This window comes from Paenibacillus aceris (genome assembly GCF_017874035.1).
Taxonomy (GTDB): Bacteria; Bacillota; Bacilli; order Paenibacillales; family NBRC-103111; genus Paenibacillus_E; species Paenibacillus_E aceris.
On sequence record NZ_JAGGKV010000029.1, the window covers coordinates 1 to 57,671 of the forward strand.

General features: G+C 41.3%; 61 protein-coding genes and 5 pseudogenes (1 of these 66 running past the window's edge). 18 read left to right on the forward strand and 48 right to left on the reverse strand.

What is annotated here, in order from left to right; translation table 11 throughout:
- Window positions 1-112: 112 nt before the first annotated feature.
- The 3 genes from J2Z65_RS30915 to J2Z65_RS30925 form a co-directional block, all read right to left on the reverse strand.
- Window positions 113-487: a hypothetical protein gene (locus J2Z65_RS30915; protein WP_167056965.1), complete on the reverse strand. Its 375-nt coding sequence runs from the start codon at window positions 485-487 to the stop codon at window positions 113-115.
- Between the two features lie 165 nt (window positions 488-652).
- Window positions 653-991 carry a hypothetical protein gene (locus tag J2Z65_RS30920; protein WP_167056968.1) on the reverse strand — a complete coding sequence of 113 codons (339 nt, stop codon included), beginning with the start codon at window positions 989-991 and terminating at the stop codon, window positions 653-655.
- An 82-nt stretch (window positions 992-1,073) separates the two neighbouring features.
- Complete coding sequence (locus tag J2Z65_RS30925; protein ID WP_167056971.1) at window positions 1,074-1,784, reverse strand: hypothetical protein; 711 nt, start codon at window positions 1,782-1,784, stop codon at window positions 1,074-1,076.
- Window positions 1,785-2,625: 841 nt separating this feature from the next.
- On the opposite strand from J2Z65_RS30925, the gene J2Z65_RS30930 reads away from it, so the two are divergent.
- Entirely contained in the window at window positions 2,626-3,159 is a 534-nt protein-coding gene (locus tag J2Z65_RS30930) for an IS630 family transposase (protein ID WP_167056974.1), read from the forward strand.
- Window positions 3,160-3,607: 448 nt separating this feature from the next.
- Here the strand turns inward: J2Z65_RS30930 and J2Z65_RS36215 are convergent.
- The 10 genes and pseudogenes from J2Z65_RS36215 to J2Z65_RS30980 form a co-directional block, all read right to left on the reverse strand.
- Window positions 3,608-4,640 (reverse strand): annotated as a pseudogene (locus J2Z65_RS36215) (IS110 family RNA-guided transposase); the annotation flags it as partial.
- Between the two features lie 341 nt (window positions 4,641-4,981).
- A complete protein-coding gene (locus tag J2Z65_RS30940; protein WP_167056977.1) occupies window positions 4,982-5,374 on the reverse strand; it encodes a DoxX family protein in 393 nt (130 codons plus the stop codon).
- Between the two features lie 134 nt (window positions 5,375-5,508).
- Entirely contained in the window at window positions 5,509-5,766 is a 258-nt protein-coding gene (locus J2Z65_RS35990) for a hypothetical protein (RefSeq protein ID WP_167056959.1), read from the reverse strand.
- A gap of 55 nt (window positions 5,767-5,821) precedes the next feature.
- The gene (locus J2Z65_RS30950; RefSeq protein WP_167056980.1) at window positions 5,822-6,193 is read right to left on the reverse strand and encodes a YciI family protein; all 372 of its coding nucleotides are present in this window, start codon (window positions 6,191-6,193) and stop codon (window positions 5,822-5,824) included.
- 127 nt (window positions 6,194-6,320) lie between these two features.
- Entirely contained in the window at window positions 6,321-6,662 is a 342-nt protein-coding gene (locus tag J2Z65_RS30955) for a DUF1801 domain-containing protein (RefSeq protein ID WP_167056983.1), read from the reverse strand.
- Window positions 6,663-6,692: 30 nt separating this feature from the next.
- Complete coding sequence (locus J2Z65_RS30960; protein ID WP_338111663.1) at window positions 6,693-7,946, reverse strand: RNA polymerase sigma factor; 1,254 nt, start codon at window positions 7,944-7,946, stop codon at window positions 6,693-6,695.
- Window positions 7,943-8,377, reverse strand: a complete 435-nt coding sequence (locus tag J2Z65_RS30965) for a YciI family protein (RefSeq protein WP_167056986.1) — start codon at window positions 8,375-8,377, stop codon at window positions 7,943-7,945. Before J2Z65_RS30965 ends, J2Z65_RS30960 begins: the two co-directional genes overlap by 4 nt.
- Before the next feature lie 1,161 nt (window positions 8,378-9,538).
- On the reverse strand, window positions 9,539-9,742 hold the full coding sequence (locus J2Z65_RS30970) for a hypothetical protein (protein ID WP_167056989.1): 204 nt from the start codon (window positions 9,740-9,742) through the stop codon (window positions 9,539-9,541).
- 1 nt (window position 9,743) lies between these two features.
- Window positions 9,744-10,532, reverse strand: coding sequence for a COG4280 domain-containing protein (locus J2Z65_RS30975; RefSeq protein WP_167056992.1), 789 nt, complete (start codon window positions 10,530-10,532; stop codon window positions 9,744-9,746).
- A 77-nt stretch (window positions 10,533-10,609) separates the two neighbouring features.
- Window positions 10,610-11,449, reverse strand: a complete 840-nt coding sequence (locus tag J2Z65_RS30980) for a MurR/RpiR family transcriptional regulator (RefSeq protein ID WP_167056995.1) — start codon at window positions 11,447-11,449, stop codon at window positions 10,610-10,612.
- Window positions 11,450-12,191: 742 nt separating this feature from the next.
- Here J2Z65_RS30980 and J2Z65_RS30985 point away from each other — a divergent pair.
- The gene (locus J2Z65_RS30985; protein ID WP_167056998.1) at window positions 12,192-13,550 is read left to right on the forward strand and encodes a phosphodiester glycosidase family protein; all 1,359 of its coding nucleotides are present in this window, start codon (window positions 12,192-12,194) and stop codon (window positions 13,548-13,550) included.
- Window positions 13,551-13,929: 379 nt separating this feature from the next.
- Entirely contained in the window at window positions 13,930-14,391 is a 462-nt protein-coding gene (locus J2Z65_RS30990) for a C40 family peptidase (RefSeq protein ID WP_167057001.1), read from the forward strand.
- Window positions 14,392-14,557: 166 nt separating this feature from the next.
- On the opposite strand, the gene J2Z65_RS30995 is transcribed toward J2Z65_RS30990, so the two are convergent.
- Entirely contained in the window at window positions 14,558-15,364 is an 807-nt protein-coding gene (locus tag J2Z65_RS30995) for a COG4705 family protein (protein ID WP_240159661.1), read from the reverse strand.
- A 99-nt stretch (window positions 15,365-15,463) separates the two neighbouring features.
- A complete protein-coding gene (gene uptA / locus J2Z65_RS31000; protein WP_167057004.1) occupies window positions 15,464-16,048 on the reverse strand; it encodes an undecaprenyl phosphate transporter UptA in 585 nt (194 codons plus the stop codon).
- Between the two features lie 344 nt (window positions 16,049-16,392).
- On the opposite strand from uptA, the gene J2Z65_RS31005 reads away from it, so the two are divergent.
- Window positions 16,393-17,103 (forward strand): M14 family metallopeptidase, encoded by a 711-nt coding sequence (locus J2Z65_RS31005; protein WP_167057007.1) that lies wholly within the window; start codon window positions 16,393-16,395, stop codon window positions 17,101-17,103.
- Window positions 17,104-17,272: 169 nt separating this feature from the next.
- Here J2Z65_RS31005 and J2Z65_RS31010 read toward each other — a convergent pair whose 3' ends face one another.
- The 4 genes and pseudogenes from J2Z65_RS31010 to J2Z65_RS31020 form a co-directional block, all read right to left on the reverse strand.
- A complete protein-coding gene (locus tag J2Z65_RS31010; RefSeq protein ID WP_167057010.1) occupies window positions 17,273-17,575 on the reverse strand; it encodes a P-loop NTPase family protein in 303 nt (100 codons plus the stop codon).
- A pseudogene (locus J2Z65_RS35995) lies at window positions 17,576-17,692 on the reverse strand (hypothetical protein); the annotation flags it as partial. It abuts the gene before it with no gap.
- 67 nt (window positions 17,693-17,759) lie between these two features.
- Window positions 17,760-17,917, reverse strand: a pseudogene (locus J2Z65_RS31015) (dihydrofolate reductase); the annotation flags it as partial.
- Between the two features lie 283 nt (window positions 17,918-18,200).
- Window positions 18,201-18,998: a lipid II flippase Amj family protein gene (locus J2Z65_RS31020; RefSeq protein ID WP_193580888.1), complete on the reverse strand. Its 798-nt coding sequence runs from the start codon at window positions 18,996-18,998 to the stop codon at window positions 18,201-18,203.
- A gap of 432 nt (window positions 18,999-19,430) precedes the next feature.
- Between J2Z65_RS31020 and J2Z65_RS31025 the strand changes: the two genes are divergently transcribed.
- Window positions 19,431-19,646, forward strand: a complete 216-nt coding sequence (locus tag J2Z65_RS31025; protein ID WP_167057012.1) for a hypothetical protein — start codon at window positions 19,431-19,433, stop codon at window positions 19,644-19,646.
- A 158-nt stretch (window positions 19,647-19,804) separates the two neighbouring features.
- Window positions 19,805-20,404: a hypothetical protein gene (locus tag J2Z65_RS31030; protein ID WP_167057015.1), complete on the forward strand. Its 600-nt coding sequence runs from the start codon at window positions 19,805-19,807 to the stop codon at window positions 20,402-20,404.
- A gap of 481 nt (window positions 20,405-20,885) precedes the next feature.
- Here the strand turns inward: J2Z65_RS31030 and J2Z65_RS31035 are convergent, their stop codons facing one another.
- The 3 genes and pseudogenes from J2Z65_RS31035 to J2Z65_RS31045 form a co-directional block, all read right to left on the reverse strand.
- Window positions 20,886-21,143 carry a hypothetical protein gene (locus J2Z65_RS31035; RefSeq protein WP_167057018.1) on the reverse strand — a complete coding sequence of 86 codons (258 nt, stop codon included), beginning with the start codon at window positions 21,141-21,143 and terminating at the stop codon, window positions 20,886-20,888.
- A gap of 152 nt (window positions 21,144-21,295) precedes the next feature.
- On the reverse strand, window positions 21,296-21,598 hold the full coding sequence (locus J2Z65_RS31040) for a hypothetical protein (protein ID WP_167057021.1): 303 nt from the start codon (window positions 21,596-21,598) through the stop codon (window positions 21,296-21,298).
- Between the two features lie 402 nt (window positions 21,599-22,000).
- Window positions 22,001-22,593: pseudogene (locus J2Z65_RS31045) on the reverse strand (transposase); the annotation flags it as partial.
- Between the two features lie 149 nt (window positions 22,594-22,742).
- On the opposite strand from J2Z65_RS31045, the gene J2Z65_RS31050 reads away from it, so the two are divergent.
- Window positions 22,743-23,159 carry a VOC family protein gene (locus J2Z65_RS31050; RefSeq protein ID WP_167057027.1) on the forward strand — a complete coding sequence of 139 codons (417 nt, stop codon included), beginning with the start codon at window positions 22,743-22,745 and terminating at the stop codon, window positions 23,157-23,159.
- A gap of 662 nt (window positions 23,160-23,821) precedes the next feature.
- Here the strand turns inward: J2Z65_RS31050 and J2Z65_RS35510 are convergent.
- The 6 genes from J2Z65_RS35510 to J2Z65_RS31080 all read right to left on the reverse strand — a co-directional run bounded on the left by J2Z65_RS35510 (window position 23,822) and on the right by J2Z65_RS31080 (window position 29,266).
- Window positions 23,822-24,079 (reverse strand): hypothetical protein, encoded by a 258-nt coding sequence (locus J2Z65_RS35510; protein ID WP_240159662.1) that lies wholly within the window; start codon window positions 24,077-24,079, stop codon window positions 23,822-23,824.
- Window positions 24,080-24,342: 263 nt separating this feature from the next.
- Window positions 24,343-24,600, reverse strand: coding sequence for a hypothetical protein (locus tag J2Z65_RS31060; RefSeq protein ID WP_167057031.1), 258 nt, complete (start codon window positions 24,598-24,600; stop codon window positions 24,343-24,345).
- Between the two features lie 926 nt (window positions 24,601-25,526).
- Window positions 25,527-26,111 carry a DUF2269 domain-containing protein gene (locus J2Z65_RS31065; protein ID WP_209856211.1) on the reverse strand — a complete coding sequence of 195 codons (585 nt, stop codon included), beginning with the start codon at window positions 26,109-26,111 and terminating at the stop codon, window positions 25,527-25,529.
- A 289-nt stretch (window positions 26,112-26,400) separates the two neighbouring features.
- A complete protein-coding gene (locus J2Z65_RS31070; RefSeq protein WP_167057034.1) occupies window positions 26,401-26,751 on the reverse strand; it encodes a hypothetical protein in 351 nt (116 codons plus the stop codon).
- A 186-nt stretch (window positions 26,752-26,937) separates the two neighbouring features.
- Entirely contained in the window at window positions 26,938-28,050 is a 1,113-nt protein-coding gene (locus J2Z65_RS31075) for an alpha/beta hydrolase (protein ID WP_167057037.1), read from the reverse strand.
- Between the two features lie 250 nt (window positions 28,051-28,300).
- Window positions 28,301-29,266, reverse strand: coding sequence for an aminoglycoside phosphotransferase family protein (locus J2Z65_RS31080; protein ID WP_167057040.1), 966 nt, complete (start codon window positions 29,264-29,266; stop codon window positions 28,301-28,303).
- 209 nt (window positions 29,267-29,475) lie between these two features.
- Here J2Z65_RS31080 and J2Z65_RS35515 point away from each other — a divergent pair.
- The 3 genes and pseudogenes from J2Z65_RS35515 (at window position 29,476) to J2Z65_RS31090 (ending at window position 33,693) form a co-directional block, all read left to right on the forward strand.
- Window positions 29,476-30,110: pseudogene (locus J2Z65_RS35515) on the forward strand (IS110 family transposase).
- A 217-nt stretch (window positions 30,111-30,327) separates the two neighbouring features.
- On the forward strand, window positions 30,328-30,696 hold the full coding sequence (locus tag J2Z65_RS35520; RefSeq protein WP_240159663.1) for an IS110 family transposase: 369 nt from the start codon (window positions 30,328-30,330) through the stop codon (window positions 30,694-30,696).
- Window positions 30,697-32,469: 1,773 nt separating this feature from the next.
- Complete coding sequence (locus J2Z65_RS31090; protein WP_209856214.1) at window positions 32,470-33,693, forward strand: IS110 family RNA-guided transposase; 1,224 nt, start codon at window positions 32,470-32,472, stop codon at window positions 33,691-33,693.
- Window positions 33,694-33,814: 121 nt separating this feature from the next.
- On the opposite strand, the gene J2Z65_RS31095 is transcribed toward J2Z65_RS31090, so the two are convergent.
- Window positions 33,815-34,315 carry an ArpU family phage packaging/lysis transcriptional regulator gene (locus J2Z65_RS31095; RefSeq protein WP_338111665.1) on the reverse strand — a complete coding sequence of 167 codons (501 nt, stop codon included), beginning with the start codon at window positions 34,313-34,315 and terminating at the stop codon, window positions 33,815-33,817.
- Window positions 34,316-34,478: 163 nt separating this feature from the next.
- Here J2Z65_RS31095 and J2Z65_RS31100 point away from each other — a divergent pair, with 163 nt between their 5' ends.
- Together J2Z65_RS31100 and J2Z65_RS31105 are read left to right on the forward strand one after the other, a co-directional pair.
- Window positions 34,479-34,631, forward strand: coding sequence for a hypothetical protein (locus J2Z65_RS31100; RefSeq protein WP_167056962.1), 153 nt, complete (start codon window positions 34,479-34,481; stop codon window positions 34,629-34,631).
- 161 nt (window positions 34,632-34,792) lie between these two features.
- Window positions 34,793-34,993 (forward strand): hypothetical protein, encoded by a 201-nt coding sequence (locus tag J2Z65_RS31105; RefSeq protein ID WP_167057043.1) that lies wholly within the window; start codon window positions 34,793-34,795, stop codon window positions 34,991-34,993.
- Window positions 34,994-35,118: 125 nt separating this feature from the next.
- On the opposite strand, the gene J2Z65_RS35525 is transcribed toward J2Z65_RS31105, so the two are convergent.
- A complete protein-coding gene (locus tag J2Z65_RS35525) occupies window positions 35,119-35,268 on the reverse strand; it encodes a hypothetical protein (protein ID WP_193580889.1) in 150 nt (49 codons plus the stop codon).
- 409 nt (window positions 35,269-35,677) lie between these two features.
- Here J2Z65_RS35525 and J2Z65_RS31115 point away from each other — a divergent pair, with 409 nt between their 5' ends.
- Entirely contained in the window at window positions 35,678-35,920 is a 243-nt protein-coding gene (locus J2Z65_RS31115) for a hypothetical protein (protein ID WP_167057046.1), read from the forward strand.
- A gap of 48 nt (window positions 35,921-35,968) precedes the next feature.
- Here J2Z65_RS31115 and J2Z65_RS31120 read toward each other — a convergent pair whose 3' ends face one another.
- The 5 genes from J2Z65_RS31120 to J2Z65_RS31140 all read right to left on the reverse strand — a co-directional run bounded on the left by J2Z65_RS31120 (window position 35,969) and on the right by J2Z65_RS31140 (window position 39,050).
- Window positions 35,969-36,268: a hypothetical protein gene (locus tag J2Z65_RS31120; RefSeq protein ID WP_167057049.1), complete on the reverse strand. Its 300-nt coding sequence runs from the start codon at window positions 36,266-36,268 to the stop codon at window positions 35,969-35,971.
- Window positions 36,269-36,651: 383 nt separating this feature from the next.
- Entirely contained in the window at window positions 36,652-37,137 is a 486-nt protein-coding gene (locus J2Z65_RS31125; RefSeq protein ID WP_167057053.1) for a replication/maintenance protein RepL, read from the reverse strand.
- 419 nt (window positions 37,138-37,556) lie between these two features.
- Window positions 37,557-38,009 (reverse strand): VOC family protein, encoded by a 453-nt coding sequence (locus tag J2Z65_RS31130; protein WP_209856217.1) that lies wholly within the window; start codon window positions 38,007-38,009, stop codon window positions 37,557-37,559.
- A gap of 168 nt (window positions 38,010-38,177) precedes the next feature.
- Complete coding sequence (locus J2Z65_RS31135) at window positions 38,178-38,663, reverse strand: DinB family protein (protein WP_209856220.1); 486 nt, start codon at window positions 38,661-38,663, stop codon at window positions 38,178-38,180.
- 33 nt (window positions 38,664-38,696) lie between these two features.
- Window positions 38,697-39,050: a VOC family protein gene (locus tag J2Z65_RS31140; protein WP_167057059.1), complete on the reverse strand. Its 354-nt coding sequence runs from the start codon at window positions 39,048-39,050 to the stop codon at window positions 38,697-38,699.
- Window positions 39,051-39,243: 193 nt separating this feature from the next.
- Here J2Z65_RS31140 and J2Z65_RS31145 point away from each other — a divergent pair, with 193 nt between their 5' ends.
- Window positions 39,244-39,801, forward strand: a complete 558-nt coding sequence (locus J2Z65_RS31145; protein WP_167057062.1) for a DUF420 domain-containing protein — start codon at window positions 39,244-39,246, stop codon at window positions 39,799-39,801.
- A gap of 118 nt (window positions 39,802-39,919) precedes the next feature.
- Here J2Z65_RS31145 and J2Z65_RS31150 read toward each other — a convergent pair whose 3' ends face one another.
- The 7 genes from J2Z65_RS31150 to J2Z65_RS31180 form a co-directional block, all read right to left on the reverse strand.
- Window positions 39,920-40,309 (reverse strand): hypothetical protein, encoded by a 390-nt coding sequence (locus J2Z65_RS31150; protein ID WP_167057065.1) that lies wholly within the window; start codon window positions 40,307-40,309, stop codon window positions 39,920-39,922.
- 96 nt (window positions 40,310-40,405) lie between these two features.
- Window positions 40,406-40,798, reverse strand: a complete 393-nt coding sequence (locus J2Z65_RS31155; RefSeq protein WP_167057068.1) for a contact-dependent growth inhibition system immunity protein — start codon at window positions 40,796-40,798, stop codon at window positions 40,406-40,408.
- A gap of 761 nt (window positions 40,799-41,559) precedes the next feature.
- Window positions 41,560-41,931: a metallophosphoesterase gene (locus tag J2Z65_RS35530; RefSeq protein WP_240159664.1), complete on the reverse strand. Its 372-nt coding sequence runs from the start codon at window positions 41,929-41,931 to the stop codon at window positions 41,560-41,562.
- 271 nt (window positions 41,932-42,202) lie between these two features.
- On the reverse strand, window positions 42,203-42,784 hold the full coding sequence (locus tag J2Z65_RS31165; RefSeq protein ID WP_167057071.1) for a hypothetical protein: 582 nt from the start codon (window positions 42,782-42,784) through the stop codon (window positions 42,203-42,205).
- A 331-nt stretch (window positions 42,785-43,115) separates the two neighbouring features.
- Complete coding sequence (locus J2Z65_RS31170; RefSeq protein WP_244999181.1) at window positions 43,116-43,424, reverse strand: hypothetical protein; 309 nt, start codon at window positions 43,422-43,424, stop codon at window positions 43,116-43,118.
- Window positions 43,425-44,459: 1,035 nt separating this feature from the next.
- Window positions 44,460-44,822 carry a hypothetical protein gene (locus J2Z65_RS31175; RefSeq protein ID WP_167057073.1) on the reverse strand — a complete coding sequence of 121 codons (363 nt, stop codon included), beginning with the start codon at window positions 44,820-44,822 and terminating at the stop codon, window positions 44,460-44,462.
- Between the two features lie 317 nt (window positions 44,823-45,139).
- Complete coding sequence (locus tag J2Z65_RS31180; protein ID WP_338111666.1) at window positions 45,140-46,930, reverse strand: PhoX family protein; 1,791 nt, start codon at window positions 46,928-46,930, stop codon at window positions 45,140-45,142.
- Between the two features lie 417 nt (window positions 46,931-47,347).
- Between J2Z65_RS31180 and J2Z65_RS31185 the strand changes: the two genes are divergently transcribed.
- Window positions 47,348-47,707 carry a hypothetical protein gene (locus tag J2Z65_RS31185; protein ID WP_167057076.1) on the forward strand — a complete coding sequence of 120 codons (360 nt, stop codon included), beginning with the start codon at window positions 47,348-47,350 and terminating at the stop codon, window positions 47,705-47,707.
- Between the two features lie 6 nt (window positions 47,708-47,713).
- Here J2Z65_RS31185 and J2Z65_RS31190 read toward each other — a convergent pair whose 3' ends face one another.
- The 6 genes from J2Z65_RS31190 to J2Z65_RS31215 form a co-directional block, all read right to left on the reverse strand.
- Complete coding sequence (locus tag J2Z65_RS31190) at window positions 47,714-47,971, reverse strand: hypothetical protein (RefSeq protein WP_167057079.1); 258 nt, start codon at window positions 47,969-47,971, stop codon at window positions 47,714-47,716.
- Between the two features lie 81 nt (window positions 47,972-48,052).
- The gene (locus J2Z65_RS31195) at window positions 48,053-48,442 is read right to left on the reverse strand and encodes a hypothetical protein (RefSeq protein ID WP_167057082.1); all 390 of its coding nucleotides are present in this window, start codon (window positions 48,440-48,442) and stop codon (window positions 48,053-48,055) included.
- A 503-nt stretch (window positions 48,443-48,945) separates the two neighbouring features.
- On the reverse strand, window positions 48,946-50,283 hold the full coding sequence (locus J2Z65_RS31200; protein ID WP_167057085.1) for an ABC transporter substrate-binding protein: 1,338 nt from the start codon (window positions 50,281-50,283) through the stop codon (window positions 48,946-48,948).
- Window positions 50,284-50,297: 14 nt separating this feature from the next.
- Window positions 50,298-51,461: an efflux RND transporter periplasmic adaptor subunit gene (locus tag J2Z65_RS31205; protein WP_167057088.1), complete on the reverse strand. Its 1,164-nt coding sequence runs from the start codon at window positions 51,459-51,461 to the stop codon at window positions 50,298-50,300.
- 20 nt (window positions 51,462-51,481) lie between these two features.
- On the reverse strand, window positions 51,482-52,339 hold the full coding sequence (locus J2Z65_RS31210; protein ID WP_209856223.1) for a carbohydrate ABC transporter permease: 858 nt from the start codon (window positions 52,337-52,339) through the stop codon (window positions 51,482-51,484).
- Window positions 52,340-52,364: 25 nt separating this feature from the next.
- Entirely contained in the window at window positions 52,365-53,249 is an 885-nt protein-coding gene (locus J2Z65_RS31215) for a carbohydrate ABC transporter permease (protein WP_420850809.1), read from the reverse strand.
- Window positions 53,250-53,347: 98 nt separating this feature from the next.
- Here J2Z65_RS31215 and J2Z65_RS31220 point away from each other — a divergent pair, with 98 nt between their 5' ends.
- The 3 genes from J2Z65_RS31220 to J2Z65_RS31230 all read left to right on the forward strand — a co-directional run.
- Window positions 53,348-54,031 (forward strand): response regulator, encoded by a 684-nt coding sequence (locus J2Z65_RS31220; protein WP_167057098.1) that lies wholly within the window; start codon window positions 53,348-53,350, stop codon window positions 54,029-54,031.
- A gap of 8 nt (window positions 54,032-54,039) precedes the next feature.
- Entirely contained in the window at window positions 54,040-55,689 is a 1,650-nt protein-coding gene (locus J2Z65_RS31225; protein ID WP_167057102.1) for a sensor histidine kinase, read from the forward strand.
- A 79-nt stretch (window positions 55,690-55,768) separates the two neighbouring features.
- Window positions 55,769-57,671, forward strand: partial view of a hypothetical protein gene (locus J2Z65_RS31230; RefSeq protein WP_244999182.1) — the 5' portion only. Its footprint extends 218 nt past the window's final position; only the first 1,903 of its 2,121 coding nucleotides appear in the window; the start codon lies at window positions 55,769-55,771; its stop codon lies off the right edge, out of view.

Consider the following 57,671-nt stretch of genomic DNA (forward strand, 5'->3'; position numbering starts at 1 on the left):
TGAAACGCAGCCTTTTGAAAAAAACGTCATAGCTGCGCCTAGTTTCGTATTGCCATTTTTAGTTCTCTGCTATGTGAGATTTTCAGGGTAGTTTAGCGACGACACTTGTTAATCAAGTACGGAAGAGAATATTAATATCCCCATCTACAAATCCAATTCCAATTACAGATGCACTTTTGAGGATGTATGCATACTCTCCATCTTTAAGATAACGTTCTACTAACATCGTAATGTGATTTAAACCTTCTTCCCAATGTTGGATATCTTCTGTTCTTTTTATGTAACAAATATCTTCTTCCGAATTAAAATAGTCAGTACAAGCCCAATCTGAGTCATTCTCATCGAATTCCTCTGAACCGATTAATTGTATATCGTATGTATCGTCTGAACCTTCATATAAGTTAAAATTGAATGCTTTTATTCCTACAGGTATGTCCTGTTCTAGAATCTTATTTAACCAATTTGAAAACAATCTATAGTTCTCCATATACACTACCCCTTACTTTTATTAAGTGTGTTATATCGTGAAGCTATACAATTTAACTAGTCTATCAGTTACCTGAAAGCGGCAACAGATCGTCGTCTTCCGGCAGCCGTCGTGTCGTGATTGAACTATTGTTCACCGTTAGTCTAAGGAATGGCTGTTTTTCGACTAGATGTCGTCTGGAGCATCTCCTGGTTTACTCCAGTATTTTAACATTTCCATTGCTCTTTCTATATCATCCATATCATCGTTACCTAATGTCTTATCAAACTTTTCGGACAACATACCTCTAACCTTAGCAAGCCTATATGTTACCTTCCATTCATCAATGAAACGGGTGGTTTCCTTCTCATATTCCGCATTGTCTGAAATCAATTCTCCATCTTGGTATTTTATGGAATAATAAGAACCCATCTTGTGTAATGATGTCAGAATTATCTCAATCTCTTTAAGAACCTCTAATACTTCAGAGCCTGATATGCTTATTTGCTCATTTGCTTTTAGCATTGACTCATCTCCCACATCCTTGATTTGTTCTACTATAGTTCTTACGTTAGTTGAGGGTGCTTCTCTTTTATTGAAAAGATTTTTATTCCAAGTTGTAGAACTTCCTCAAATCATCGTCGAATTGTTTCCAAGCAAGTAGCATATAAGGAGTACTATCAGATAATTGAATTGGAACATTCTTTGCTATTACTGTTATTCGCTCAAAGGGATAATCTTTTTTACCTGATGGGAATATTGCCAACTTTTTCAATTCCTTCTTTCCATTTCCGAATGTCCATTCCAAGAGGTTGAAACTTCCTATATCGATTTTATCTGGAAATTCTGTGCTGACCCAATTACATAATTCAAATAAAGGGTATCTATCCCCACTGTGTTGTTCAATGACTGTTATTACTTTTAAAATGATATACTTTCCTGACAATAATTTATAACCTATGGCATCTCCACGTTCAAAATCTGTTTGTGCAATAAATCTTTTGGGTATCTTTTTAGGCTCACATTGAGGTTGGTTCAATTGATTCATTAATTTTTCAAGAACTTTCTTTCTTTGTATTAATAATTTTGGTTCTTCTTCCCAGCGTTTCAAATCCTCTCCACTGATGATTATTTCCAATGCTAAAGACAACCAAAATACTGACCTAACTTCATAATCTTCAAGTTCCGATTTCCAGTTTTCAACAACGATATTTGTTGCTGTTTCTCCATCATGTCCTTCTGCTATCAATTCTCTAAATTCATCCTTAATATCAGACGCTAAATCATCTGAAAAAATTGCAGTTCCCCATGCTCCCATTGCTCCCAATTCGCTTTCAATAAATTCGTACTTTCATCTAAAAATTTAAAAAACGTATATATACAAATTGCCTAACTGTATGTTGTGAAATAAGTGCATTATTTTTGTTGTTTTCTTAAATAAGCGTAATACAGATACACAATAATGTAGAAAGCGGGGAATATTACTAGCCCAGCGAAAGTAATGAATAAAACGATTCCAACCTTCATTCCCTCACTGTCTGAGTCATAATTAGAAAGTCCATATATAATAAAAATAAACCAAACAACCGTTAGTAAATATCCAATTCTATAAGGTAGTTTCAATTAACTTACTCCTTACCTTTAGGTAGTTTTTTGGCTTGCTCCCTTATCTCTTTAAGGAACTATTCTGTTGTTCGTCCATTATCATACCATATGTTGGGAATTTATTGTCGTCAAGCCACTCCATCATGCTCAAATGCCCATTCAACGAAATTAAAAAAAAGAGCCGCTTCAATGCAGCTCTTGCGCTTCCTTTGGGTATTTTCTTTTGATATGAGTATTCCATCACAATGGATAATAAATCCCATTTAACGCATTCAAAAAACAAATTATCAATTGAATGGATGATACTAATTTTTGTTTGTTTTATTTTATTCGCGTTAATAATTTTGTTCTTGGCAACAGTAACAACTAACGGGAGGATTAATCATCTCATGTTCCTCAATATTTATGGAATTTGCATTCTACATTGAACCAAAAAATGGTATTTGCATACTATAATCTTGACCAACCAACCATTTCCCCTTATTAACTTAAGGGGCTTTTTTGTTCCTCAATACTTATTTTTAAAAGAATTATCTATTGGAGGCGGATGAATCATGAGCAAACAAACAGAAAACGTTGAAATTAAAATTCAAGAAGTCAAAGCTCGGATGCATCACTTAAAAGATTTAAGGATGTTTAAACGCTATCAATGTGTCTTAATGTACTTAAAGGGCCGCACTCCAATGGAAATTGCTGATTTCTTAGTATGTACTGTTCAAACTGTTTATAATTTATTGCGTGCTTATAGAGGTAATGGTTTAGATGGCTTATCTTATTGCCAGTCTCCTGGACGACCTAAACATCTGACTGATGAACATGAAAAAGAACTCTATCAGTTAATTATTGAAAAAAAGCCATCTGACGTAGAATTTTCTGCTGAGATGAACTGGACTTCTTTCCTAATCCGTGATTGGATCAAAAATAACTTTAATATTGAATATACGGATCGGGGTGTACGTAAACTATTACGACGTTTGGGATTTAGCTATACCAAACCGACCTATACTTTGGAAAAAGCTGATCCTAAAAAACAGGAAGCGTTCATACAAGATTTTGAAACGCTTAAAAGAAGGCTATCCAATGAGTAAAATGCAGCATCAACACTTTCGTCTGAATCTTTTTTAAGAATACCCGTCTACTTATCCACTCGAAAGAAATATTCGATTATATGATGTTCATTTCCCCAACGGTCTGTGAATGTTTGCGTATTAGGAGAGGAATAAATAGCGATTAGGCTCTCTCTAATTTCAGGGAGTCTGGCTGTATCTGCATGACAGGTTTGTGCTAAAACATTATTTCTCTTGAATACTGCTTGTGCGAATTTTACTACAACATCCGAATCGTCATGAGCCTCAACAAATTCATTAGAGAAAAGTAAGCCTTGAATTGTTCGGCGACACAAACATATGCGCTTTCGGGCTGCTCCCTGCTTATTACGCTATCGTATCCGTTAGCTTAGCCCCGAAATCGCTTCTTGCGGATCAAGGGGCGAATGCTCCGCAGCATGAATAAGGTGTTAGGTAATGTCCCTGTCCCTCGAAGGCGCTTCCGGCCTCTCTTTGTTATCTGTGTCTGTCCGATGTGCTTGCCGGAGGAATTCGTTTTTAAGTTCAATCCAGCAAGTTTTGTAATCTGTTTGGGATGATGGTACTGTCGAATGTCACCTATCTCTGCCAGAAAGCCTGCGATGGTGTCTTTTCCAATACCTTTAATAGCCAGCAATTGCTGTACATGCGGGATCTGCCCAGAAGCTCATCCAATTTGCTTTCCAATTCTTCTAGTTTGCTATGAAGCCACTCATACTGGTTCAGCAGCAGCTTCAACTCCATCCTTGCTAGTTCTGTACCTTGCCGTATGCCCACTGAACAGCTTGCCGCCTCTTTCAGATTCTTTATTTGGCCTAAACCAAGCCCACGCTTAGCAACCTCCCTCAGGTGCTGCAGCAGGGTTTCATTGGGTACATCAACAAGCTCATGGAGCAGTAGTAGAGGCTTAGCATTTGGACGGCAGACTTGCACTCCCAGTCCTTAAATACCGTCAGAAACTCCGGGAAATAGCGGCCTAGCCAATTATGGACACGTCCTTGTACAACGCAAAGGTCAGTCGTCAGGTGATCGCGAATCTTTATCGCCTCCCGCAGTTCGGCATAGACGCCCTGAGGAAGGTTTGGTACGGCATATCTACCGTCGTTGACCAATTGTGCAATGACTTTGGCATCCTTGATGTCATACTTCGTCGGAGAATTGTCATCGAGTTCTTTACTTTTCTTCACATGCAGCGGATTCACAACACCGTATTTCACTTGTTTTTCTTTCAGAAAATGAGCGAGGTTCAACCAGTAGTGGCCCGTTGGTTCCATGCCAACGATAACATCCTGGAAGCCTTGCTCAATTGAAATCTTCTGAAACCAGCTTACGAACAACTCAAAGCCTTGTCGATTGTTTTCAAACGAAATGGACTTCCCAAGTTCAACTCCGCGGTTGTCTTGGGCTCTCGCCACATGTTTGAATTTTGCGATGTCGACTCCAATAATTAAGGTAGAAGATGTGATTTGATTAATTTCTTTCATTTTGAGTAGAATGCATGTTGTAGTCTCCGTGGTTTGTTTTTGGATCCGGTTACTGGCGAGCGTTTTGGATCCATTAACATCTTACCAAGGAGTCTTTTTATTTCTCAAACCTCGTATTTCTTCATAATAAGAATGCTGCCCGTTAGCTCAATCATGTACTCAAGATTAGATTGCCATTCCTCAAGTTCTTGTCATCTAATTTTGACAAGAACTTGAGGATATAAAATGAAAAAGCCGCATCACATGCGACTTTTAATGTAACCATGTTCTTGTTCTCCCCACCGGATTACACAATTTGTATCGGAATAGTACACCTGATGCGTCCTTTTGCCCCACTCACACTATTGCTGCAAAGAAAAGAATTTCCGTACTTGCTCATTCCTCAACCAAAGGCCTCCCCAAACCAACACAGCCAGATAAATAGGAAACAGGATCGTGGAGAAAAGCGGGGCGTCTAGACGAACCTGCGTCGCAATTACGCCTCCAAAATAACCGGTCAACAGTACAGCACCTAGGATCGTTGTACGTGGCACTACATAAAGAACGGTTGAAAGAAGTCCGAGTATGGCCATCAGATAAATATGATGCTCCTGGAAACCAAGTGATTCGACAGAATCAACAACAAATGAAGGTTTAAATAATTTCATGATACTGTCAAGCAGCATAAACAAAATGGCTATTCCACTCATCACTCTCGCCGTCCATAGTCGCCCTTTAGAAATTGTTCTTATCATTGTCCATCTCTCCTTTAACTGATTCACTAAGATTTGTCCTTCTAAGAGTACGACGAATGAGCAATGGTGAGATCGACATAGGGAATAAAAAATTTTTTATTAAATAAAATCCCAATGCAAATGCAGCCATGCCCCTACACTCTCTCGTACCAATACCCCGGCACGCCCCGAACAAGCCGCATCAGCGCCTCCGACGGCAGGCCTCCCCGCACATAGTAAGAACCGCGGCGGAGCAAGCCCTCCTTAATCGGGACGTCGCTGGTCAAGTAATTCTCCATGAGCGACTTCACTCCAACTAAGATAAGCGATGGGCCTTGACCGGCTTTGTCATAGTCGATCTTGGTGCCGTCTTTCGATGCATGGAAATTCTCCTTTGCAGTATATTTATCCATGTCTCTATTAAAGCGACGAACCACCGACGGGATAATCGACACATCCGCTGAAAAATTATAGATATTTTTTGGGCATCTCATTCACCTGACGAAGCTCGATCTCTCCTTCTCCGAATCCGTGGGGATCCGGCATCCGGAATGCCCATTCGATTGCTTCTTCTCTCGATCTTACCTCGATAAGCGTGTAGCCGGCGACGAGGTCTCTTGCCTTGTTAAAGGGACCTTCCTCCATGACCGCTTCGTCTCCTGGAACAGGATAAGACAGACGGGTACCGCTTGAGCTCGGTAGAAGATCTTCGAAGGCGAGCAGCACCCCGGCTCTAGCCAATTGTTCGTTGTACTTCCGCATCGCTTCAAGCACTTCCCGACTTGACTGCTGTCCGGATTCGGAAACATTCGTCGCTTTGATGATCAACATGAATCGCATCGTGTTTACCTCCTATCATTAAGGCTTTCGAATTGCCTCTATTAAAACGACGAATGGAATTCATGAAAATCGACAGGATAGATCAGTTCAGAAATAAGAAACCGCCCAATGATGGGCGGCGTTCGTTTTATAGCGTACTGAAGGCTTGTTTTACCAGAGCGGTTAGCATTCCGCCCTCAATCTGGTGCCCATTGCGGAACTTGATCGTCTTCCGTTCCGGAGGGCCGTCGAACAATCCTTCGGGCAGCTCCAGCCCCGCCGCATTGAAGATCGTGAAGCTAACAGCATCCTTTGAAGTCGAGATCACCGCTGCATATTTTTTGTTCTTCAGGAAATGAGGCTTGTTGTATTGTATGCGCTCCTGAACGTCGGGAATGGCGTTATGGACAACTTGGCGCAAATCATGGCACAGACCAGCTTGCCACGGCTCTTTGACTTTCTCGATAAACTCTGTAACTTCTTGGCTCATTTGAACTTCTCCTATCATATGCTTATCTTATTATACGTTGCTCTCTGACGCACGTCTTAAGAGCAACTCACGCTCCTTCTCATTGCGTGCCAGAGTAGCAGCTCGTTTGAATTCTGAACAGGCTTCTTGCTTGCGACCCAGCTTCAGGAGAAAGTCCCCCCGCACGCTGGGTAAAAGATGATAATTTTTCAAGGACGGTTCTTGCATTAACGCATCGACGACTTCTAGGCCCACCTCCGGGCCGAACGCCATCGAGAGCGCGACAGCGCGATTCAGTTCGACGACGGGCGATGGCGCGATTTGGGAGAGAGCGTCGTAAAGAGCAGAAATCCGGATCCAGTCCGTCTCTGAAGCCGTTCGAGCACGGGCGTGATACGCCGCGATCGAGGCTTGGATCAGATAGGGACCGAACGCCCTGCCGAGACGCTCGGCCCGTTCGATCGCAGTCAGCCCTCGGCGGATGAGCAGGTGATCCCATAACGCCCGGTTCTGGTCCATGAGTAGAATCGGTTCTCCGCTTGGGCTGACCCGCGCCCTGAATCTAGACGATTGAATTTCCATCAGTGCCATGAGTCCATGGACTTCCGGTTCGTCGGGTGCTATCTCAGCCAATATCCGTCCAAGCCGTAGCGCCTCATCGCAGAGCATGGGCCGAATCCAGCTTCCGCCGGAAGACGCAGCGTAACCCTCGTTGAACATGAGGTAGATGACCTCGAGAACAGACGACAACCGCGCCGACAACTCGTTCTTAGGCGGCAATTCGAATGGGACGCGCGCAGCCGCGAGTGTTCGCTTCGCTCGAACGATCCGCTGGGCGACGGTCGGCTCCGGAACGAGGAACGCGCTTGCGATTTCTTCGGTCGTCAATCCCCCGAGCAACCGGAGCGTGAGCGCCACCCGAGCCTCGGCGGAAAGAACAGGATGGCACGTCGTGAAAATGAGACGAAGGAGATCGTCGCCGACTGGATCATCGAGCGCTTCATCCCACTCCGGCTCGTGCTGCCTGTCTATTTCCCAGCCTAGTTCCTCGTATTTGCGATCGCGTAATTTGATTCTGCGCAGGTGATCGATAGCCCGACGTTTCGCGGTTGTCATCAGCCACGCTCCGGGGTTATCGGGGACGCCCGTTTCCGGCCACCGTTCAAGCGCGATGATAAGCGCATCTTGAGCCAGATCCTCGGCAAGCCCGACGTCGCGTACCATACGTGCTAGACCAGCGATGATCTTGGCCGACTCGATTCTCCAGATTCCATCGATGGTTCGGTGGACGGCGGACTCCTTCACGACCTCGGCTTCCTCGTGACACGTGCCCGCATTTCAATTTCCTTGGCTAACGCTCCCGGGTCCTGAGTCAGTTCCGGCGCTTCGAACACTTGGCGCAGCTCGATCTCACCTTCGCCGAAGCCGTGCGGATCCGGCATCCGCATCGCCCAGTGAATCGCCTCTTCCCTCGATTTCACCTCGATCAACGTGAAGCCCGCGATCAGCTCCTTCGCTTCCGTGAAAGGTCCGTCCAATACCTTTGGTTTTCCACCCGGTTCTGGATAAGAGATGCGAATCGCGCTCGAGCTTGGGTAAAGTCCTTCAGCGGCAACCAGCACGCCTGCCCTTGCCAGCTCCTCGTTGTACCTCGCCATGGCGTCAAAAAGCTCTTGACTTGGCATGACGCCTGCCTCGGAATCTTTTGTTGCTTTGACAATCATCATGAATCTCATCGTGAATCTTCTCCTTGTCTATAATTTGCCTCTATATATTCACAACGAACAGGAGACACAGGAATCGACAGGTCGAAAAAAATTTTCTATTTTTTTTTCAACACGCGCCAACGATTTCCCTTCCCGACCCAAGTTCAAAAGTGAAAGTTATCCTCTTTGATCGTAAAAAAGTGCACGCATCAAACCGAATGTTTGGTCTTCTCGCGTTCGGCTATATGATCACTATTGCGTTTCACAATCACAAATGGATAGAAATGGAAAAATTGAGATTGAGGAACTTTTTTTGTCAGTTGGCACTTGGTGACAGCTTCGCTGGGATTACCCCCAATTAGCTCAATAATCAAATATAAAGGCAAGGTACAGTCACCTTATCCAAAGCAGAAAGGCCCCGATTCTCCATTTCCCCCTAACATCGAAGTTAACTTCTTCCAAGAGAGTAAATGGATTCTAGATCCTTTTTTAGCTACAAAAACTAAAACACAATGACGAAATGAGACCAAAGGTACTTATGTTTGGTATAAGGCGAATCCTTGAGGAGAGAAAGGAAGAAAACAGAATCAAGAGATTGTTCAGGAGGAAGAGACAAATCGAGCCGAAAAGCTGGCTCTAGCTACTGTAAAATAAATAAAGCCGTAAGGATGAGTTTATATTTCCTTCTCTCCTCATCACTCACAGTAACCTCATACCCCTAGGACAATTATTTTGTGAAGATATCCGTAGACAGAAAGAGATCCACAGCAACGGGCCGTGGATCTTAATTTATATATTTTAAAAGGGGATCAAGTTCTATTATAGGCTCGATTTATTAATACCAGGTGAAAACCAGATTTCATTCTGATTACAAATGCTATGGTAGCTGCGCATCTACACAAAAGCTGGTGTTTTGTGAAGTTGTTCTGATGGAACTATCGTTCCCAGTTAGTTTAACGCTGCAGGTTAGTACCCTCCTTTTTCACAAAAATTGAAGGTTGGCTGTCAGGAATGTGATAATGTTTTTGTCGCCCGGCTACTTCATTACTACATTACTTTTCGCCACAGTTCTTCTAAGTTTAATACCAACCCGGAAAATTACTCCATAGGAAAGAAATCGCTGCAAATGTTTATAAAACTGTGCTATCTCTGGTTCATTTATGCCAATCAATCATTTCATGGTGAGTCCACTCACTTCCTCATTTTCAAGGAAAGCTGATGCTGGATAGACACGAAGAGCGAAACGACAATACCAGCCCAGATCACGATCGCTCCAACCAACTGTAGTTGAAAGAGATTCGTCACCACAGCACTTACGACTATAGCAAGAACGAGAATAGAAGCTAAACGCCCATCATCGACAAGTAAGCCCCAGAGAGTTGATATTATCTTCATCTTACATCACCTCCATGCTCGGATCCTTGGTATTTTTCAAACCTGGATTCAAATGTTTTTTACAGCGTATGACGGTCAACCAAGAAAATAATAGAAGCGTGATGGACATATAGATGATGGATATATCCGCTTGCGGCCAATCAACTCCAACAGCCTCTCCCACCCAGAAGGCTCCGAAGCTGGTCAACATGATGCCAACGATAAACTTCATCGTATTCTCTGGCACGGATGCAAGCGGTTTACGTAAGATGATACCTGCCGCCATAACGACGATAACGCCTACAAGAGCACCTAGGATTGTGTATTGCATGAGCGTAGAATTGTCAGTTTGTGAGCTGGAGCCTAGCGTAAGAATGATAAAAATGGCTTCCATTCCCTCTAGGAATGTGATACTGAGTGTCGTCATAAAACCAAAGGAATCAATTCCCTTCCTGGCTTTCCCCCTGTTGCGTTGTCGCTCGAGTTCTTCCTGGTAGCTTTCGGCTTCATCATGGAGAGCCTTTAGACCAGAGTAGCGCAAAATCGCTTTACGAAGCCAGCGTATGCCGAACAATAGCATGAAGAGACCGACGATGAGTTGGACCCAGAATAAATGAATGACATAAACTAACGATTCGCCGATACAAAAAACAAGAACAACCAGAATCCCAATTGCCGTCAATGCGCCTGACAGTGAAGTCCTCCATCCACGGACAGCACCTACAGCCAAAATGATGGTCAATGCCTCAACAAATTCTACGCCGGTTCCCAAAAAGCTGGCAAGCATCGCATACCAATTAAACAGCTGCAACGACATCTCTTCCTCTCTCGTTAGAATCTTCCACTTGAAATTCATAATCACTTGGCTGAGAAGGAGTAAAGAAAGCTTTATGCCTTAGAAATAAAATTTGTAGATCGGCGCCGCAGTGTTTGCAACGTTTCCAATGTTGACAGCGCCTGACCCTCGATGCGAAGTCCAACGGCAATAATAATACTTTCGACAACAGCTGTAGGAGCTACCATCGAATGAAATTCCCACAATTCACCTCGGCATACATAGAGCACAATGGTTGCTTGATCGTTCAGATCTGAAACAAGCCGATCCGTAATGATGATCGTTGTACATTTTAATTCGTTAGCATATTCGAGAATAATTTGAATCTCTGGGGCAAGTTTTAAAAAACCAAACCCGATAATCACATCTTGCGGTGTGAGATGAAGCAATGCTTCATACACCTCATTTCCGCTCTTTGGCATGATCTGTATATCGACACCAAACCGATTCAAACGGAATTGAAGCAAACTGCCAAGGCCTTCGGAAGGGCCTGGTGCGAATACATAAATCCTTCTCGCCTGCGACATTTTTTCTACAGCAAGGTCAAAATTTTCTCTTGCCAACTTGTAGGAAGTATCATGCAAATAGCCGGCTGTCTGCTCCAGCATGTCTCCCAGTAGATCGCCTCCCGTGACTTTATTGAATATTTTACTCATCTTTTTGGCCGGCGTCATCGCCTCAAGTTCACGTAAACTGCTTTTGAACTCCTTCAGATTTGCATATCCGACTGCCTGCCAGAAGCGGGAAACCGAAGCGATGCTTGTAGGTACTTCTTGGGCAATTTCTTTCTCGTTCATAAATGGTATTCTATCTACATTTTTTTCAATAAAATCTGCGATATTTTTCTGTGTAAGGGATAATTTACGAATATCCCATTGAAATGAGTTTGCCAAATGTTTTCCCCTTTTAAGTTGATAAACCCTCTGCATAAGCCTATTATAGTTCAGCCTATAAGAAATGCCCAGTATTTTTTGAGATTTAAATTTCATAAATATTTTTTTGTAATATAATTTTCAATGCCTTTACGTCTCAGTGTAGCGAAAATAGGGTGTCACTAAATCCGGTGACACCCTCGTTATAAGTTGAACTGAATTGAGTTAATCAAATCTAATGTTCCCGTTCGATAAGTTTCTTGTTTGGGAAATGTCGTCAAACCACTCCTTTAGAAAGTGCAATTTTTGAAACGGTAAGTGCAGTTTCCGCGGGGAAGGGAACCCCGATCATTTCTATAAGCAAGATGAAGAATATACCCCAAATTGCGTAATGATGTATCCAGGATCCAATATGAAGTGTACATTTAAGACTCCCCTACATTTTTATTTCTATTATGATTATCGTTGATTGCAATTCAAACCAAAAGCAATTCACATAGATTACACTGCCAATCCAAATATTTAACCTTAGAAAGGACAGACGAATGATAAAATTCGGTCTGTCCTTTACTAATCATTTGCATGGCCACGATTCCTTTCAGCGTCTTATCAGCTGTCAGAATACTATTATTCCAAAGAATACCAATGTCATTAAAAATACGGAGTGTTAAAATGTAAATTGGTTTACTGAAGTTAACATTTAATTAGTTAGATTTTTTAGAGAGATAGAAGAGGCATAAATCGATAGAATAGGAGGAGTACCATGAAAATTGCAACAGATTCGCACAAACAAATTCAGGGCTGGAGCTGGCTGAAGAGAATTTTGGGCGCAGTCGCGCTACTTGGATTCCTTAGCTCTAGCTTTCTATATTTGACTCCACTAGGAACGAATATCCGCTTGTTTTTGGCTAATACTGTCATCGAAACGCAACACCGCGACTGGGCTTGGATCTTCGTTGGTGTAAAGAAACGCGATGAAATGATCAACGCGATGGGCTTAATGAGCGATGCCAACGCCAAAGAACCGCAGGATTTGAGCGCAATTACGATCAGCAAACATAAAGGTGAGTTAACTAAAGTCGAAGACATTTCAGGTCATGGTTGGGTAGGCAAAAAAATGTATATCTACGACCCACGAGCTCTGCGCGTTGTCGTACCCAACACGGTAGGCCAAGGAGAACGCATAACTTCCATGGTACAGCGAACGGGCGCAGTTGCCGGAGTGAACGGCGGCGGCTTCGACGATCCGCAAGGGCTTGGCAACGGTTTTGCTCCGGTGGGTGTCATCATGTCGGGAGGCAAAATATTGTACACTGGCGTGGACGGAACCGTCCCACAGCACGTTGTTGCCTTTACTAAAGAAGGAAAGCTCGTTATAGGTAAATATCCGATTGACCAACTGTTGCAGATGCACGTTACAGATGCGGTGTCGTTCTATCCCCGCGTGATTGCGAATGGTAAAGCTTTACCGATTGAAGGAGATGGTCTCAACCCGCGGACAGCCATTGGTCAGCGTGCTGACGGAGTCATCATTCTCGTGGTCATCGACGGGCGTCAACCTCCTTACAGTATTGGAGCGACTTTGAAGGAAGTACAGGATTTGTTGCTGGCAGAAGGATGTATTAACGCTGGCTTCCTAGACGGCGGCGCTTCCTCTGAGATGGTTGTAAATGGACAACTCATAACTAAGCCTTCCAGTAAATATGGCGAACGCAGACTGCCTTCTGCCCTGCTCGTCTTTGAACATCCGGATAAGATTCAAGTTCCGAATATCTGGGATGGCTTGACGAAGATTGATCCGGGCGGTGCTTACGATAATCCGGATTATATTGCGGACATGCAAAAGCAGCATGCGAATAAACCCAAAACAACCCCTACTCCGAATGCAAAGGCTTCTGCTACAAGAACACCAGAGCCCACGCAAACGCCTGGCGTAATCGAGACGCCGTCTCCATCGCCAGAAGGAAGCATGACGCCTTCACCTGGAGTAACACCATCGGTCAAACCTACCGTTTCGCCAACAACAGCCGTTACTCCAACTAGCAGGCCCTCCGTATCGCCAACACCAGGCGTTACTCCAGCGGAAACGCCGATAGGTACGCCGTCGGAAAAAAATAAATAATATTAAGCCCCAAGCTTGTTTAAATAAGCTTGGGCCTTTTTTTATTACAGATTGATAATCTTCGGATTATAACACTTGTAAATCCAGTATATCCAAAATTCATTGAATTTATGGGGGTAGCAAGATCGTGTGATGAAAAACAAAAAGCAATTCAAAACTATAACACTACATAGCCAACGGATATTCCGTTCGACTCTTTTGTTTAGTCAATAAGAATCAATTCATTCAGTTCTCAGCAAACTCTAATAATGTCGATTGAACCGTTGCCACACGTACTTTAACAGACATTGAGGTAAATTATAGGCTGTTAAATGTATGCTATAGTGGTCACAGGTCAACAAAACACAGGCCATTGAGCCAACAAGGGAGGATACACATCATGAAAAAAGCCTATAAAGCTATCGCGACTTTTGCTCTGAGTTTATCCGTCTTCATAGGCGGTGCAATGGTGATTTCACCAACAACAACTCATGCTGCTTCGATTTCGGATAATATCATCTCTACTGGCGAACACTATATGCATACCCCGTATCGATTCGGTTCGGCGTCAGGAAATACTAGTACTTTTGACTGTTCTTCGTTCACACAGACCGTATTCAAAAAATACGGTATCAACTTGCCTCGTTCTTCTCGTGCCCAATCGCAAGTAGGTAAGTTCGTGCCGCGGAATCAACTGCAGCCCGGCGATTTGGTATTCTTTTATTCGCCAATTCACCACGTAGGTATCTACATCGGTAACGGTAAAGTTCTGCATACCTACGGTAGTCCTGGCGTTACAATCACGGATATGAGTCAGGGTTGGTGGAGTAACCATTATGCTACGGCACGTCGTGTACTTTAAATAATAAAATAAACGTCACTTCATTTTGGGTGCGTTTCACTTGCTTCGATGAGTGTAAGAATGGTTTTTGTTTGATGTAGGATATTAGATTAAAATGTCAAATATAATGCAAAAAGATGGCTTTGAGAGGTTCTCAAAGTCATCTTTTCCTTTTGAAACGATTAGATTACACGGTTTCTACCAAATCCCCCTCGACTTCCGTACCTTTAGCTGCAGCGCCTCCGCGGAAAACTACGAAAAGAATAATGAAGATCGTTAATACTAGGCTAACTGGACCACTGCCATATCCCATACCTCCACTAGCATGAGTGGCTGATAACCAATCTGAGAAAGATGCGCCGACTGGACGTGTCAGGATGTAGGCGAACCAGAATGCAATAATTTCTTTCATGCCAAACAACCAAAAACCGATAGCTGGAATGGCTAATAAGCAAGTAAATACGATGCCAGATGTGAAGTAACCCAAATGCATATTAGAGGCAGTTAAATCGCCTGCAGAGGTGCCAAGCGCGAACGTTGTCAGTACAGTAAGCCAGTAGAAGACCTCGCGGCGGCGAGTGTATATACTATGGACCGACAGTGTTTTCTCTTTGGAATACCAAGTAAAGAGGATGGCAGCAAGGGCTACTATAAAGAAAACCGTCGAAACTACATAGGGAATTCCAAGGCCAACACGAATCACATCTGCAGCCATTGTCCCGAAAATACTAACCATAACGACAACTAACCAATAGACGCCTGGTATATATCGACTTACTTTAAATTGTAAAATCATCGCAATAATAAAAATAACGACACTTAATGGAGCTGAAATAAGTGGATTTAAATGTTCAAATAAATAATCTGAGGCTACCTCACCCATACCGGTTGTTAATAGCTTCGTGATCCAAAAGTATAGCGTTATTTCTGGCACTTTAGCTGCTATACCTTTCACTTGATTCATTGTGTTCGATAATGCTACTTTCTTATTCAATTGCAAGACCTTCTTCCTTTCTCTATATCAAATCGAATAAGCCTTATTATACAGGCACTACATTAAAATCAAATGTGAAGATGTCAATGTCAATATTTCTCATCCTAGTCGCTTTTTCGAGATCCAATGATGAATGCCAAATGCAACTAAAAGGCCAGCTAAAGCTATTGCTATGAACCAAGTCGAATGTGCTTGGCTTTTCACATTTCCCCAGTTTTCACCTAGTTTCATGCCTATGTTAATAAAAATGATAGCCCATGGCAAACTTGCTGCTAAAGTGTAAATGCTAAATTTCCAAAGATTCATTCGGGTAACCCCGGCTGGAATCGAAATCGCATGTCGGACAACTGGAATAAAGCGGGCAAAAAATACGACGGGCGAACCATGGCGTTCAAACCATCGATCTGCCAATTGAATATGTTTAGGCTTAATCAAAATAAATTTTCCATATTTTAATAAAAACGGCCTTCCCCCATAGTATCCGATTGCATATACAATGCATTGTGCGACTAATCCTCCAACTGTACCTGCGGCGACAGCTCCCCAAAAACTAAGATGCCCTTGGAATACCAAATAACCGGCATAAGCTAAAACTATTTCGCTAGGGATGATCTCTATCGCTAAGCCCAATATTACTCCCAGATAACCTAACGAAACAACGGATTGCAGTAACTGCTGCGTCATTATTACGTACCTCCTCTTAATAATAACTCCAACTATACATGCCTTAAATGAAGTAATTATGAGAAAGGTCCTATCACTTTGGGCTGATTGGTAATTTGTGAGCTATTCAATATGGGAAGTATGGGACGAGAAGTCACGATATAACGATCAAACGAAGATAATTTGGGCTTCATCTACGCAGATGCTTCAATTTGTTTCATTAGACGGTCTTCAGGTTTTTTAATCAAATTATGTACCTCTGTCTAGGTCAACCGAAATCGTAGCTTCATACATTGAAAGCAGTACAATAGACCTTTCAAGTCGCCTAAGCTACAAGGAGGACCATACCCGGGAGGTGGTTGCGCATGGAAATTAAAAAACACCTGTTGGCGAAGGCCACCAGGTTTGAAACCCCTTATTACGTCATTAATGAAAACTCAAAAGGAAAAAAGGTTATAATAACAGCCGGAGTGCACGGGAAAGAAATTGCCAGTATTCTCGCAGCAAAAAGACTTATGAGTTTGCTAAAGAAAAACAAGCTCAGGATTGAAAACGGAACATTGATCATTGTTCCGATTGTCAATCGTCAGGCATACAAGCAGAGAATCAGAGGAATTCCCGATTTGAACCGTACGTTTCCAAGAAAGTGGAAAGATAAGGCGCGCCACCCGCTTTCAGTTGCATTATTCCGAATAGCGAAACAATACAAGCCATCGTGGTACATTGATCTACATGAAGCTAACGGCTTGTCTAAAATAAACCCTAGAGTTCTGGGGCAGACATTGATCATTAATCCAAAAAGTGCAATAATACCTTCAATAAAACGAATTGTTGCACATCTTAACAGCTCTATTGAGCAAGAATCAAGGCATTTTACAATGCGTTTACGGAATTTGTCGGGTTCAGGACGCAACTCTGCATTTCATTTATTGAAAGCAAATGCAATAACAGTAGAGACATGTTGGAGCCTGCCTATTTCCAAGAGGGTGAACTTTCAATTGAAAATCCTAGAGAGCATTTTAACTGAAGCTAAATTAATTAAACGTGGAACGCTAGTCTTGCTACAGCAGAAATGAATGTAGTGCGTAGTAAGAGTCTTTGCTTGTTACACTCGGAAACACGAAGAAAAAAGCTAATAAAGCTATTGCCGCATAACCAAACAAATAGGCATAGAAAAAAGTACCGCGATAAGATTTAACGCGGTGCTTATATATTTGCAGAAATAGAGGATCCGTTCATGATAGCTTAAGAGGTACCTCCAAGTGAAGCATCGATAAGACGTCGGGAAGAAGGATGGGAACATGAAAGCAAATGCGATATCCCCGTATTCTCGACAATTTGACCTCCGTCAAGAACAGCCACTTGATCAGCCAATACACTCACAGCAAATACATCATGTGAAATAAACAGATAGGATAACCCCTTCTTTTCTTTCAATTTCTTAAGATGAAACAGAATCTGTTTCTGCACCACCATATCCAAACTGCTTAACGGTTCATTCAACACAATGAGTTTCGGCTCCAGCGCAATAGCTCTAGCAATATTCACCCGCTGCAATTGACCACCGCTTAGTTGCTGAGGCTTCTTATTCGTGTCTTCTGATCGGAGACCGACAACTTCAAACCGACACCTTCTGAATCTCTTCTTGTTGAGACATTCGCTCATAATTTCGAAGCGGTTTCGAGATAATTTCTTTAATTCAGAATCTTGGATTTACAGCTGAGTAACAGTCCTTACCAATGGATTCAAAGTTTCTTCTCCCCAATACAATTGTATATCCTTTTGTTATTTTGTTAACATACCGCCAATCATTCGGAATCCTCCATGGAATGTCGTTGTCTTTTCCAATAACTCTGTTTTGTCCATTGCAGCAATTAAATATATCTCCACTAACCCCACCCTTTAACAATTTTTGCCTTAAGATATTCGTCAATGAACGATAATTGGGGATGATCTTACTAATTTAATATACCATTTTCAGGAGATATAGGCGTCAGCCCCGACGAAAGCCTGAAGCTAGATATATGTAAGCTCTTTCCTTTGAAGTTCCCGTCTTTAACAACTCCCCACATAAGTATCATTATAGCTTACGATGCTAACGTTCCTCGTTAGCTCAACGCTTATCTGCTATACCCGATTATTGCTAATTCGGCCGGTTGCCTCACTACAAATTCTATAAGTATGGGACAATTGTTTTTATCCAATATGCTGCAGGTATTAATATTACTTGTGCTAATAACGTACCACAAAATCTTGAGAACATAAGAGCACCAAAAACTTTATTGATTGAAGATAACTTAGCTTTTTTACTCAAAGCTTTATCTGTCAGTAATGCAACCTGCGGATCGATCAGTATAGTCAATAGAATAGTAGCCACTCCGTTTATTAATCCCGAAGATTGAGAAGCCCCAATGTTATATTGTCCTGGCAAAAATGCTGCATATAAAGCTGCCAATACGCCTACAGTATAAATAGCGGTCACAAAACAGTTCATAATCATCAATCGTTTTGGGAGTCCACCTGCACGGAGACGCTGAACCATTTCCCACTTCGGCATTCGAAAATGATAGAACGAATGTTGAATGACATCAACTCGGAGTACATTTCGAATCATTTTCGGGACTGATTCGGCTTTCTCCATATGTGATACCATACGTCCAGATAATGCTATAAAAGTAGGAAATAATGCTATTGCCAGTAGAGTACCAAGGGAAGCAGCAGCTAATATAATCCTAAAGTTCCCAACTAGGTTAAACTCTAAATGATTCTTAGCAAAATCAACGACTTTGCCGGTCATCGTGCCCTGAGCAATATTTGACGTCCTCGAAATAAGAACAATCATACCCGTTAAAGATAGTGCTATCGCTAACTTTCCTGAGCGAATTCCCGCTATTCTCACCGCGTATGAGAGTGTTTCAGCAGAATGGATAATCAGCGTAAGCAACGATATTAAAACGATACGTTCAATCATGGGAATAGCCTCCCTCGTCTGTTGCTTTTTTTATAAGATCTCTCTCAACTTAACTTCCTTACATATAATAACCTAGTTATTTTTTCCAAAAAAGAGAAATTCCCTTAGTATTTATTTCTTATTTTGATTTTAGTGCCAACTACGTTATCCCGAACTTCGTATTATGAAGTCTCCACAGCTTTTAATTAGATCATAAAGTTCAATAAAATGAGCAGGCTGCCGTGGCACCTGCTCATTAATAATCTTATTTAAACTAACGTTCCTAGTTAGCGTAACATGCAGGCCGCGTCCATGAGGATGAGTAATGAGGAAAATATTTACAAAGAAGCATTTGGTAGCCTATGATTTAAATATTCGCCCATTGGGGGGATTGTGCGTCTATTGGGACCGACTACGCCGGCAATGAAATCAAGCTGAAGGAGATGAATAAAGGTGAAGAATAGATTCGAATTTACTGCGGTCGTCTTAATAGGCAATGGCGAGTTAACAGACGACTTTACAATCGACATCGCCAAAATGGCTGACCGTTTAAACACACAGCTGGAGATCGCCAAGAAAGCGCTCCAAACTATTGCGGAGAGCTCAGCTCAAGGCAACGAGGCAGCCAAAACGATTGCCGCAGAAGCTCTAATAGCGATTGTCGAGTAGGTGCCGGCTGCATTCGTGTCTTTTTTGAGCTATCGTTCAGCGTTAGTCCAAACCGAGATGTAATTTAACATAGCTTTGTTAAAAAACTAGACAAAAAAGGAGAAAGAATGTTTTATAAGAGTAAATTAAAAATTTGGATTTTAGGAGGCTTCTTAATCATGAGTGATTTAGTAAAACTGTCGAAAGCTGCTGTCTTTGGAGCTGCAAATGGCGTAATGTTCATGACTTTTTTTGGAGCGCTTTGGGCTTCCATTGGTATTATTGGTTCACATGAACTTGGAGCTCCATGGTTACTTGTTCTTTCGGGTATTGTGACTTTAATCTTACTGATTGGAGCCATTTCACTTTTTGGTAAAGCTCGTAACATGAACAATGCTGTTACACCGAAAGAAAGGGAACATTGGAAAAAAATAAATCGAAAATTTGGTTTGATCTTTGGTCTAGAAGGTCTTGCGATCTTTATTGCAAGTGTGGTTTGTAACATAATCAATCATTTTGAAGTCTTTTTTCCTATCATGGCTATCATCGTTGGAATTCATTTTTTTCCTTTAGCTCAATTGTTTCGAGAAAATTTTTATTATGGTACAGGTGTAGTGCTCTGTATTTTAGGCATTATCACTTTCTACTTACCAATAAATGCTACTTTTAGCGGTGTATCCCTGCTTGCGACGTCTACTTTTATCGGACTTGGCTCTGCTCTGACGCTATGGGTGACAGGTTTGAGAATCTGGATAACCATTATCAAACAATTCAAATAAATATATAAAGAGCGATGAGTGAACTGCACCCCAATTGTTAGACACACTAACACTAACAATTGGATGTGCAGTTTTTTATTATGACAAGTATTTATCCTGTCATAACCTCTACACAAGCTTCCTCATCTTCATCATCAGCATAACTGTTAGCTGACTTGCAAATTGTTCGAAAACCAACTGATTCTCCCCGATTTCTTGCGAAACCAATTTTAACACAATTCAAGGGATATATCGGGTAAATTCCACTGCGAAGGCTCGTTTTGTTCAACTATCGTTATCCGTTAGCGTCTTCTAACCAAAAAATTTGATTCCCTTTAAATTGAAAAAGCTGGTCTAACAATTCTGCGAATGACAACGCAATAATCGGTGTTTCTCCCACTAAACCATGCGTTTCATGAAAACTATCATAACACCTTCCAAGGCGTTCAGGGTGCAAATCGATCGTTATAAAATCACCATTCCCACAATCAACGATAGTGTATCAATCCTTGGTGATGTCATCCTCCTCTTCTTCACCAAGGATCTCTAAATTAGCCAAATTAATCTCTATTGGTGGAATCACACGATAAGGAAATTCAGAATCATTGAAAAGCTGCATGCCACCGCACTCTTTATAAAACTCTTCAAGATCGGATGGCAATATGTGAGAAGAACGAAGTTTTGGTAAAGCCGATGCAGGATAAACTTCACAGTTTGAAAGCGTCTTGGCTTCGTTAATAAACCGAATAACGTTACTCATGTCATCATCGTCCTTTCTCCGGCTGCTCAATGTTTCTTTAAACTCTCGTTCTCCGTTAGTTTAATGCCGTGGTCCGATAAGGTGCATCGAAAGTACAGCCGTTTAAATAGAAAATCACTATGCGACAGTCGCAAACGGTGATTGTTAAGTGATTAATATTCCGAAATCCTCTCTAAATAATTGTAAATTTTTTTAGCTTCCATTCTTAATAAATCTGGGTCTAATGCATGATTTGCTTGTCCTATCATAAGTCCATATAAGAGTAAAAGCCTACTTACAATCTTTTTAGGAATAAATTCTTCATTTTTCATTAAGGTAATAAATTCCTCTAACAACTGATAGAGTACGATTAAATCATCACTAACTAGCCTTTTTTCTGTTCTAACAGACACAACTATTTTTTGTGAGAATTTTGTTATTTCAGACTGTTTCTCTAAAACTTTTAATTTATTCATTTTACACATCCTAAAAAGCATCTTGAGGGGTATAATACTCGACTGTTACTTTTTTGTCGTACTCGGTAATGTTTACCGCCGTTAGTCAATCATTGTTCATTCATCCAACTTTTTGCCCAGTATATCATACATTTTATTCCATTATACTGCCCGTTAACGATCGCTCCTCGATTAATGCTTTTTTCCTCACCGGAAAACAAAGGGATCTACATATTAGTTATGCATAATATGTAAATCCCTATATTTTACCTTTGGATTCAAACATGAAAAGGAAACAACACCCTTTATATCTCACAATTGGTTTAACTCAAAGGCTAAAGTACCCTCCATTTGTTGGATGACAAGAATTATATCCAACACCATTGCGAACAGATTCTTGTCATAATCAGGTGACAAAATATGAAGACTATTTCTACTCTCTACATTAAGCGCATCTGCTGGCGGATTCAGCAAACGATGATGCGATTTTAGATGAGCCTTCGCATGTGAAGACAAACGGCTTTGAATGCTTTTCCGTACCTCCTGCACGCATTCGATCACTGTAAATGAAAGCGATCCGCGATTCGAATCGCGGCAGGAAAGCATTCGCTGAACCAGGTATGATAAACCTGATCATCCACGCCAAGTACCAATCCGGTCATCGTTTTGGCTGCTGCCCAAGCTTTGGCTTGCATCTGCTCGCTAATCTGTGGAACGGCTTCCTGATGCAGACGTTGCACAGTGCTCGTCGGCGCTTGCTGTAGCGTTATTTGTGCCCCACGAATTAGTAGGTCCATCCGAATCCGGCATGACAAGTCGTACAGAACAAACGAATCGCCGGTACGTGCGGATAGGATTTCCTCTTGAAGACTGACAGATGGCGTACGGTTCGCGTCCCATTGGTACCTTTGCGAATCACGTGCTGCAGTGACAGGCAGATCGTGATCGACAAACAGAATCTGGCTTATGTGTAACTCTGGTATGTTGAGATGTTCATTGATATACTGGGTTTGCATCTGCTTATTCCTTTTGTTGTGGTTGGGGAATTACAACAATACAGGAGTGGCAGGAATCAAGTAGACCGATGAATTCCCGGATCGGCTTTCGTCTAAATAAACGAAGGCATCAATGACAACAAACCAATTTGACGATGAGGTGTTTAAAAATGGCATTAATGTCCACATTCACGAGCTTCAATCTGCCTGTAAACAACGTAGAACAATCGAAGGCGTTCTTCACCGGACTCGGATTCGAGCTCAACCCGCAATTCCCCGAGAATGAGAAGTCGGTAGCCATCGTGATCGGCGACAACCTGCAGGTCATGCTGCTCACCAAAGAACTTTTAAAGTCGCTCACGCAGAAGGAAACCGTTGATACGGAAAAGTATGCGCAAATGACGATCGCATTGGCCTTCGAGAGCCGAGAAAAGGTGGATGAAATCGTGAATACTGCGGTCTCCTTGGGCGGGAAATCGTACGAAGAACCTGAGGATTATGGATTCATGTATCATTGGGCCTTCGAGGACTTAGACGGCCATATGTGGGCAATCAACTACATGAACACGGATGCAGTTCAAGGTTAAGGATAACGGAGAGCGCACTCATACTTGGATTAACATGGGAAGACGCCGGGCACCTTCCCCGGCGTCTTCTTCGCGATGATTAGTTTTGTTCGGTATAGGCTTTGAAATTGTCGATAATCGCTTGCCGGAGCTTTCCGCGTCGAACGTTTCAATGACCTTCGTCTCATTCCCTTGATCGACGAAAGTAATGTCTCGGTATCCTACTGGAGTGCAATCGGCATAGCATGGGGACTTAGCCGTCAAGCACTGATTTTAAGGTTGAGCCTTTTTTTTACGTTGTTTTCCCCGAAATTATTATAGAGATATTGAACTTCAGAATTTATTTCCCAGTCTTCACCAAAAAGTTCATCGACGATGCTCTCTAAATCAAGTGACAACTGGAATTTTGATATTTCTCCCTCAAGGTATTATAACAATTTTGAATCCAACACTTTATATCCTGCTCTTCATAGCTGCCTGCCGTTACAGAACTACTCCTTGTTGTTCAACTAAAGTGCAACTAAAGTTCTTCGTTAGTTCAATGTCTCTGGATTTTCGTTCAATCCAAGAATTTCAATTACTTCAGCTCGTCCAATTCTTCTTGACCCAGCCATAAAGTATCCAATGATGCCTAATTTACTTCTATGTATATGTACTTCTCTTCTCATCTGGGGAAACAGAAATCACATCCTCGCGGTACCCTGAATGGGAACAGGGAGAGTTCTGTCTAAAATAACATTTCCGAATTCATCTTCAAATTCAGGATGGATAATAAATATGCCTGTTTCACGAATATTATCAACATCATATGAAAAGTCGCATCGTAAGCCCTGGTAAACGGGATTTTTTCTGCCGCCTTCTTCTTCGGTATCAAGCCTGTATCTAATTCTAAAATCTGGAGAATGATTTGTTACTTCCTCATACGGCGTCCAAGCCTCCATTACAACAAACACCCCTTATTTTAAAAATAAGATATATGTTAAATCCTACCACATAAAAGGGTTCTTTTATTACACTAATCTGCCCGTTAACGTAATGAAGCTGCCAATCGTAACGGCAGCTTCTCTAATTATGTTTATTCAACAAACGTTATCCGTTAGCGTAACAATGTGCTGCCATGAGGCAGCACATATTGAAAACCACCAAGTCGAACATTGTCGGAATTAGAAGGTGCGCTTGTATGATTCCCTAAATGTTCTGAGACTTAATGATCTAAAGAGGACTTCATCTTTTCAAGTTCAATACTTTCCTGAGTAGTAATGGCTATAGCTTTATCAACCAACTGCTCTAGTTTTTGAATGCTTTCATCATCGATTCCTGAGTTTGTACTGGCGTTATCGTAGTTGTTTTGGCTAGCGTTATTATTCGATGTACTCTGATTAGTAATTTGAGATCCTGCGACAGTAAAGGCATTTAGGCCGCTTGAATTGCTTGCGTTACTAGTCCCACCTTGACTATTCATAAAAATAATCCTCCATAGTAATATCGTTTTAAGTATTTTTATTTTTTCCTGTAATTATAAGTTTTATTTCATAACATAAGAAAAAAAGACGATCCAACTAGGAATCGACGTTTCTACATGACTTGGATTAGGTTAATTTGTTAACACCATTAAATCGCCCGCTTCATCGGTCATAATGCGATGCTTTGGAACCTCGATTATCGAATCGTGGATAGATTTCATTTTTGGCTTTGATCAAAAAAACAGAATTACAAATAAGTTTTGAAGTACTTCTTACAAACCATTGCCTATCGACTCATTCGTTCGTCGATTTCAAACTTTACATACTCAGCCTCTCATTTAAAACATCTCTCTCTTTACGAGAAGGTGTTTTTTAGTTTCCAACAACGAGAAAAAACGATCCGTGTTCGCGCATCTACTTCGCGATAGGAACCGTTTTTGTTTTTCTCGATATTAGTGTTGGTTTAGAACACACAAGCTGCTGATAAGATGATTACCAAACACAAGTTACTGATAAGATGATTACCAAAAGAATAAAAAGAACCAAAACAGCTGCTGTGCTAGTACCTACTCCGCTCATATTTACTCATTCCCCTCAGTAAATTTTCATTACGATATAAACATATGCTTCCTACATAGTGATTGCTTGGACATAAGTCGAGCTGCTTGATGGAAGGAATAAAAAAAACCGTTCCTCCTAAATAGAGAATGCGGTTTTCTGTTATTTTATATTGTTGATTTCAACCAATAGAAAAACCGCCTCATGATAAAGCGATTAATTGAACTCTCGTTTACCTTTAGCTTAATCTCTCTTCCGATCATGCTCCATAATAATGAGAAATTTTAATTTAATTGAGTTCTCGTGCTCTGTCTAGTGAGCAATATTCAAAAGCTACATATCAATCTTCAAACCCTCGCAAGCAGTATTATCGTCGTTGTCTTACCTTTCTCTTCCCCCACGGTTTTAAATATGAGATCGCGGTTAAAAAGACTAATATTGCTAACACTAATACGCTTCCAGTCAGTATCATTTTTTGACTATGAAGGTATTCGGGATTGTATATGGGTTCAAGCTCTTTTAGAGAAAGCGCATTTAATGCCTTTTCAATCCACGTACCAATAAAAATACTACCAAAGAAAATCGTTATCAAATTGCCGACCCACTTCGCGATAATCCAGTAATGTGTGGTGATCCCCCACGCTCCGACAGCTAGCCAAATACCAGTTGCCAAACTCCCTAAAGCCCCTGGAACAATTAAGTAATAGTCAAAATATTTGATGAAATAATGAGCAGCATAAATAAGTTCGCGATCTTTTAAATAGATTGTAAATAGTGTTAAGACGAAATTACCTAACACCCCTGTAAAATACATAATCACAAAGAGAACATGGAAGATTACCCACCATTTTTTCCGTTTTACATCTAATCTGGTAGCCCTCAATTTGCCAACCAAGATTACTGATCCCGCAATTAGTATAACCATTAATAATGTCCACAAAAAAGCAATCATGAAAATCTGACCCCTCGCCCATAAATTTTTACTTGCAACGGTTTGCAAGTTTTATCTTACAGGTCGATTACTGACAACAATGTGTCAGTGTTAAAAATAATATCATTGATATTATCCTGCTCGTTAGCGGGGAAAAGGTAGCCTCTTAATCTCGGCTGCCTTCACTGGTGTTTTATTGAACTAAAGTTTCTCGTTAGCTGAATTCACCATTCTGCCTTTTTTAATATCTCTTTGTATTCCAGATATTCATCTATAATTTCTTTTCTTTCGAGAAAATACTTAATCCAGGCTATCCGTATTGTGTCGTTTTCTTTTTATCTCTTAGCAATACATCTATGATACATGGTTTTAACTTCACACTATCCAGTTTTATCATAATTTCAACTGCTTCTTTTGCTCCAGGGGAATTAATGTCCATCAACAGTAAAAGCATTTGAGGAACTGCTCTATATTGATATTCTGTATTACTTTGTTCAACTAGCCTAATTACATTGTGCCACTGGTCCTTTTGAGTCCCGCTGATAAGGATATTTATGATTTCATCTTGGTACCTTGCTAACTCTTGAACAGCTTTGTCTTGTTCTTCCTGAGGACGGAACCAGCTAAATGAAGAAAGAAGATTATTAATATTATCATCCAATATAATCACCTCATCAATCTCGAATTCTTTATAGGACGTTACATGTTTCTGCCTGTTAGCGGGGAAAAGGCAGCCTCATGATCTAGGCTGCCTTCACTGGTGGTTTACTATGCTATAGTTCTTCGTTAGCTCAATGATTGGTCTGAAAAAGACTAACTCTAACTAATCACTGTCAAGCACATTAAGTTATACTACCTTAAGGAAGTTCTTTATTTCATTCCATGCATCCCCGCTCGTGAATAAGAAAGAGTGATCACCACGATGAATTGTCTTCATTGTCTTCTCTCCTCCCCATTTAGCTACAAGGTTTTTAGAATATTCTATAGGTATATTTTTATCCAAGTCCCCTGCTAAGCATAGTAACGGAGTTTTAATTGAAGAAGCCTTTTTTATTGAATTATAAGATTCTCCAATAAAATAAGAAAGCGGAAACATATTATGTAGCTGTAAAGCGTTTGATATTGTATTGCCCTTTAACTTAGAATAATTATCATACGGAGAAACTAGGATTGTGCCTACTGTTGAGCGTTCACTTGATAAGTTCACAGCGATTCCCGTTCCTAGGCTATATCCCATCGAGACTATTTTCTTATTATCAATATCGCTTCTTTTTGAAAAGTAATCATAAATAGAATTAGCGTCATTGTATAAACTAATCTTACTTGGCTCTCCTTCACTCAGTCCATACGATCTATAATTAATCAGTGCTACAGACCATCCATCTAAACCCTCAGCAATCGATAACATATCAGATACTTCTTCCCCAGAACCGCCAAAGTATATAAGTAGCGGGGCTTCTTTAACACTCGAATTTTTTATAAGCCATCCGTACAAGTTTATATTGTCAGATGTGTTGATTTTAATCTCTTCAGCATCACTATAAAGCAACCTAATCTTTTCAGCAGTAGATTGATCAATCTTTTTAGGCTGGTAAACAAGATGATTAATTTTAATAATTCCGTCTAGATTTTGATAAATAAAGAGGCAAAGAAATAAATAGGAGCCAATTATTATTGAAAAAGTTAAGGATAGAGCTGCAATTGCTTTTCTTGATTTTTTTTGAATGACTCTCATTAAAATAAGAGTTGTAAGTAAAAATAGAATAATGGAACACACAGCGAGAATATTTATTGTTGATGAATACTTCCTGAATATTTCTAAATCCCCTAACTTATATTGTCCTAAATGCTTAGCCCAATATGTTACTTTGTAAGAGATAATAAAACCTGTTACCCCCAGAATACTCAATAATGTAGAAATTATAGTTAGGAAAAGTACTCGTTTTTTACTAAGCTTCAACTTGTATCCTCCATTCAAATTAAAATAATTTGCATATAGCAACTAATGGGAACTACCATCATCGTTATAAAATACATATTAGATGTTATAATTTGGAAATCCAATACACTAATTTTACCTATTCATTAAAATTATTGACATGATTTTTTGTTCTGTATAAAACAAAAAAAGGCAGTTGCAAGAACTGCCCTTCCATCTATTAGACTAACGTTCTGCGTTAGCTCAAAGCTTTCCTTAGTAAACTTATAGTTTATCGTCGTTTATCATGATATAGCACTTGTATCTCCTCAATCCCCCGCCTTGTATAGTCAAGCAACTTTGCCGTCTCGGCTTCGTCCGAGGTTTCCTCAGTCATGCGTTGTATATTGAACCAGACATCCTCGATCCGTCGGCGTAATACGTAAAAATAAAGAAGTTCATGGTTGATACGATAACTACGCCTGGCTGCAGCGTACGCTTCCAGTAGAACGCTGCCATGAGGATGCCATGCATAGATGAAAAGGTCAGCTTCCACGGGTGCTAGGCGCAGATCTTCCCAATCTGCAAGTACTAGGCGCTCGCCCTGTATCACGTTGTTACCGTGCGCGTCCCCATGACATAGTACAAGCGGAGAATATCCGAGCCGAACCGTGTCCCGTAGGCGAAAGGCATCGCGCATCGCCGTGTGGAGCAACCCATTGTACGGGGAAACAAGTTCAAAAAGTGCATCATTTTCTGTGTTTGACTTACTTAAATATCGTGTAAGTTTTTCACAGAAAAGTAGAGAGATGTCCTCGGCAAGCTCGTGTATCTCAGGAGGAAAATCTCCGCAGGCATCATGTAAAAGAGCCAGTATCTCGGCCAGTTCTATCGTCTGATCTCGTGTCATGCCCTTTACACCCGGCGTCTCTCCGTGGACATATATAAAGAGCACATACACATCACTGTCCGTCTTTGCTTTATATTCCCCGTCCCGTGCCGGAACCGGCGCTAGTACGCGTCCGCATAGGGACGATGATGCCGACAACCAGTCCAGTACCGGCATATATATGTCGATACGTTCGACAAGCGGGCGCGTTGTCGGCAAGAATTTGTCATACACCTTTAGGAAGTATTCGGTATCGTCCTCGCCTATGACGCGATAAGCCGCTTTTGCGGAAAAACCTCCGGGAACAGGAAAGATTGAACTCGAAACTATTCCAAATTCTGATTTTAATAAAGTTGATATTTCATCCATTCTTAGCATTACCACTCCTTGATTGAGTACCACAACACCTATTGTACTATGCTTCAGAATGGAGCAAATGGTACTTTATGGTTATAACTAACCTGCCCGTTAACATTCCTGTAGGTGTTAGTACATTGAATTTGCAGAAAAAAGAACGCTCGCTACGATGAGTATGTACTGGGTTGCAGCCCTCAGAACTCACCTTAGGAGGCGTTATCATGAAGTCTAATCCAATTAAGTCTCAAAATCAACGTGTAGAACGAATCTGCACTACCACTCTGGTCATAGGCATCGACATTGCCAAGGAGAAACACGCAGCACAAGCCATTAATTTTCGAAGTATTGTCCTCACCAAGCGCCCTATTCTATTTTCGAATGACCTTGCCGGATATGAGCATTTAGAACACAGCATTCGTAAATTACAGAAGATGCAAGGCATGAATGACGTCGTTGTAGGAATGGAAAGCACTGGTCACTACTGGTTCAATATTGCCAACTGGCTCGTGGGGCAAGACATTGATGTGGCTCTTGTCAATCCAATGACAACAAAACGCAATAAAGAAAACAGAGATAACTCACCTTCCAAGAACGACCAAAAGATGCTCTTGTCATCGCCGATGCGGTGAGCCGTGGGTTCTACACGCCCTTCTCTCCAAAGGATGAAGCATTCCGTCGCATACGGGTTATGGTAACAAACAGAGAGCACTGGGTTGTTAAATCAGGACGGATTAAGAATAGGATTCACCGCTGGCTTGATATCCGGTTTCCAGAATACAGAATACAGACAAACATTCGAGGATATTTTTACCCCTCGTTCATTAGCCACTTTGCGTCGTTTTCCAGCCCCATCTGACGTATTGCAGTTAACTCTTGAGCAAATAGTGTACACCTGGGGAGAGTACATGTTTAGACCTGGTGGTGTGCGAGGCAGGAACAAAGCGGCCCAGCTTTAAGCACTCGCTAGACATACCGTTGGAGACGCTACCGCCCTAGAAGAAGACAAATGGGAACTGAGACACCTAATCGAAGAATTTCAAAGGGTCCGCCAAATCATTGATGAAGCGGATGTGATGATCGAAAATGTACTGCCCGAAATTCCCTGTTCAGATCTCGTTCGATCTGTCGGTGTTTCTGTCCCTGCAGCGGGGGCCATATTAGCATTTGGAGGGGACTTACGTAATCTGTCTTATGGAAATCAGTTATTGCGAAAGGCTGGATTGAACTTAGCAGAACGCAGTTCTGGCAAGTATAAAGGGCAAATTAAGCTCACCAAACGAGGCAACTCATTACTACGTAAGCATTTGTACTTCTCTGTGTTTCATCTCTTATCTCACAATCGTGCATTCCAAGCCCTACATGCACACAATATTGAAGTGAAACGAATGATGAAAATGCAGTCAATGATGAAGTTGATTGGGAAACTGTTCGTATGCTTGTAGCTATCGCGAAAGAAGGGAAAGAATTTTCCACAGAAGTCTCAGCTTCCGTTAGCAGCTTAGAAAACTAAATCACAACCCAGAAACGTAGATTGGTTCATTCTCAGGATTTCACAAAGAAAGCACGTTCCGTTAACGTTGATCGGACTCCACACCTTGGATAGATAGGACGAAGGGATGTAAGGGCATAGACCCGTTGAGATTTGGGAGAGTGGATCCCAAGGACCTTGTGGAGAGAGACGTGCAGCATTGCTTTTGCATGGAAGATGTTGTCAATAGATTGACACCTTCTATTTCCGCATGCCCTCAAACGGAACCACAACGCCCATACTAATAAATCCTCTAAACTCCTATTTTAACATCCATGTGAAATCCTGCGAATGAGCGAGCATTCGTGAGGAAATCCTTATTCTTTGAGGGAGTTTAATCGCTGCACATTAGTACTTTCCTTAATAAACAGAATAATTCCAATAATAATATTCATGTGCCGCAGTGTCTTTGATCATGTTTCAGAACTGTCCGTGGATCACGTCAAAATCTGAAATCCTACAATGTAGGTAGTTTTGTGTCACAAGACTACAATGTAGGGAAATTTGTGCATTTTTCTCTGACACAAATTTCCCTACATAAAAAAATAAAAGCTTGATTTCTCAAGCTTCTACGCATAGGTTTATGTAGGCACTTTTGTGTCATTGGACATTAATTTAAGCGCGAACCACAACCTACAATTTTAAAGCAATCAAGAAGGACGGAAATCTGCCCTTCAAATGTTTAATTATCTAATTTTCTAATCCATGGTCCTCATCAATTATCCATGAAGCGATGCCCGATATTACTAGTTCTAAGGTGTCATTAATGTTTCTTGGCACATCAATTTCAATCAAATTTATTTCTTCTACACCCTCAAGTGTGTTTATGGCATAGTTACCATTTGAATCAGCAGGAATACCTTTTAATTTTATAAACTCCCCACTGACTTCTTTGCTAAATCTTAAATGGCTTACTGTTGTGAATCCTAACTGAGAAGTTAAGTGTATTCTTCTAAAACCTTTGACTTAATTTTCTTAGTATAATTTTTTGAATGTATGCCTATATAATCGTACATATAGCCCTCCTCATCTGTATGATTTCTTTATTCTGGAACAGCGTACTTAACACCTTCAACGATTAATCTTTTACGAAAACTGCATAAAAGGCCACTGATCCACCGACAGTTAGTCGTCTATTTAGCTATCGTTCCTCGTTTGCGGAATGAGCTTCAGGAGCTAATAAACCTTTTCAATTGAATATTTGGGTCCCAGTCTGAGGGTTTTTTTCTCCCCTTCTGAGAACCACCGACAACCGTCATTCATCCATCTTTTTTTCCACTCAACATAAACTGTCTCGTCTTATTGTCATCGTCATAGCCGAAATGAAACTGCAACTCCATGTTCATCGTAGGATGGCTCATACAAATTGTCGTAGCCACAAACTAAACATATGTTTGTCATTAAACATTTCCTCCAGTTGTTGATCAAATCTGCCCGTTAGCCATCCATGCCCCTCACGGGGCACCACGGAATAATGAAAATTTGTTGAGCTGCCTATAATGATTAGTACGGCTGGCGAGGAAGGTTGTTGAACTATGGTGCCTTGAGCCCTACCGTTAGTCTGACTACAACAACCCTGGTGTACCACGGACTGTCGCTCCCTTTTGGGAAGCACGCAGGGTAGATTAACCCCTTATTGGTTTGTTGCACCAGCCTCAATTTTTTTGCCGTAGAAAGGTGATTTAATATGCAAGTACTCGTTGAACGTGCATGCGGTTTAGATGTTCACAAAAGGACCATCACCGCTTGTATTGTTACACCTGAAGGAAAGGAGATTAAGACATTTCACACCCACACTGTCTATCTACTTCAACTCATCGACTGGATGAAGGAACACCGCTGTTCGCATGTAGCCATGGAAAGTACAGGCGTCTTTTGGAAACCTATCGTCAACTTGCTTGAAGCCGAGGACATTCAATACCTTGTCGTAAATGCCCAGCACATGAAGGCTGTTCCCGGCAGAAAGACGGATGTGAAAGATGCTGAATGGATTGCAGATCTTTTACGTCACGGATTACTTACTGCAAGTTATATTCCAGATCGGAACCAGCGTGAGTTGCGCGAGTTTGTTCGTTACAGGCGCAGTTTAATTCAAGAACGAGCTCGTGAACATAACCGGGTACAGAAAGTTCTAGAAGGAGCTAACATTAAACTTGCTTCTGTCGCCTCAGATATTATGGGTCTTTCCAGTCGTGACATGATACATGCGATGATTAATGGCGAGGAAGATCCGGAAAAGCTCGCTAACTTCGCACGCGGAGTCATGAAGAAAAAAAAGGAAGAACTTGAGCTTGCACTTCGGGGTAAGATGAGTGCACATCAACGTCTTATGTTAAAAACCATGCTTACCCATGTGGAATTCCTCAACGAACAAATCACGGAGTTGGATTCGGAGGTAGCTGGGCGGCTAGACCCTTTTCAAGAAGACATTGAGCGACTAGATACGATTCCCGGGATTGCCAGGCGTACCGCTGAACAAATATTAGCCGAAATTGGAACAAACGTCGGTTCACGGTTTCCAAGTGCTGCCCATCTTTGCTCATGGATCGGACTAGTACCAGGACACAACGAAAGTGCTGGTAAACGAAAACCTTCGAAAACTCGCAAAGGAAACAAGTATCTCCGATCGGCACTTTTAGAAGCTTCACAATCCGTATGCAGATCTGATAATTATCTCGGAGCCCTATACAGGCGAATCGCAGCACGTAAAGGTGGTCGTAAAGCAGCTGTTGCTGTTGCACACGCCATCATGAAGATCGCCTACCACCTCTTAACTCGCAGCGAAGATTACCGAGATTTAGGTGCTGATTATTTTGAGAAACGACAGCAAGATGTCATTGTCAAACAATCCATTCGTAAGCTAGAGAATCTTGGTTTTACCGTAACAATTTCAGCGCCCAACGCCTCATAATGTTTCGCTCACATTAAAACATGAGACGCAGCCTTTTGAAAAAACGTCATAGCTGCGCCTAGTTTCGTATTGCCATTTTAATTACTCTACCATGTGAGATTTTCAGGGTAGTTCAATGAAATCAACAACAAAGTTTAACAGAGTCAAAACAAAAAAAGCTGGATATGGGATTACGCTCCCTCTCCAGCTTTGTCTTGTATAATGCCGTCTTTCGAATCTTTGTATATTGGTCCTTCCCGATAGCTGGGTTGAAAATGAAGTTGTATACCTGGTAGTCCTTAATTGGTTCACCATTCTTATCATACGGCTTCAAATAACGTTCTTCGATAAGTAATCGTTCCTTAGGAGCCAGATGCCTCACTGCACGTTCAACACGATCACAGAAAGCTTTTCGCCGCGCTTTTTCATCGACGTTATATATTGCGATGTTGGCAGTCTGGTCACTTGTTTTGTTTGTTGGACCGCTTGGCCGATCTTCATAGCTCGCTGTTAATGTAGCCTCTCGCTCGACGAATTCCATGTACTTGCAGATGTGGTAGTGTTCAAATACTCTCATGAGAGCTTTTTTTGTTTCTCCACCATCCAAGTCCGGGAATATATCCTCGCCAAAACTCAATTGCACTGTTCGTCACTCCTTTACTGGAGCTAGCTATTCTCCGTTACATTTATTTCGATTCTGACATTTTCCATTACCTTTCAGACGAACTAAAACAACTGCTCATCGGTGAATATTTCATGTGAAATTGTTCCAATATAAGGCTATAAATCTTAAGGAGTGATAATTTTTGAAAGATACTGCTAAAAACGATGAGCCAACAATCGCCCCAGGTATGAACACACACGATCCACTTGAAGAGAAGGCAACTGAAGAGGAAATTGAGAAAGGAGACGCCACTTCAGTGACTCGTCTGTATTTGGACCGTACACCAGAAGACTAAGTAACAGCTGGAGGCCAAATCATGAAAGGATTAAAAAGCATATGCTTCATTTGTTCCATCACTAAGATCCGTTAAAAAGGTCCGGGGTCAAAGCTAATAATATTTATTAATGGTCAATCGGTGTATTAATACGTTTATGTTATTTAACAGGAGGGATTTCGATGGATCAAAAGGAATTACATGAAAAACTTGGTCGCCCTTTAAGCTGGGCAATGACATCAAATGCTGCTTCTGAGGAAACTGCCACTGATCAAGTTGAACATACTGACGAGGAAATCCCGTCCAACTATCAGGCAATGGGTGAAAGCTACAGTGACACAACTAACTTTGAAGTGAATAAAGAACCTGGGCGGTTAAATTAAAACTTACAACCTACATCAATAATTCAAGAGCTACCTTGAGATTCCTTATCTTGATGTAGTTCTTTGTCAATTCAACACACCCTATTTTGTTATTTATTAACTTAATATTCAGCCAGCGTACATCTTCAGCTCACGCTGTCGTCGTTCAAATTCTGTATAACTTTATCCTTAACGTCGATAACGATGTGATAAGGAATCACCAGAAATTCCTTGCCGCACTCGCTGCAATGCGGCCTGTCGAATGCGTAGCATCCGTACTTTTCATCTGTTGTCATGTCATTGAAATCAAAATCCGCATTCTCGAATAAGACAAAAACTTTTGCATCCTGGTTGATTGCATTTATGTGCTTCTATTGCCACTTTAAGCCCTTCCATGCATTTCAGTATTCATTTTGTTACGACATGCAGCCTATTTGGGAGACCTTAGACCATTCTCTACGGCCTCCGAATCATTTGATCTTTTTCTCCTCACGCAAGTGCTGGATTTTTTTATTTACTGATGATTCCGTTTTACCAAGGATCTCTCCGATCTCACTGAACGTGTAATTCGTCGTGTTGTAGAGCCCAATTAGTTCTTTTGTCTGCTCTGGAAGCCAGCGGCGACAAATCTTAAATATTATTTGATTTACTCTATTAGATGCGTTATAGTTACACTCCATGATTGATAATGAAGGAGGAGCAATAATGACTTTTTTGGCTGGGCAAGCATTAACTACAGATCAAGACTTTGAAGCAGCTATCAAAACCAAAGAGAATGTTGTTGCTTATCAAGGAAGTCAAAGACTTAGACCTGTTTCAACAGTAACTCAATATAACCATGAGTCTGTTAAACTGGCAGATGGCACAACGATTTTAAGAATCGCAAGTGTGATTCGTACATTAAATGATGAAGAGAAATTATCTTACTTAGTGGGTGCGAAAGCGTAAAAATGGGGGGATGATCTCTCCTCTTATTTACTTGAAAGACGAGTTATATTACCTTGCAAACTTCCCTTCAATACAATTGGCATAGAACCAACGGAGAGCAGCATAAGCAATCCTGTCATCAGAAGCACTTCCACTAGCAATCAATTCTTCTACAAAGGCCAACACGATCTCTTGGGGGTTAGTATTATCTCGATCCGCTAGCTCTTCTAATGCACTATAACTTGTATCTCCTAATGCCAAATATATCCCTTGTTCTAATTTTGTTAATTGAGATATATCCGATACTCCAATCTCCTCTAAGGGAGCAAATTCTTCTTCCCCTGACTCGCTACGCCACATGGCTGGCATAGATAGTTATCCCGGGTTAACACAAAGGCTCTGCACTTCAGCCAGGCTGCGGACTTATTAATGGGTTAACTTGTTTCATGAATAAATCAGAACTTCACCTTCTCGATCTTCAAACACTTCTGACAATAGAATACCGCTTCGAAATAAGTCCCGTTTGCGCCCCTCTTAAATAACTCTCGATACTTATGATCACATGGTTTATTTATTGCCGATTGACCATTTGGAGGATTACTGTTCATGATTTCATCGCCCTTTCTTTTTTACCATCCATTTACAGAAAATGAGGTAAAATTACCGCAAACGAAAACGCTGAAATCCCGTACCACTACTGGTCGCAAGGCAGTTTTTCAAATCGGCTGGTTCTTTACTCTTTATATATATCATCATGTAGCAATTAAAGAGTTCCGTTTCTTACCGGCTTTAAACCTCTCCAAATGCTCCTGTTTAACTCTCTCGTGATACTCATTATCGAAGAGCCAAAAGAGATGAGCAGGAACATCACCGTTCTGGAAAAGAAACGGATTGATGTAGTAGATCTCACGCTCAGCACTGCACCATCTACCGAGCGCGTTCTTCCGCATCAGCTCTTTGACGACCTTACGAATGTTGGAGCGATCAATCCCAGTCTCATCAGCCATACGCTCAACGGTCATGTATTCGCCATGGGTTGTGACAAGAGCATTGGTATTCATTTGCAGGAAGTGAGAGAGATGATAAAGAACCCGCTCTTCAGCAGGCTTGAATAGGTTCGAACGTTTCACGAAACGCCACACCTCCGTCATGGACTTAACAAAACGATCCTGCTTGACGACGCCGACTATTTCGCCATCATCATCAATAATGTATTTTCCCTCCCGTTTTCGTACCAAGGTCTTAATCTCACCCCTTTTTGAAACCATGGTTTGCGTGTGGGTGCTTTCTGTTGCTGAGCAGAGAGTGCTGATGCATGCAACCGAGAATAGCAATTCTCGGGGATCAAAGGATTTAATGATTGTAAGTAATGCTCTGGATGTGGTTGAAACCTGATGGTTTCAAAAGGCAGCCTCTTGATCTCGGCTGCCTTCACTGGTGTTTTATTATGCTATCGTTCACCGTTAGTTGAGTCCCTTTAATTTGGTTTTGCAGTGATTTCCGTTAAAGTTCATGCATCACGAAGTCCCACCGAGTTAAGGCAGCTTGCTGCCGATCGCGATGCGGTTAGTCGGTGCGGATGTATGTCCCGGCAATTACTTCCTCGTTCCTTGTTTCCGGGACCGAGGGTCGCCCAGAGTCTTCTTTTAAACGTCACTTATTTTTTAGCCAGTTGTTCCGCCAAACCGATTAGAAGTCCATCTTTTCCACGAATGTAGCAGAGCCGATACGAGTCCTCGTACTGAACCACTTCGCCAACGAGCTCAGCACCATACTTAGTGAGTCTGGATACCACTTCGTCAATGTCTTCAACGGTGAACATGACGCGTAGATAACCGAGGGCATTTACAGGAGCAGTTCGGTGATCTGATATAGTAGGTGGGGTGAGAAATCGCGAAAGTTCAAGTCGGCTATGGCCATCTGGGGTAACCATCATAGCAATCTCTACACACTGTGAACCCAGCCCGGTTACGCGACCAGCCCATTCACCTTCGACAGTAGCTCGCCCTTCGAGCTTCAAGCCAATCTCCTCGAAGAAAGAGATCGAGTCATCAAGGGATTCTACAACGATGCCAACATTGTCCATTCTTAGTAATTTGTTTTTTGTCATAGTTTTATCTCCTTATGTGTACAAATTTATTACCTGATCATCTTCATAGTTTATTCTATCAAAAATTACTAATTCCTTCCAAACGATTAACATCTTGTCACAGTTCATGATAACAGTGATAAGTCACAGTATAGTAAAATGTGAACTAATTATTCTAGGTAATTTCACTTAGCTTGCATCTGCTTTCCAGCTCTTGTGCAGCATCCGAATATAACAGATTTGACCAATGTGATATGCATTATGAGTTGACACATTTCCGAGTACCTCCCACCACTTGGCAGCCATTGGGAAACCATTCACATCACTTTCGACTTTTTCTTCAGTAAGTAGATCTTGCCATTTTAAAAGTACCTCTAACAATCGTTCTTTTAAGCCAGTGAAGTGTTGATCATTGGGAACCATGAAACTTTTATTATTATTTTCTAGGGAAGGCACAGCATTGACATGAGATTTTTGATACCTAGTTTGCCAAGTTTCATTCCAATAAAGTAAATGCTGCACAATTTCAGCGATACTATGACTATCTTCAGTAGGTTTCCAAAACGCTACTTCCTCTGACAAATCTTTAACTGCGTCTGAAAATGGTGGGTACCAACTAGGGTCATTAGCATTTGCTAATAACTGATCGGATAAAATATCTTTTACATGAAACATACTTTCCACACTCCTTCTTATTGAGCTAGTGTATCATTGTTCATGAGCAAGAATGTTGATAAGCTTACCAAACGGGTCGCGAACATAGAATCTTCGAACGCCCCAAGGCTCATCAACAGGCCCATATTCAATCGGAAATCCTGCGCTCTTCATGCCCTCTAATGCAGCATCGACATCATCGACTTCAATAGAAAGATCAGGCGTAAGCGTTCTTGAGCCACCTTGTGAGGCAAAACTAATTTGAATGCTCATCTCCTCGTTTAAACCATAAGTTCTAATCCACCCCTGATCAATCATTAAATCAAGGCCGAGCACATCCTGGTAGAAGCTTTTAGCTGCCGTGATATCCTTCGTATTGATATTGGCGACGATTCGTTTGACCTTCATTTCAAACCTCCCAGTCATAAGCAGATGTACTTCAAGTAGACCGTTAATCGCCATCATACAATAATACCTTTTTAAGTCTATAAATCGTCATTAAGAATTCGCTATTTTGACATCAAAGCCTGAGTGCTGTTCGACAAAACCCCCTTATAATGAAGCCATTACCATGTGATAGGAAAGGAGATCTTCGGTTAAAATGAGCGAAAACTACCATGCACCGAGACAAGCTAGCAACAAGAATTATACGGCTGCCATCGTCACCATCTCATTGGTCGCAAATATCGTTATTTTACTCTTGTTCTTCTCACCGATTGGCTACAAGGGAGAGATCGATTTCTACCTCACCATTTTTCCAAGAATCAATGGGGTGTTGAACAGCTTCACCTTTATCTTCCTGCTAGCCGCGTTGATCGCAATCCTACGGAAGAACGTAAAGCTTCACAAAGGGTTCATTCTCGCCGCCTTCTCTTCTACACTGTTGTTCCTTGTCTCCTACTTAACGTTCCATTACATGTCTTCGGAGACGGCAACGTTCGGTGGTGAAGGCATTATTCGGCCGATTTATTTCTTCATTCTGATCTCTCACAGCATTCTGGCGGCCATCATCGTGCCACTCGCTTTGTTCACTCTCGTATGGGGATGGACTAACCAATTGCATAAACATCGTAGAATTGCCCGTTGGACGATGCCGATCTGGCTATATGTCAGCTTAACCGGGGTTGTCGTGTTCCTAATGATGGAACCGTATTATTAAAAAGTCATTGTTCCTTCTCTTCCAAGGGAGCTGCTGCCGTCCTCGGCGAGCTGCTCCCTTGTTTGATTAAACTAACGTTCAACGTTAGTTTAATCAAACAGTTTGGGATAAAATTTTATCAATTGAAGATAATCTCTCTCATAAATGGTGTACAGGAAAAACAGTTATCAATCTCTTCATCAACTAATGACCAATACAAGATAGTTTTCCTATTTAAATCAATATCACTAATTAAATGCCCCTTTATCTTTTCCCAAATTCCATCTTCGATCTTCCCTTCTGTCACTGCGTCATCAAATGAAGATATGATCAAGCTCATTAATGCGAATTTTTCACTTGGGTTTAGTTCAGCACTTTCGTAAAATGAGACAAATTCGTTCACTCTCGATGAATCTGCACTTTCATATTCCCAATCTTGCGAATACTCTCCTAACTCAGGTAGACTCAATTTATGAGTCAGACTTTCGATTGCCTGCCTAGTAATAAAAAACTCCTTATTATCGCTCAATAGATTTCCCCCGTTATTATTATCCTCGAATCTTTTGAAGTCAACGAACGTTTTCCGATAGTTTAATACTAAAACCAACATCCAGCAGTATTTACTTCAGTTGTTTTTATCCTGATAAATCTTTATAAGGGGCGCTATTGTCTCATATGCTTGGAGAAAATGAAGTACAATCAAATCGAACTCTTCTTTAAGTTCTAAGTTTTCCTTCCAAAAATCCTGATTAACCTTTAATAGCGAACATAACAGGTCTCCCGTATAATAATTTCCGGAGTTCAACGGGTTTTCAACTAATCTTTTAATGGCTATGGGGACAAGGTAATTTAGAGCAAATTTTTGTAATATCATCCGGGTAAGATCATCATTTGTAAAATCCTTTAGAGCTTTTCTTCTTAGTGTAAGACACTTTCTTATCAAACCAGTGGCTCCCTCGTCAGGATCTCCCCAATTTTCCCCATCGATTTCCTCTAAAGACTTATTTAAATCCAGCATATTTACCTCCACTCTTAGGTCGGAACAATCGTTCTCCGTTAGATTAACGAGTAATATAATTGGCTTATGAATATTTTAATAAGCAAAATGACCAAAACTGCGAGCCAGCCGAAAAAGAAAAGACCTAAACACGCACTAAACATTTGTTTCCCGAAACTTCTTCTTTCATCTGATATCTTGATCGTTAAGATAAAACCTATAAATATTAAAAAGAATAAAGTCCAACAGATACTCTGGAATAGAAAGATGGCTCCGCCGAATAAAAATGATGCTAGAATAAAATAAATTATCGATTTTTTCTTGTTCATTTTTCACCTTTGATTTTTTTATGGCTAAATCCCCCACAGTGTATCTCGGCAACTAGAGATTACAATAATTAAGTGTTCCATTTCTTCTCCACGTTATCCTCACAGTTAATTCAATGAAAAAGAGAACAGCTGCCGGTAGCGGCGATCTGCTCCCTGGTTACTCAATTATCATTTCTCGTTAGCGGAATTATTGGGGCCTTTAACGGATTTACGAGTAAATTTGTATAGTCATTAACTAAGATTGCTTAGTGGGAAGCTCTTCAATTGACTTGTAGATAAGTTTTTGTTTATTTGGTAATTCCATATCTCTATGAAAGTGACCAAAATACCACTTTTTATAAGATAAGCGTTCTTTTATTTGCTCAAGGTAATCACTTAACTGATCCTCATGAATACCAGTATTATTAGATTCATTTAGTATCTGCAAGGTCGATGTAGGACACATATGCGTGATTACGAAGTGTGAGATTGAGCTCCACCAAAAGTAAATATCTTGTATCCCTTAATAGTAAAGATCTGTCCTCGCATTAAATGTATAATGCTTTCGCTTATTCGATGTACGTTTCCACCATTCCAATTCTCTTCAGGGTAAGAATTAAGCAACTGGAAATTCTCATGATTTCCGTCAATAAATAAAGTACTAAAGTTTTTTTGAGCTAACCATTTCCTCCAATATAATTCATCATTTTTATTGTCCCATACAAGTCCAAAATCTCCAGCAATTATTACGAAGTCATCTTTACTTAAATCTCTATTTATGGGAAATCGCTTGGAATTCAATTTACCAATATCTATATACCCATGAAGATCACCAGTTACATACAACGTATTTCACTTCCTTGGAGAAATCTCAATTTAGTAACTAACAGTTTATTCTCCACTCAACACGGGTTTCCTTTATTTGTAACTAAACTGCCCAATAGCACAAAAGGCTGCACGCGGCAGCCTTTTTACAACTATAGTTCCTCGTTAGCTTAATGCCCCGACCAATCTAATACTTATTTTCCTAGTCTACAACCAAGCCTGTATGAAGCTGTGGCGAATATGTTGGGAATACAAAAAGCACCATCGTATGATGATGCCTTTATTACTTTTATTAATCTGTCACTAACCATTTAAACTCCAAGCCTGTAGTTTCGATTATTTTCAAAAAATTTTCTTCAGAACAACAGCCAATCAATAAATCTTGTCCTCCTAAATCTAAATATGTAAAACTAATTGTCGTGTCAACAGTTTTTAGCAGTTCGTAAAATTTAACAAATACATTTACATCCACCCATGCCCTATCAACTTGAAAGTCCCAATGATATTCGACACCATTATGTTTAAATCTAAGCCAAGCTTTTTCTTCCTCAATATCCACATAATCTTCAACTTCTTCAAGTCTTAACAAGTCTTTTGTTAAACTACATAGTCTATTTGAAATCTTAATATAGTCCCCGTGATTCAAAATACACTTAGTATCAAAATACCATATATTATTTGAATATGAAGTAAAAGTGCCATTTGTATATTTGTTGCTTCCCATTGCTACTAATAATGTTCTATATGGTCTTTCTTCATATCTTTCCATCTCGAATTTATTCATCAAATCTTCTTCGGATAATCCATTACAAAGGGTAAAGCCTAATGAACTCAAAGTTTCAAATTGTTCTTCAAAAGAAATGAATTTTGCCAATAGTTTCAACTCCTACTAATTAGGTTATTATTAAAGCTTGTCTATAATCCTATAAACTGAATTGTGATTAAATTGAGCGGTTATATCCTGTTTTCTAATCCTCCCAATTTGTCGTTTACATACACCTAATATTTCGAACCATGCTTGGTAATTTAAGGGTAGTCTGTGTAAAATTTCTCTAATAGTTTGGTCGATGGAGCAAAAACTCCTACCACGCTCTACTGCCCGTTACTTCTAAGAAAAAAGGGAACAGTTTCCAGAGGCGGCGATCTGCTCCCTAGTTATTCCACTCCCTCGGTTCTGTTAGAAGGGTTAACAAGAAAAGTAAAAATTAATCCTTTATTTCATACTCATATATTGGATTTATACATTTCAAGATAGAGACAACAGCATTATTGTATCCAGACATTTTCTCTATTTCGTTTCCATCTGTAATTTGATTTCCTTCAAATTGTACTGAGATTTTATTGATTATATTTAGGTATTTGTTTACAAATTCAATTTCCTTCATTTCTTTAATATCCGCCAACATTTCATTATAAGCCTGTAGTTCACCTTCATCATTGTCATTAAAATCTGTTTTATCAAAAATAGTATTTGTTTTTGTGAACCGTATTTTCCTTTCAATAACATCAACCAACGTAAATTGGTTCAGTTTCTTATTCTCAATCTTAATTACCCCCTGTTTGAATTAACATTATTATATTAGAATTGAATTTGCATTTTACCTGTAAATGTGTCAACCGCTATCCACAATGAAAATAGGAGTATTAATATCACGGTTACGACTATGACTGTTGTAAATTTGGATAACCTTCCTCTAAGCAATTTATACAGTTCTTTAACATCATTCGGAGTAATACCAAAATTCATGAACATAACAAACATAAAAATAATCACCAATACTACCAACAGTAAAAGACCACCAACTATATACCCCATACTTTTCCCTTCCTGATGTTTCGAAGTCTAAGAAAATGACCTTCTTTTCCAAGATCTTCCTAAATATTGTCTTACCTAGTTTGTCATTCGTGTTGTTCAGCTATACTGCCAGTTACTTCAAATTAAAAGGGAACAGCTGCCGGTCTGGCAATCTGCTCCCTTATTTTGCACTATCGTTCCTCGTTAGTTCAATAGATTGGACGATTTAGGTGTACTACCTTTAGGCTTTCCAATTAGTAATGAATTAGGGAATTCATAATCCTCAGTTGTAATTAAGACCACTCGCCAAATGCAGTTGTTACTTCTCTCGTGACTTGAATAATCATTAATCCACATAATAAGCAACTTAGCGGACATCTCATTCTGCACCTCAATAATCTTATCTTTTATATCAGAAATACCCTTATACAAATCAAATAAAGGAAACCATGTTCCTGATGCTTTTTCGAATAAGAAATCCCATAAGTCCGTTTTTTCTCCGATATCATATAAATACTGGGATAATTCGTCTACTTTATTCAATAGTCGGTTGTTCTCAACAAGAGATTCTAATGCTGTTGGTATATATTCCAAATAAAATTACATGTTAAATAGTTCTATCAGTAGTTAATCTTTCCTGCTTTTAGTATAAGACTCTTCTCCCCTCTAGTTCAACGTAAAAGCAGCCAATCATCGTGTGGCTGCCGTCATGTTCGTGATTGAACTATAGTTCTCCGTTAGCTGAATAACAGATTTAGCCTAAATCATATGTGGTATGCCCACAATCAATAATTTTCCATTGTAATTTAATGAATTCATTCCTAATTTTCTTTCTATCATTCCTAAAAATTGAAAACAAGTTTTTACTATACGGGAATATTACCTTAACTTTTGGTTCTGAAAAGAACTCAAAATATTGAGGTTGACTGAACCAATCACGCCAACCAACGCAAAATGAATCTTCGAAAGTGCGGTTTATCCCGTCTGTCTCATTACATAAAGCTACCCAATTCTTCCTACACTCAATAAAACTTATTTTTTGTGTTTGCTCATTACTATCGAGATAGTTGATTCCATCATGAGTGATATCTAATATTTGGCGGTAATGAATTTCCATCAAACCCACCTCAATTCCCCGTTATGTTAATTCTTTTTTTATCAATTCTTTGACTTTAATATAACATTTTATTGAAGAAATGTTCTCCATTAGTTGAACAAAGGCTGCCGATTATCCCGGCAGCCTTTTAAGGTATGTTTATTGAGAAAACGATCACCGTTAGTGGAATATTTCTACTTTAATTAATCCCAAAATATCTTAAATTCTTGGAATAGATTTATAAGCGCTGAGATTTCCCCTTTTTATTCCTACGTACAATTATAAAAAAAATTTAAAAAAGCAGTCTTGCTCACAAGACTGCTCCAGAAAATACACACTTATTTATCTTTTTTTGCTTTAATATCCCCATCTAAAGATGGAAGCCCAGCAAAGTACCCTACATATCCAGGGTTTTGTGAACTGTTCATGAGATAAGTAAATCCATCTAGATTATCGATCATTTGTAATCCAGTAGACTCCCCACCACCTGGAACTGAAAGGATGCGAGAAAGCTTCTTAGTATCCACATTGTAAGCCCATGTATAACAATTTTCATGATTATCAGAGTCTTCAGCAATAAATAAGGTTCTCATTTTTGGCGAATAGACAAGGTTGTCTGGGTTAGCAATTTTATCTACGTTCGCTTTATTACCGTCTGCATCCGGGGTAGCCAGATCCTCACCCATCACAAGACCAGCCATGCTTACAGGAACATAATGGCTATCAATCTTTTCGCCATCTTGGGTTTTACGGTTTGGTTGGAAGGAAAGCTCATAAACTCCACCCGCACTAATTTTTGGCAATTGAATGTCATCGGCAGGTGCGGTAGGTTCAGCTAGCATCGTGTTTTCCTGATAGGAAATGGCTAAGTATGCCTTATTATCTTTTTCGTTGAAATCAAGACCTTCCATTTTATTAAATTCTACCGTTGAACCAACGTAAGCTGCATACCGATGTGTTTCTAAGAAAGCAGCGGCTTTTTCCATTCCTGACTTCACTTTCAGCCATTCCACTTTTTTACCGTTAGCTGGTGTTTTTACTGGCGTGTATCCCTCAGCTTTCCCTTTAACAGCGTCATCCGTCACGTCGAAAATGTCACTGAATTTCTTGGTTTCCGCCAATTGCTGAATTTCTGCATCGCTTGCATGTCCAAGCTTGATCCATTCAAGATTTGCCGAAACTTCATTGTCTGTACTAGTCTGAATCCACTTTGCGGCATATAATGTTCCTGCTGATAAATCTTGAGCTTTGTCGGCTACATACATAAAGAATCCACCCGGGTTGCTGTCAACACCATAAATCACTGTTCGGTTATCAGGCATGACCTTAACACGCTCAAATGCCATCCGACCCATGCTGTAATGTTTGACAACACTTGTATCTCCATTCGCGCTCACCATAACTTCAGGTACATGGCCATAATAATAAGGATTTCCGATCATAGTCGGATCATTATAATAGTTTTTCATAAAATTTGTAACAGGAGATTTAGAAGGATTCGCTTCATGAGCTCTAGCATCCGGATCTGTCTCTTCGGAACCAAGATGTGTATTCCAAGGAGTTAACAATCCAGCACATGGCTTCCAAATACCGTGTACGGCTGAAAAGTCGATAGGTTTGATATCCACAACCGTAAGTTTACCAGTAGCCGGATCCATTTTTACCGTACTTAAGCTCATTGTTCCTGGGTTTTCAAGCCCATTTTCATTCTTCGGCATCGATTCATAGTGACTGATCATATAATAGGTGTTTTCCTGCAACCCAGGCACTTTCATTAAACTATTCATATCCGGTGCAGTCGACACATAGGGAGTACCGTCTGCTTTAGTCATTATCTCACCATTTGCATTCATTGTGATACCGGCTGTTTTGCCATTAATCACATCACCAGGTCTGAACAATGTTTCATAGCTTAGCGGAAGTGTTTTTTTGCTCCCATCCACATATGTAACTTCTACCGATGCTTTCGAATACATCAGATTATTCTTCTCTTGATCCGTTTTCGGTGCATCCATTCCTATGAAATCTACCGATTTGATTTTCTGTTGGTCATGAGGTGCAGCCAAAACAGAACCTACGGATGAAAGTACAAATGATGCTGCAAGTGCAGGTATGATGAATTTCTTCACTCTCTTCACTCCTTTATATTTGTGCCTCAGTAAATGGTTACAAATACTAGTTTAGAAGACTTTCATTATTTAAATGTTTTGTAGAGTTAAAGTTTTGGTAAAATTCAAAAAAAACATTTCTTTATTGTATCACCCATAGCATATGTAATCTTCTTTCTCAAGAAAAGTCACATGGAGCACTGTATTATTCCATACTTTATTCCGCTATCCTGCCCTTTAGTTCAACGAAAAAGCAGCCGATCATTCTGGCCGGCTGCCGCGGTGTTCGTATTGAACTAACGTTCTTACGTTAGTTCAATACGAAGTTTGGTACAGGGTCTCCAATCTGATGGAAATATATTAGGGTTATCATACAGTCAAGCAGGTCTCTATTTGAATTTAATATAGTACTTCTTAAGAGAAAGGAGGGGAAGCCAAATGAGCAAAAAACTTACTACTGGACCTGTGGACAGAGACTTCTTTGAAGATGATCTCGCCAACTGGCATTTGGAGTTATTTAACAACGGGGATGAAAAGGTTAAAGTAAAATTGGAAGTGTTTCAACTTGAACCACCGGCATTGATTGGCACTAACCATACAAAATTGCATCCGGGTGAATACAATAATCTCACTGTTGATACGCAAGGAAATGAACACACCTTGGTAGTGATAACAATTTCGGATGAAGAAAAGGACATCCTGCTAACACTCTACGGTAGAAATAACAACAACGATAATCTTTCTGGAGCCGTTTATCAACGTGCATTACTGGTAAAGATCGATAAGATTGAGATTTAATCGGTATTAGAACAAACTCCCAAGTTCCGTATGGAACAAGGGAGTTTGTTTTGCGCTTGATGGCGTCGACATGTCCGGCTGCGTCAGGCTGTATATCGTAATATCCAGCGTTTTCGAAGCGCCGCCGATAACGCCGAGGATGACAGCCAGCAGCACGAACGGAATGACGTTGACATTCAACGCAAATTGAAGAAATAAAATCAAGACCGGCAAGTAGCCGATCAGCATTTCCTTCCCATATAAAAAAATAATCGGAATGTCCACTATCCTCCGTTACTTCAACGAAACCAGGGATCAGCTGCCGCGGGGCGGGCTGCTCCCTGCTTATTACGCTATCGTTCCCCGTTAGCTTAATCCATAATAACTCCTATAAAACTCCAAAACTTTATCCCTTCCTATCGTCTTGAGGTTCGTGAGATAATCTAATTCTTTTGCCGCTTCAGCGGTTTTTAATGTTTTTAAATATGAAATGGTTTCTTCTAGTCCCGCACCTATAAGTAGTTCCCCATCAATATAACAACCTGTATCGAAATCAATATTTTTTGCTTTCCATATCAGCAATGTATCCTCAGCAATTCCATAAGTATATACAAGGATACAGAGTGTTTTCAGGTATTCATTATCCTCGCGCTCCTCATTTAAAGACTCTCTACCCAGAAACTCTTTAAGAATATCCCTGTGTTCTCTCATTGGTTCTAAACCATACTTTTCAAGTAGTAACTCAGTTCTGTCCATATAATCATCACCGTTTCAAAATATTATTAATTGAACTAACGTTCCTCGTTAGCGAAATGACTTAAATTTATTCCAATACTTTAATAATTTTTTTAGCAGTTAATAAGCATTCACTTTTATTTTATTTGCGCGAAGGATCCAAATGTTGAAGCATAGATTCAATAAACCCTGCTATTCGCTCAGGCTCCCTTGACCCGCTAGAGTGAATGCATTTTAGTATTTCATAACTTTCGATAACGTAGATCTTTAAATCTAATGGGTCCCATTCGGCAATGATTTTATGTATTTTGTCTCTTTGAGAATTAATAACAATTCCTCCCCAAATTCTTTAATTACAATATATTCCACGTATCTCTCTGCTATCCTGCCCGTATGCATGGAAAAGGCAGCCGATCGTCATGGCCGGCTGCCGCAGTGTCTTTATTCAACTATCGTTTTCCGTTAGGTTAATCACTCATTAGAAAAATGCGAAAATCCCATCTTCAAAATATTGCCATGCACTATTATTCGTTCAAATACGTGTTCACACGGTTCTGGATCAGCTTGCTCACTTCTTCTGCCGATTTCTGGCCGCTCATGTACGATTCGAATTCTTCCATGGCAATTGAGACTACTTTCATATCGCTGGAGCTCTTCACACCCGCTCCCTCGAGAAGCTTTTTCAAGGCTTGGATTCGCTCATCCACCATTTTGTCATCCGGCTTCATCTTCGGCATTTGCAGCTTACCGTTAGCGATACTTTGTATGGCTGCATCAAGCTTTTTCTCGATAACCGCTTTATTCAGCGGCAGCCCCATCAGATCAGACGAAGATTGCATTTCGTCAGACAGCAGGAACTTGATGAACTCCCATGCTTCCGGCTGAACCTTCGATTTGCTGTTCAAACCCAGACTGAAATAGGTTTTGAATCCTCCTCCCTGCGCCTTCCCGTCCACCGTAGGCTTTTGAAAATTACTCGTATTGGCCGGCTGTGTTATAGCCTGCTCCGGACTTGCCAATCCATACATCGAGAACAGGGATTTGCTATAATCATACGAAAACTCAGCTTTGAGGATGCCTTCGTCATACATAGCCTTGATCTGGCGCATCATATTCCGGAACAAATCCGAATCAAAATTGGCTTTGCCCTGCTGTACGAGCTTCGAATAATTACTATCAATGTAATCTGCTAGCAATTGGTTAGGGAACAAGTTGACAATGCCTACATAATCCGAACCCGCTTGCTGTTTCAGCTTCTTGGCGATGTCCTTGAATTGATCCCAGGTCCATGTCTTGTCGTCGATCTCAACGTTCGCCTTCTTCAGTAGGTCAGTATTTCCTTCCATGACGTCAAGCGCGAAAGCAAACGGCATCGCATACAAGCCATCCCCGTTTTGCGAGGCTTTGAGAATATTCGGGTAGTATTTGCTTTTATCAAAGGATGAGTCCTTTGCCATCAAGTCGTACAGGTTGACCAACAGTTTCTTTTCGACAAATTTATCTTGGGGCAAGCTGTTCATGGCGATCAAATCGGCACCTTTGCCGGATGCGACCTGGGTAGTGACCGTTTGCACGAATTTCTCCATATCCGCCTGCGAGGTCGCCTGCTTCATCCCGTTACCGTTCGAAGCCGTAGCCAAATATTCTTTAATTTCAATATGGATCTCCGGATGCTGATCTTCAAATTTCTGTGCCGCGGTTTCCAGAAACCGATCTGAGCTCTGTACGGCAATAACGACGTTTTTTTTGCCTCCTGACATTTTGGACCCCGGATCCGGGGAAGTAGCAGCATTATTGCTGGAGCATGCGGTCAGAAATAATAATCCGGTTAATAATGTTATCGCCCATTTTTTAGTTCTCAATGTCTTTCATCCTCTCAATTTAATCGAATCCGGTTGCCATCCTGCAGCGGTTCGCTTGTTTCCTTTATGATTTCTTCCTGCGGGGCAATACCGGAGAGAACGATAATTCCTTCTTCCGTTTCGTCCCCCGTATTAACTTTGGCTTTTTGCACATAGTAAGAGTTTCCGAGCGGACTTTTTTTCTCGCGAACGACGAACACATAGCTATCTGCCCCGTCTTTCTTGAGCATCTCTTTGCTTATTACCAGCCCCTGCAGGTTGGCCTGCTTCTCAATTCGGACAGTCGCTTGCTCACTTCCTTGAATGCCTTCGCCGGATACGGCGATGACGACAGTTTTTTGCGGCTTGCCTCCGCTATCTACCCCGCCATCTTCTGCTCCTCCTCCGCCACCCGGCTTGGTTGAACCTCCTTGGCCATCGCCGGAGACCGTCTGTCCGTCTTTAATTTCCGTAATCGTGCCCTTCACGTTGAGAGGCTTCCCATCTTTGGTAACGACAGGCGTTACAGCTTCTCCGATTTGCAGCAAAGCAGCCGAATCTTCGTTCGTCGAGAAGGATAGCTCGTACCCTTCATGGGTGTTCACAAGCGTAATCAGCGATTGGCCTTGAGGCGTGGCCGTTCCTTCCTTTGCTTTGATATCAGCTACGATCCCGTCAAATGGAGCCTTTAAGGTGCTTTTCTCTGATAAATCATTGCGCATGCTATCGACTTTCCGCTGTGCGATATCCGTATCGAGCTGATCGATTTCCAAATCCCTCTTCGCTTTTCGAATCTTGGCCTCATCTCCCTCCTGTTGAGCTGCAACGAACTGTTCCTTCAGCGCTTCACGGTTCAAGCTCATCTTTTTTAACCGGTCCTCTTCATCCAGTAACTGCTGCTTGTCAGCGGTATCGTCAAACGTAATAAGTACCTGGCCTTTTTTGACCTGATCGTTTTTGCTGACATTCACTTTAGCAACCTTCCACCCGTTATCGCTGACGACATCGTTTTTTTGCTTCGGGGTGATGACACCGCCGCCTCTAATCGTATGGGTCAATGTCTTTTTGACCGGTTTCTCTGTCGTTACTTTAGGGAGTAAGGCGGTTTGAAATGTATTGCTGAACAAGGTCAAGCCGGCGAGCACGATAAAAAACAAGATAAATAGTGTAGTAAGCAGTCGTTGTCGTTTTAAAACCATTTTTCATATCTCCTTTTTCGCTATCCTTTGATACCGGACAACTGAATGCCTTCAATAAAGTACTTTTCTGCACATAAAAACAGCAGCACCATAGGCATCATATAAACAACGGAAGCGGCGAAAGAAACGCCGAATGCTTCTTTTTGAATTTGGGACAAAAACACAGACAGCGGCTGCAGACCGGGATCTTGCAAAAATATTAGAGGCTGCTCAACCATATTCCAGTAGTCGGCGAACAATAGAACTACAAGTGCAGCAATTCCCGGCTTTACCATCGGGAGTACAATGGTCGTAAAAGTCCTTACATAACCGGCCCCGTCCATCTTAGCTGCTTCCATATAGGCAAAGGGAATATGCAGCATAAACTGCCGCAGCAGGAACACCCCGAAAGCGGCGAATACGCCGGGCAATATGATAGAGCTTGGGGTATCTAACAGTCCCAGCCAGTCCGCCATAATATAATTGGGCACCAAGGTTACCTGAAAGGGCATCAGCATAGTGATCAAATAGAGCAGGAACAGGGTCTCCCTTCCCGGAAACCGCAGCTTCGCGAAAGTGAATGCAGCCATGGCTCCGACGACAACCTGACCGATAATGATGGGGGCTACCATCAAGACCGAATTCCAAAACATATGCAAAAACTGGGGTGTAGCGATAAGAACCTTGAAATATTGTGCGAACGAAACCCAGTCCGGAATCCATTTCAGATTCACAAAATCGCTCATATCGCTTTTCCCCAGCATGCCGTAATTGGCCATAATTTCCCGTTCCGTCATGAACGAATTCACGACCGTCAGAACGACGGGCATCAGCAGCAAAGCAGCAACAGTCATCAAGACGATGGTTCGCAGATAAGGCATCACGCGTTCTTTTAACATAAATTTCACCTCACAAGACCTTTAATTATTCCATAAAGGAACGGAACTTCTTCTCGGCGCGAAATAATATAAGCACGAGCACTAGAATGGATAAGGCCATTAATGTCGCCGCGGCCGACAGCTTCTGAATGTCCAGCGACAGGAACATATTGTTCATATAGTGCTGCATCATATAGATACGATCATGCGGATAAGCACCAGCGACCAGGTACGTCTCCCGAAACACCTTGAACGAATTCAATATGGACATCAATACAACCAGAAAAGTAGTAGGCGTTAAGTATACGAGCGTAATACTGAAAAACTTTCGCCTCGAGCTTGCCCCTTCCAAATTAGCAATTTCGTAATACTGGTCTGGAATATTTTGCAGTCCTGCCAGAAATAGCACGACATTATACCCGATGTTTTTCCATATATAAATCAATATGACGACAAAACCTGCCCAATCCGACTTCATCCAATCGATCCGATTCAATCCGAAATGGTTCAACACAACATTCATTGCACCATTCCAATCGAACAGGATCTGCCAGACGAGAACAATAGAAGCTACCGGCACGACAAGCGGGAGCACATAGGCCGTCCGCAGCAAATTCCGGAAGAAGACACGTTGATTCAGCAGCAGCGCCACGACCAGAGATAATGTGACCAGGATCGGCACGCTGACGGCGGTGAACCAAAAGGTATTCGCTGCTGCCTTCTGAAACGATGAGCTAAGCAGCAATTCCTTGTAATTCGACAAGGTTAAGGATGATCTGTTAAGCCCGTCTTGAAAGGAATATAACAAGCTTGTTCCAAATGGAATCAAATAGAACAAGCAAAATCCAATAAAGCTTGGAGTGAGAAAGCTCAGGGCAACGAACAGCTCCCTGCGCGCCAAGCGTTGCATTTTCATAACACTTTCCTCCATAATAGTTGTGATTTGCTTTTCACCAAGCAATTTGAATCTTATAGGTCCAATGTGACAACCAGGTGACAGCGTACGAATAAGGAGGAAAGAGACTTGTAATGGCCAAGCAGCCCTTAATATTAATTGTGGAAGACGAACGGCGGATGAGGGAATTGATCGCGGATTATTTGGAGGAAGAGGGCTTCGAGATTAGTCAAGCCGACAACGGATATGAAGCGCTTGACCAAGTACGCCTTCATCCTCCCGATCTGGTCGTGCTCGATATTATGATGCCGGGCATGGACGGTTTTGAAGTATGCAAGCATATCCGCAATCATTCTAAAGCGATTATTGTCATGCTGACCGCCAAATCGGAGGAAGAAGATAAATTGCATGGATATGAATTGGGCGCGGATGATTATGTAACCAAGCCATTCAGCCCCAAAGTATTGACAGCCAAAATTAAAGCGCTGTTAAATCGTTGGATTTCGCAAGAAGACGGTGATCAGCGAATTAAAAATCAGGATATAGAAATTGACGAAAAGGCTCATGAAGTCTATATTCGCGGTGAATTACTGGAATTATCTCCGAAAGAGTACGATTTACTATTATTTTTCACAGATCACCCTAATGTCGTATTAACCAGAGACGCCCTGCTCGACCGCATATGGGGAATGGACTATTATGGTGATGTTCGGACGGTGGATACGCACATTAAGCGTCTGCGCAAAAAACTGGGCGATAAAGCAGACTGCATCCAAACCGTACGCGGGAATGGATATAAATTTCAGGACAAGCGATGAGGCCAATCATGAAAATAGAGCGATTGTCTTATAAAGTATTTTGGGCTACATTAATCGGGTTAATGATATTTATCGTAGTTTGGGTAGTGCTGCAAACGAAATTTTTCGGCACTTTTTATACGTATCAAAAAACAAAAGAACTATCTCAGCAATTTGAGGAAGTTTATAAGTTATACGCAGATGGCCGATACGAATTGAACTCAAAGCCCATTGAAGTATACCAATTTGAACAGCGATTTTACGGCTTAACAGCTGCTTTGTACCAACGTGGAACACAGATTGAAGTATACACCGGAGGGTATATTACAATGCCAGCTATGCCTATGTCTCCTGCGGAAAAGCCCCCCAATTACGAAATTGACATTCATTCCGGAAGCCCGTCGAACAGCTCGAATGAGGAAAAACTGTTGCCTTCCATTCCGGCAAGCTCAAACAGCGGCATCAATACTGACCAACTTAAGACAACATTGAACACTTGGCTGCAACATACAGATAGGTTGAAAGCCCTTTCCAAACCAGGACAAATATCTGTAACGAATATATCGTCACTCGATGACCGTAACGAAAATATGCTGCTTGCCGCAGTCAAGCTTCCGGACGCTGTGAACCAGTCCGGTGGAGCCGCCTACCTGATTGCACTAGCTACGCTTAAGCCTGTTGGTGATGCCGTTCAAGTGATGAGCCGATTTTATGTGTACTTTTATGCAATGGCTGTATTGCTCGTTATGCTTTTTGCCTTTTTCTTCTCCCGCACGATAACAAGCCCCCTTGTCCATTTAAACAAGGTAGCCAAGCAGCTGGCCAAGCTGGATTTTTCGGCTAGTGCCCGAATTAACCGAAAAGATGAAATCGGCCAACTTGCGGAAACGATGAACCACCTTGCCCTTAACTTGCAGACGACGATGGCGGAGCTGCAGGAGGCGAACGCCAAACTGCTTGCCGATATCGAGAAAGAAAAGCAGCTGGAACAACTGCGCAAACAATTTGTAGCCAGCGTATCGCATGAATTGAAAACGCCGGTCAGTCTGATCCAAGGCTATGCCGAAGCGCTTAAAGATAATGTAGGGCATGGCTTGAAAAGAGATAAGTATGCGGGCGTTATTATTGAAGAATCGGAGAGAATGGCGCGGCTTGTATCCGACTTGCTGGACTTATCCCAATTAGAAAGCGGCCGGTTTGCATTGCAATGGACCCAAGTTCCAATTCATGAGATTGTCCGGTCGGTATTAAATAAAATGATGTCTTTCATCCATGAAAAGTCCATCAGACTTGAATGGGTAGAGCATCTTGAGCAAGAGCTGTGGGTACGTTCAGACAGGCAGCGGCTAGAGCAAGTGCTGATCAATTTGCTTGGAAATGCGATACGTCATGTGCCGATCGGAGGACAATTGACATTACGAGTAATTCCCGAATCATCATGGGTGCGGGTAGAGATCGAAAACGAGGGACAGCCTATTGCTGAAGAAGATTTACCTTATATTTGGGACACATTCTACAGAGCGGACCGCTCGGGAAGCCGTGAATTCGGAGGGACCGGTATCGGGCTGTCCATCGTGAAAGCCATTTTGCAGCGACACGGCAGCAGCTATGGCGTGCGTAACGAAGACAACGGAGTAACGTTTTGTTTTACCCTTCCACTTGAGGAAAATATCGAATAGCAGCGCATTGTCACCCAGTTGTCACATTGGAGATTTAGGATGTAAAGCGTAGATCAACCAAGACAAACTGAGGTGGACAATGATGAATACAAGTTGGGCATCACGAATAACAAGAGCTGCATTGGTTATGACTTTAAGCTTCGCACCGATGACAACAACGACGGTAAATGCTTCATCGAGCGAAAGTCAGAATATAGGCTCCATATCGCCATTTGACAGCATGATTATTGAATTGAACCAAGTGACACTCCTTCCCGATCAAGCAGGCAGTACGGTCACATTTACGTTAACCGTCCGGAATAACGGAAATTCCGATCAGACTCCCATGGATTACTGGATGAGACTGAAAAGTAAATCAGGGAGCCGATACAACGTTCAACTCATGCCATCGGATAAAAACAAAAGCCGGGTACCTGCCAACTCTTCGAAGCAATTTACATATTATTCCAAGGTTGAAAGTGGAATCAAGCTGCAGGACCTTGAGGTGGAATTTTACAAGTTGGATTTCAGCCAGCCGAATTTTGAACGCAGTCTGGGACAAATTCCTGTTCCAGCCTCATATTCGGGAGTAACACCCGCTGATGAGGGTTCCATCATTCAGGTTGACGGAAACGATATACAAGCGAAGATCCACAAGTTTTCGCGAGGCAAGAATGAGAAGAATTATTTGCCGGGCATTACTCTAAGCATGGAAAACGTCGGTGATACCCAGCTAACGCTGCCAGATTATCGATTTGCCATACGCACTTCCGAAGGTCTGGTTTACCCGCTGAATGCAAAAAATGGAAAGGATACGAGCATTAACCCCAAAGAAGCGAAGGAATTGCAGCTTAGCGGCACTATCCCGATTTCCGTCAATCCGGATGACTGGGAGCTACTCATTACACAAAGCGTAACGGATTTGAAAATGAACACACTTGTCAGCGATATAAAGCTGCCGCCAGTTATTCAAGTATCCGGAGGGGAGCCTGGTCAAGAATATCAATTTAGTGACAAATCAGGCGAGTACACAGCCCAGTTGAACGAAAGCTACCGTCTCCCTTGGGAAGATCAAGATATCTTGAACGCGAACGTCAAACTAATCAACAAAGGCAGCGACTCGCTCCCCATCCCGAATATGACCGCTTACTTTCTGCTTGATAACTCCGTTAAAGTTGAAGTGAAGCTCGTGCAGACGGACAAAGCAATCAGCATCAATGCCGGGTCCAGTATAGATTTTCAAGCTGTCGGCAAGATTCCCTACACCACCCAATTTGATCATATTAAATTAGTGCTTCAGGAAAAAGAGAGCGATACACAAACAATCGATCTTGTGGAACTAACAGGACAATCCGATCTGCAAGCGATTCCGTTTATAGGCTCAGACTCGTCTTATAAACGCGAGGATATCGGATGCAATTCCAAGTACACGGTCTCCTCCATCAATACCTATACAGGACCTGCAGGCGATCTTCTCTCCGCAGAGCTTGAAGTAGATAACCTGGAGAAGCGCTTCAATGCTATCGCTCCGATGGTTGCCCATTTCCGAGCAGCTGATGGCACCATTTTCCCGGCGCAAGTGTCCGAAATAACCAATCCGATTGGCCCCAGCGGCAAAGCACGGTTTCATGTGTGGACAACGCTTCCGCAAGGCTATACTACAGAAAACATGCAAATCATTCTCGGAGATGCGGTCACAATCACCAAGGATGATAAACAAGAGGTAAACAAACCGGATGCTTACGTCAAGCCCGTTTCCTTCGGATTGCCTGTCGAGAAGAATGACGTCAAGAATACGCTGAAGCAAATCGAACTATTCCCATACACCATTTCTATGAGCAGAATCGGCACTTCGATCGATACTGGCAAATTCTACTTGAATTTCGATTATGACATTACGAAAAACAGTCAGACCGTGACGAATACGGAAGGTCATAAGCTGGTGCTTGTATTTGACGATCATTCAGGGAATGTATCCTTCGAAAGGTCATACAACCTGAAGG

What these genes read in the sequence shown, in the direction of transcription:
- J2Z65_RS30915 (WP_167056965.1), bottom strand. Translation starts at nt 487, where the DNA reads ATGGAGAACTATAGATTGTTTTCAAATTGGTTAAATAAGATTCTAGAA.
- J2Z65_RS30920 (WP_167056968.1), bottom strand. Translation starts at nt 991, where the DNA reads ATGCTAAAAGCAAATGAGCAAATAAGCATATCAGGCTCTGAAGTATTA.
- J2Z65_RS30925 (WP_167056971.1), bottom strand. Translation starts at nt 1,784, where the DNA reads ATGGGAGCATGGGGAACTGCAATTTTTTCAGATGATTTAGCGTCTGAT.
- J2Z65_RS30930 (WP_167056974.1), top strand. Translation starts at nt 2,626, where the DNA reads ATGAGCAAACAAACAGAAAACGTTGAAATTAAAATTCAAGAAGTCAAA.
- J2Z65_RS30940 (WP_167056977.1), bottom strand. Translation starts at nt 5,374, where the DNA reads ATGATAAGAACAATTTCTAAAGGGCGACTATGGACGGCGAGAGTGATG.
- J2Z65_RS35990 (WP_167056959.1), bottom strand. Translation starts at nt 5,766, where the DNA reads ATGGATAAATATACTGCAAAGGAGAATTTCCATGCATCGAAAGACGGC.
- J2Z65_RS30950 (WP_167056980.1), bottom strand. Translation starts at nt 6,193, where the DNA reads ATGCGATTCATGTTGATCATCAAAGCGACGAATGTTTCCGAATCCGGA.
- J2Z65_RS30955 (WP_167056983.1), bottom strand. Translation starts at nt 6,662, where the DNA reads ATGAGCCAAGAAGTTACAGAGTTTATCGAGAAAGTCAAAGAGCCGTGG.
- J2Z65_RS30965 (WP_167056986.1), bottom strand. Translation starts at nt 8,377, where the DNA reads ATGAGATTCATGATGATTGTCAAAGCAACAAAAGATTCCGAGGCAGGC.
- J2Z65_RS30970 (WP_167056989.1), bottom strand. Translation starts at nt 9,742, where the DNA reads ATGAAGATAATATCAACTCTCTGGGGCTTACTTGTCGATGATGGGCGT.
- J2Z65_RS30985 (WP_167056998.1), top strand. Translation starts at nt 12,192, where the DNA reads ATGAAAATTGCAACAGATTCGCACAAACAAATTCAGGGCTGGAGCTGG.
- J2Z65_RS30990 (WP_167057001.1), top strand. Translation starts at nt 13,930, where the DNA reads ATGAAAAAAGCCTATAAAGCTATCGCGACTTTTGCTCTGAGTTTATCC.
- uptA (WP_167057004.1), bottom strand. Translation starts at nt 16,048, where the DNA reads ATGACGCAGCAGTTACTGCAATCCGTTGTTTCGTTAGGTTATCTGGGA.
- J2Z65_RS31005 (WP_167057007.1), top strand. Translation starts at nt 16,393, where the DNA reads ATGGAAATTAAAAAACACCTGTTGGCGAAGGCCACCAGGTTTGAAACC.
- J2Z65_RS31020 (WP_193580888.1), bottom strand. Translation starts at nt 18,998, where the DNA reads ATGATTGAACGTATCGTTTTAATATCGTTGCTTACGCTGATTATCCAT.
- J2Z65_RS31030 (WP_167057015.1), top strand. Translation starts at nt 19,805, where the DNA reads ATGAGTGATTTAGTAAAACTGTCGAAAGCTGCTGTCTTTGGAGCTGCA.
- J2Z65_RS31035 (WP_167057018.1), bottom strand. Translation starts at nt 21,143, where the DNA reads ATGAGTAACGTTATTCGGTTTATTAACGAAGCCAAGACGCTTTCAAAC.
- J2Z65_RS31040 (WP_167057021.1), bottom strand. Translation starts at nt 21,598, where the DNA reads ATGAATAAATTAAAAGTTTTAGAGAAACAGTCTGAAATAACAAAATTC.
- J2Z65_RS31050 (WP_167057027.1), top strand. Translation starts at nt 22,743, where the DNA reads ATGGCATTAATGTCCACATTCACGAGCTTCAATCTGCCTGTAAACAAC.
- J2Z65_RS35510 (WP_240159662.1), bottom strand. Translation starts at nt 24,079, where the DNA reads ATGGAGGCTTGGACGCCGTATGAGGAAGTAACAAATCATTCTCCAGAT.
- J2Z65_RS31060 (WP_167057031.1), bottom strand. Translation starts at nt 24,600, where the DNA reads ATGAATAGTCAAGGTGGGACTAGTAACGCAAGCAATTCAAGCGGCCTA.
- J2Z65_RS31065 (WP_209856211.1), bottom strand. Translation starts at nt 26,111, where the DNA reads ATGATTGCTTTTTTGTGGACATTATTAATGGTTATACTAATTGCGGGA.
- J2Z65_RS31080 (WP_167057040.1), bottom strand. Translation starts at nt 29,266, where the DNA reads ATGGATGAAATATCAACTTTATTAAAATCAGAATTTGGAATAGTTTCG.
- J2Z65_RS35520 (WP_240159663.1), top strand. Translation starts at nt 30,328, where the DNA reads ATGATCGAAAATGTACTGCCCGAAATTCCCTGTTCAGATCTCGTTCGA.
- J2Z65_RS31090 (WP_209856214.1), top strand. Translation starts at nt 32,470, where the DNA reads ATGCAAGTACTCGTTGAACGTGCATGCGGTTTAGATGTTCACAAAAGG.
- J2Z65_RS31105 (WP_167057043.1), top strand. Translation starts at nt 34,793, where the DNA reads ATGGATCAAAAGGAATTACATGAAAAACTTGGTCGCCCTTTAAGCTGG.
- J2Z65_RS35525 (WP_193580889.1), bottom strand. Translation starts at nt 35,268, where the DNA reads ATGACAACAGATGAAAAGTACGGATGCTACGCATTCGACAGGCCGCAT.
- J2Z65_RS31115 (WP_167057046.1), top strand. Translation starts at nt 35,678, where the DNA reads ATGACTTTTTTGGCTGGGCAAGCATTAACTACAGATCAAGACTTTGAA.
- J2Z65_RS31120 (WP_167057049.1), bottom strand. Translation starts at nt 36,268, where the DNA reads ATGCCAGCCATGTGGCGTAGCGAGTCAGGGGAAGAAGAATTTGCTCCC.
- J2Z65_RS31130 (WP_209856217.1), bottom strand. Translation starts at nt 38,009, where the DNA reads ATGACAAAAAACAAATTACTAAGAATGGACAATGTTGGCATCGTTGTA.
- J2Z65_RS31135 (WP_209856220.1), bottom strand. Translation starts at nt 38,663, where the DNA reads ATGTTTCATGTAAAAGATATTTTATCCGATCAGTTATTAGCAAATGCT.
- J2Z65_RS31140 (WP_167057059.1), bottom strand. Translation starts at nt 39,050, where the DNA reads ATGAAGGTCAAACGAATCGTCGCCAATATCAATACGAAGGATATCACG.
- J2Z65_RS31145 (WP_167057062.1), top strand. Translation starts at nt 39,244, where the DNA reads ATGAGCGAAAACTACCATGCACCGAGACAAGCTAGCAACAAGAATTAT.
- J2Z65_RS31155 (WP_167057068.1), bottom strand. Translation starts at nt 40,798, where the DNA reads ATGCTGGATTTAAATAAGTCTTTAGAGGAAATCGATGGGGAAAATTGG.
- J2Z65_RS31175 (WP_167057073.1), bottom strand. Translation starts at nt 44,822, where the DNA reads ATGGAAATTCATTACCGCCAAATATTAGATATCACTCATGATGGAATC.
- J2Z65_RS31185 (WP_167057076.1), top strand. Translation starts at nt 47,348, where the DNA reads ATGAGCAAAAAACTTACTACTGGACCTGTGGACAGAGACTTCTTTGAA.
- J2Z65_RS31195 (WP_167057082.1), bottom strand. Translation starts at nt 48,442, where the DNA reads ATGGACAGAACTGAGTTACTACTTGAAAAGTATGGTTTAGAACCAATG.
- J2Z65_RS31205 (WP_167057088.1), bottom strand. Translation starts at nt 51,461, where the DNA reads ATGGTTTTAAAACGACAACGACTGCTTACTACACTATTTATCTTGTTT.
- J2Z65_RS31210 (WP_209856223.1), bottom strand. Translation starts at nt 52,339, where the DNA reads ATGTTAAAAGAACGCGTGATGCCTTATCTGCGAACCATCGTCTTGATG.
- J2Z65_RS31215 (WP_420850809.1), bottom strand. Translation starts at nt 53,249, where the DNA reads ATGGAGGAAAGTGTTATGAAAATGCAACGCTTGGCGCGCAGGGAGCTG.
- J2Z65_RS31220 (WP_167057098.1), top strand. Translation starts at nt 53,348, where the DNA reads ATGGCCAAGCAGCCCTTAATATTAATTGTGGAAGACGAACGGCGGATG.
- J2Z65_RS31225 (WP_167057102.1), top strand. Translation starts at nt 54,040, where the DNA reads ATGAAAATAGAGCGATTGTCTTATAAAGTATTTTGGGCTACATTAATC.